51 protein-coding genes are annotated in these 50357 nt (G+C 68.2%); 33 read left to right on the forward strand and 18 right to left on the reverse strand.

Annotated elements, in window-relative coordinates:
- The first annotated feature begins 158 nt into the window (after nt 1-158).
- Nucleotides 159-1064 (forward strand): alpha/beta fold hydrolase BchO, encoded by a 906-nt coding sequence (bchO, locus tag OPU66_RS09460; protein WP_498553379.1) that lies wholly within the window; start codon nt 159-161, stop codon nt 1062-1064.
- Nucleotides 1065-1234: 170 nt separating this feature from the next.
- On the opposite strand, the gene OPU66_RS09465 is transcribed toward bchO, so the two are convergent.
- The gene (locus OPU66_RS09465) at nt 1235-2176 is read right to left on the reverse strand and encodes a carotenoid 1,2-hydratase family protein (protein WP_498553428.1); all 942 of its coding nucleotides are present in this window, start codon (nt 2174-2176) and stop codon (nt 1235-1237) included.
- Nucleotides 2065-3657 (reverse strand): 1-hydroxycarotenoid 3,4-desaturase CrtD, encoded by a 1593-nt coding sequence (gene crtD, locus OPU66_RS09470; protein ID WP_498553380.1) that lies wholly within the window; start codon nt 3655-3657, stop codon nt 2065-2067. Before crtD ends, OPU66_RS09465 begins: the two co-directional genes overlap by 112 nt.
- An 83-nt stretch (nt 3658-3740) precedes the next feature.
- Here crtD and OPU66_RS09475 point away from each other — a divergent pair, with 83 nt between their 5' ends.
- From OPU66_RS09475 to pufC, 10 genes are all read left to right on the forward strand, one after another.
- Nucleotides 3741-4838 (forward strand): methyltransferase, encoded by a 1098-nt coding sequence (locus OPU66_RS09475; RefSeq protein ID WP_498553381.1) that lies wholly within the window; start codon nt 3741-3743, stop codon nt 4836-4838.
- A gap of 108 nt (nt 4839-4946) precedes the next feature.
- Nucleotides 4947-5882 carry a chlorophyll synthesis pathway protein BchC gene (gene bchC, locus OPU66_RS09480; protein ID WP_498553382.1) on the forward strand — a complete coding sequence of 312 codons (936 nt, stop codon included), beginning with the start codon at nt 4947-4949 and terminating at the stop codon, nt 5880-5882.
- Nucleotides 5879-6862 (forward strand): chlorophyllide a reductase iron protein subunit X, encoded by a 984-nt coding sequence (locus OPU66_RS09485; protein ID WP_498553383.1) that lies wholly within the window; start codon nt 5879-5881, stop codon nt 6860-6862. Before bchC ends, OPU66_RS09485 begins: the two co-directional genes overlap by 4 nt.
- Before the next feature lie 3 nt (nt 6863-6865).
- A complete protein-coding gene (gene bchY / locus OPU66_RS09490; protein WP_498553384.1) occupies nt 6866-8452 on the forward strand; it encodes a chlorophyllide a reductase subunit Y in 1587 nt (528 codons plus the stop codon).
- Nucleotides 8449-9894 carry a chlorophyllide a reductase subunit Z gene (gene bchZ / locus OPU66_RS09495; protein ID WP_498553385.1) on the forward strand — a complete coding sequence of 482 codons (1446 nt, stop codon included), beginning with the start codon at nt 8449-8451 and terminating at the stop codon, nt 9892-9894. Before bchY ends, bchZ begins: the two co-directional genes overlap by 4 nt.
- Nucleotides 9895-10042: 148 nt before the next feature.
- On the forward strand, nt 10043-10276 hold the full coding sequence (gene pufB / locus OPU66_RS09500) for a light-harvesting antenna LH1, beta subunit (protein ID WP_498553386.1): 234 nt from the start codon (nt 10043-10045) through the stop codon (nt 10274-10276).
- Between the two features lie 14 nt (nt 10277-10290).
- A complete protein-coding gene (gene pufA / locus OPU66_RS09505; RefSeq protein ID WP_498553387.1) occupies nt 10291-10479 on the forward strand; it encodes a light-harvesting antenna LH1, alpha subunit in 189 nt (62 codons plus the stop codon).
- Nucleotides 10480-10614: 135 nt separating this feature from the next.
- Nucleotides 10615-11439: a photosynthetic reaction center subunit L gene (gene pufL / locus OPU66_RS09510; RefSeq protein ID WP_498553388.1), complete on the forward strand. Its 825-nt coding sequence runs from the start codon at nt 10615-10617 to the stop codon at nt 11437-11439.
- Nucleotides 11440-11452: 13 nt separating this feature from the next.
- Nucleotides 11453-12457, forward strand: a complete 1005-nt coding sequence (gene pufM, locus OPU66_RS09515) for a photosynthetic reaction center subunit M (protein WP_498553389.1) — start codon at nt 11453-11455, stop codon at nt 12455-12457.
- 14 nt (nt 12458-12471) lie between these two features.
- Nucleotides 12472-13545 carry a photosynthetic reaction center cytochrome PufC gene (gene pufC / locus OPU66_RS09520; RefSeq protein ID WP_498553390.1) on the forward strand — a complete coding sequence of 358 codons (1074 nt, stop codon included), beginning with the start codon at nt 12472-12474 and terminating at the stop codon, nt 13543-13545.
- A gap of 460 nt (nt 13546-14005) precedes the next feature.
- On the opposite strand, the gene OPU66_RS09525 is transcribed toward pufC, so the two are convergent.
- Nucleotides 14006-14215 (reverse strand): hypothetical protein, encoded by a 210-nt coding sequence (locus tag OPU66_RS09525; protein ID WP_498553391.1) that lies wholly within the window; start codon nt 14213-14215, stop codon nt 14006-14008.
- Between the two features lie 225 nt (nt 14216-14440).
- Here OPU66_RS09525 and OPU66_RS09530 point away from each other — a divergent pair, with 225 nt between their 5' ends.
- Entirely contained in the window at nt 14441-14710 is a 270-nt protein-coding gene (locus OPU66_RS09530) for an HNH endonuclease (RefSeq protein ID WP_498553392.1), read from the forward strand.
- A gap of 155 nt (nt 14711-14865) precedes the next feature.
- Here OPU66_RS09530 and hemA read toward each other — a convergent pair whose 3' ends face one another.
- From hemA to bchF, 14 genes are read right to left on the reverse strand one after another with little or no spacing between them, the layout of a single operon-like run.
- On the reverse strand, nt 14866-16086 hold the full coding sequence (gene hemA, locus OPU66_RS09535; protein WP_498553393.1) for a 5-aminolevulinate synthase: 1221 nt from the start codon (nt 16084-16086) through the stop codon (nt 14866-14868).
- Complete coding sequence (gene puhE / locus OPU66_RS09540; protein WP_498553394.1) at nt 16076-16879, reverse strand: putative photosynthetic complex assembly protein PuhE; 804 nt, start codon at nt 16877-16879, stop codon at nt 16076-16078. Before puhE ends, hemA begins: the two co-directional genes overlap by 11 nt.
- Nucleotides 16873-17937, reverse strand: a complete 1065-nt coding sequence (gene acsF / locus OPU66_RS09545; protein WP_498553395.1) for a magnesium-protoporphyrin IX monomethyl ester (oxidative) cyclase — start codon at nt 17935-17937, stop codon at nt 16873-16875. Before acsF ends, puhE begins: the two co-directional genes overlap by 7 nt.
- Nucleotides 17934-18227: an O2-dependent cyclase accessory protein gene (locus tag OPU66_RS09550; RefSeq protein WP_498553396.1), complete on the reverse strand. Its 294-nt coding sequence runs from the start codon at nt 18225-18227 to the stop codon at nt 17934-17936. Before OPU66_RS09550 ends, acsF begins: the two co-directional genes overlap by 4 nt.
- On the reverse strand, nt 18227-18712 hold the full coding sequence (puhC, locus tag OPU66_RS09555) for a photosynthetic complex assembly protein PuhC (RefSeq protein WP_498553397.1): 486 nt from the start codon (nt 18710-18712) through the stop codon (nt 18227-18229). Before puhC ends, OPU66_RS09550 begins: the two co-directional genes overlap by 1 nt.
- A complete protein-coding gene (gene puhB / locus OPU66_RS09560) occupies nt 18709-19338 on the reverse strand; it encodes a photosynthetic complex putative assembly protein PuhB (RefSeq protein ID WP_498553398.1) in 630 nt (209 codons plus the stop codon). The genes puhC and puhB overlap by 4 nt, the downstream gene beginning before the upstream one ends.
- Entirely contained in the window at nt 19335-20108 is a 774-nt protein-coding gene (gene puhA, locus OPU66_RS09565; protein WP_498553399.1) for a photosynthetic reaction center subunit H, read from the reverse strand. The genes puhB and puhA overlap by 4 nt, the downstream gene beginning before the upstream one ends.
- 22 nt (nt 20109-20130) lie before the next feature.
- Nucleotides 20131-21555, reverse strand: a complete 1425-nt coding sequence (locus OPU66_RS09570) for a BCD family MFS transporter (protein WP_498553400.1) — start codon at nt 21553-21555, stop codon at nt 20131-20133.
- On the reverse strand, nt 21555-22271 hold the full coding sequence (bchM, locus tag OPU66_RS09575; RefSeq protein ID WP_498553401.1) for a magnesium protoporphyrin IX methyltransferase: 717 nt from the start codon (nt 22269-22271) through the stop codon (nt 21555-21557). The genes OPU66_RS09570 and bchM overlap by 1 nt, the downstream gene beginning before the upstream one ends.
- On the reverse strand, nt 22268-23167 hold the full coding sequence (bchL, locus tag OPU66_RS09580; RefSeq protein WP_498553402.1) for a ferredoxin:protochlorophyllide reductase (ATP-dependent) iron-sulfur ATP-binding protein: 900 nt from the start codon (nt 23165-23167) through the stop codon (nt 22268-22270). Before bchL ends, bchM begins: the two co-directional genes overlap by 4 nt.
- A gap of 1 nt (nt 23168) precedes the next feature.
- Nucleotides 23169-26720: a cobaltochelatase subunit CobN gene (locus OPU66_RS09585; protein ID WP_498553403.1), complete on the reverse strand. Its 3552-nt coding sequence runs from the start codon at nt 26718-26720 to the stop codon at nt 23169-23171.
- Nucleotides 26710-28326, reverse strand: coding sequence for a ferredoxin:protochlorophyllide reductase (ATP-dependent) subunit B (gene bchB / locus OPU66_RS09590; RefSeq protein ID WP_498553404.1), 1617 nt, complete (start codon nt 28324-28326; stop codon nt 26710-26712). Before bchB ends, OPU66_RS09585 begins: the two co-directional genes overlap by 11 nt.
- A complete protein-coding gene (locus tag OPU66_RS09595) occupies nt 28326-29609 on the reverse strand; it encodes a ferredoxin:protochlorophyllide reductase (ATP-dependent) subunit N (RefSeq protein WP_498553405.1) in 1284 nt (427 codons plus the stop codon). Before OPU66_RS09595 ends, bchB begins: the two co-directional genes overlap by 1 nt.
- Nucleotides 29606-30127 carry a 2-vinyl bacteriochlorophyllide hydratase gene (bchF, locus tag OPU66_RS09600; RefSeq protein ID WP_498553406.1) on the reverse strand — a complete coding sequence of 174 codons (522 nt, stop codon included), beginning with the start codon at nt 30125-30127 and terminating at the stop codon, nt 29606-29608. Before bchF ends, OPU66_RS09595 begins: the two co-directional genes overlap by 4 nt.
- Before the next feature lie 332 nt (nt 30128-30459).
- Between bchF and OPU66_RS09605 the strand changes: the two genes are divergently transcribed.
- The 8 genes from OPU66_RS09605 (at nt 30460) to OPU66_RS09640 (ending at nt 38569) form a co-directional block, all read left to right on the forward strand.
- Nucleotides 30460-31317 (forward strand): cobalamin B12-binding domain-containing protein, encoded by an 858-nt coding sequence (locus tag OPU66_RS09605; protein ID WP_498553407.1) that lies wholly within the window; start codon nt 30460-30462, stop codon nt 31315-31317.
- A 12-nt stretch (nt 31318-31329) separates the two neighbouring features.
- Nucleotides 31330-32724: a transcriptional regulator PpsR gene (ppsR, locus tag OPU66_RS09610; RefSeq protein WP_498553408.1), complete on the forward strand. Its 1395-nt coding sequence runs from the start codon at nt 31330-31332 to the stop codon at nt 32722-32724.
- Nucleotides 32725-32951: 227 nt separating this feature from the next.
- The gene (gene chlG / locus OPU66_RS09615; RefSeq protein WP_498553409.1) at nt 32952-33869 is read left to right on the forward strand and encodes a chlorophyll synthase ChlG; all 918 of its coding nucleotides are present in this window, start codon (nt 32952-32954) and stop codon (nt 33867-33869) included.
- Nucleotides 33866-35179 carry a BCD family MFS transporter gene (locus OPU66_RS09620; protein WP_498553410.1) on the forward strand — a complete coding sequence of 438 codons (1314 nt, stop codon included), beginning with the start codon at nt 33866-33868 and terminating at the stop codon, nt 35177-35179. The genes chlG and OPU66_RS09620 overlap by 4 nt, the downstream gene beginning before the upstream one ends.
- Before the next feature lie 28 nt (nt 35180-35207).
- The gene (locus OPU66_RS09625) at nt 35208-36398 is read left to right on the forward strand and encodes a geranylgeranyl diphosphate reductase (RefSeq protein WP_498553411.1); all 1191 of its coding nucleotides are present in this window, start codon (nt 35208-35210) and stop codon (nt 36396-36398) included.
- A gap of 14 nt (nt 36399-36412) precedes the next feature.
- The gene (locus OPU66_RS09630) at nt 36413-36874 is read left to right on the forward strand and encodes a TspO/MBR family protein (protein WP_498553412.1); all 462 of its coding nucleotides are present in this window, start codon (nt 36413-36415) and stop codon (nt 36872-36874) included.
- 7 nt (nt 36875-36881) lie between these two features.
- The gene (locus OPU66_RS09635) at nt 36882-37196 is read left to right on the forward strand and encodes a hypothetical protein (RefSeq protein ID WP_498553413.1); all 315 of its coding nucleotides are present in this window, start codon (nt 36882-36884) and stop codon (nt 37194-37196) included.
- A 101-nt stretch (nt 37197-37297) separates the two neighbouring features.
- Nucleotides 37298-38569, forward strand: a complete 1272-nt coding sequence (locus OPU66_RS09640) for a DUF3422 family protein (RefSeq protein WP_498553414.1) — start codon at nt 37298-37300, stop codon at nt 38567-38569.
- 72 nt (nt 38570-38641) lie between these two features.
- On the opposite strand, the gene OPU66_RS09645 is transcribed toward OPU66_RS09640, so the two are convergent.
- Nucleotides 38642-40279, reverse strand: coding sequence for a thiamine pyrophosphate-binding protein (locus OPU66_RS09645; protein WP_498553415.1), 1638 nt, complete (start codon nt 40277-40279; stop codon nt 38642-38644).
- A gap of 143 nt (nt 40280-40422) precedes the next feature.
- Here OPU66_RS09645 and OPU66_RS09650 point away from each other — a divergent pair, with 143 nt between their 5' ends.
- From OPU66_RS09650 to OPU66_RS09710, 13 genes are all read left to right on the forward strand, one after another.
- Nucleotides 40423-41343, forward strand: a complete 921-nt coding sequence (locus OPU66_RS09650; protein ID WP_498553416.1) for an SMP-30/gluconolactonase/LRE family protein — start codon at nt 40423-40425, stop codon at nt 41341-41343.
- 121 nt (nt 41344-41464) lie between these two features.
- Entirely contained in the window at nt 41465-42172 is a 708-nt protein-coding gene (locus tag OPU66_RS09655) for a CoA transferase subunit A (protein ID WP_498553417.1), read from the forward strand.
- Nucleotides 42172-42804: a CoA transferase subunit B gene (locus OPU66_RS09660; protein ID WP_498553418.1), complete on the forward strand. Its 633-nt coding sequence runs from the start codon at nt 42172-42174 to the stop codon at nt 42802-42804. The genes OPU66_RS09655 and OPU66_RS09660 overlap by 1 nt, the downstream gene beginning before the upstream one ends.
- A gap of 223 nt (nt 42805-43027) precedes the next feature.
- Nucleotides 43028-44317 (forward strand): serine hydrolase domain-containing protein, encoded by a 1290-nt coding sequence (locus OPU66_RS09665; protein WP_498553419.1) that lies wholly within the window; start codon nt 43028-43030, stop codon nt 44315-44317.
- Nucleotides 44318-44380: 63 nt separating this feature from the next.
- A complete protein-coding gene (leuC, locus tag OPU66_RS09670) occupies nt 44381-45826 on the forward strand; it encodes a 3-isopropylmalate dehydratase large subunit (RefSeq protein ID WP_498553420.1) in 1446 nt (481 codons plus the stop codon).
- Entirely contained in the window at nt 45823-45945 is a 123-nt protein-coding gene (locus OPU66_RS09675) for a hypothetical protein (protein WP_498553421.1), read from the forward strand. The genes leuC and OPU66_RS09675 overlap by 4 nt, the downstream gene beginning before the upstream one ends.
- A complete protein-coding gene (gene leuD / locus OPU66_RS09680) occupies nt 45942-46520 on the forward strand; it encodes a 3-isopropylmalate dehydratase small subunit (RefSeq protein ID WP_498553422.1) in 579 nt (192 codons plus the stop codon). The genes OPU66_RS09675 and leuD overlap by 4 nt, the downstream gene beginning before the upstream one ends.
- Before the next feature lie 65 nt (nt 46521-46585).
- On the forward strand, nt 46586-47590 hold the full coding sequence (locus OPU66_RS09685; protein ID WP_498553423.1) for an NADPH:quinone oxidoreductase family protein: 1005 nt from the start codon (nt 46586-46588) through the stop codon (nt 47588-47590).
- 92 nt (nt 47591-47682) lie between these two features.
- A complete protein-coding gene (locus tag OPU66_RS09690; protein ID WP_498553424.1) occupies nt 47683-48006 on the forward strand; it encodes a DUF1476 domain-containing protein in 324 nt (107 codons plus the stop codon).
- Nucleotides 48007-48009: 3 nt separating this feature from the next.
- Nucleotides 48010-48249 (forward strand): BolA/IbaG family iron-sulfur metabolism protein, encoded by a 240-nt coding sequence (locus OPU66_RS09695; protein WP_160593244.1) that lies wholly within the window; start codon nt 48010-48012, stop codon nt 48247-48249.
- Nucleotides 48250-48251: 2 nt separating this feature from the next.
- Nucleotides 48252-48584, forward strand: a complete 333-nt coding sequence (gene grxD / locus OPU66_RS09700) for a Grx4 family monothiol glutaredoxin (RefSeq protein WP_498553425.1) — start codon at nt 48252-48254, stop codon at nt 48582-48584.
- A 325-nt stretch (nt 48585-48909) separates the two neighbouring features.
- Nucleotides 48910-49281: a BlaI/MecI/CopY family transcriptional regulator gene (locus tag OPU66_RS09705; RefSeq protein ID WP_498553426.1), complete on the forward strand. Its 372-nt coding sequence runs from the start codon at nt 48910-48912 to the stop codon at nt 49279-49281.
- Nucleotides 49278-50357: M56 family metallopeptidase (locus OPU66_RS09710; protein ID WP_498553427.1), on the forward strand; the 1080-nt coding region annotated here is incomplete at its 3' end. The genes OPU66_RS09705 and OPU66_RS09710, both read left to right, overlap by 4 nt.

Here is a 50357-nt window from a genome sequence, read left to right on the forward strand (position 1 = left end):
GCCGCCGCCCGGCGCATCGCCCGTGCCGGGCTGGGCGCGGTGGTGATCGACATCGGCCCGCGTCCGCAGGGCGAGGCGGCGGCGCTCGCCACCGCGATGGCCGGGCGCTATCTGCACCTGCCGCGCGCCGATGCGGCGGCGATGATGGCGGCGGTGCCATGACCGCGCCCGACTGGCGGCGCGAAGGCCGGGGCTGGCCGCTTGCCGAACATAGCCGCTTTGTCGCCAATGGCCCGCTGGTCTGGCACGTCCAGCGGTTCGGCAGCGGCCCGACGCTGCTGCTGATCCACGGCACCGGGGCGGCGACGCACAGCTGGCGCGGGCTGGCCCCGCTGCTGGCCGAGGGGTTCAGCATCGTCGCGGTCGATCTGCCCGGCCATGGCTTCACCCGCGGGCGGCTGCCCACGGGGCTGGCGCTGCCGGGCATTGCCCGTGCGCTGGGGGCGTTGTGCGCGGCGGAAGGGATCGCGCCCGTGGCGCTGATCGGCCACAGCGCGGGTGCCGCGATCGCCGTCCGCATGGTGATGGACGGGGTGGTGCCGGCCGCTGCCGGATCATCGCCGCCCGTGCATGTCATCGCCCTGTGCCCCGCGCTCAGGCCGTTTGGCGGGGATGCGGCCGGGCTGATGTCGGGCATGGCGCGGCTGATGTTCGCCAATCCGGCAATGCCCTGGCTGGCGGCGGGGCTGGCGCGGTTTGCGGTGCGCACCGACAGTTTCCTTGCCCGCAGCACCGGATCGCGCATCGATGCCGAAGGGGCGGCGCTTTACGGCAGGCTGTTCGCGTCGCCGGGGCATTGTGCGGGGGCGATCGGGCTGATGGCCGATTGGGATCTGGCGCCGGTCGCGGCCGCGCTGCCCAGGCTGGGCGTGCCGATGACGATCCTGCACGGCGCGCGCGACGCCGCGGTGCCGCTGGCCGAGGGGCGGGCGGCGGCGGCCGAGGCCGGGGCGGCGTTTCACCCTCTGGCCGGGCTTGGCCATCTGGCGCATGAAGAGGATCCGGCCGGGGTCGCGGCGCATATCCGCGCGGTGCTCGCCGGAACGGCAACGGGGGCAGCATGAACGAAAGCTATGGCTGGATCGAGTTCGTCATCTTCGGCCCGCTGATCCTCGGTGTGCTGTTCTGGCAGCTCTGGTCCGTCAATCGCGAGATCAACGCCGATCGCGCGCGCCGCGCCGCGGAGGAAGCCGCCGCCGCGCCGCCGCCAAGTTCACCGCCACTGTCTGCCGGCTCAGCCGGGCCGGCGGGGCATGCGGAAGGGCAGCATCCACTGGACGGCGGGCGACACGAACCGGGTCAGTGACAGGCTTTCATGCACGGCGGCGACGCGTTCACCGAACAGCGTCGTCTCCAGCGCCGAGCGTGCGTAGAAGGGCGTGTCCTCCCAGGTGCGGCGCACCCGTGCCACGCCCTGATCGGCCCGGGTTTCGCGATTCATCAGCCACCATGTCCGCGGCAGCGGGGCCGCCGGGGGCAATTCCGCCTCGCTGACGCCGCCCTGATGATCGAAGCGCAGCGCGGCGGCAAAGCGCGACCGGTCGGCCCGCACCCCTTCATACAGCACCGCCACGTCAGACCCCAGATGCGCGCGCGACCATTGCCAGTCGACAAAGCCGGCCTCGAGCGATTCCGACCCGTCATTGCAGTCGAAATAGGCATGGCCGTTCCAGCTGATGCCGGGGCTGTCCATCACCACCTCCACCCGCGCGCGCGGCGCGATCGGCCGCCAGTGATGCCGGCCATCGGGATCGAGGGTGAAGCTGTTGGGGTTGATGAACTCGGGCAGCAGCCGCACCCGCCCGCGCACGCGGCGGGGCAGGGGGGTGGCGATCTCGTCAATGTCGATGACCAACCCCTCGCCGGTCCAGCGCATTGCGCTCGGCCCGACGGCGAGCAGATCGGGCGCGCGGGCGACGGCGGCGGCACCCCGTTCGGTCATCGCCCAGCGCGCGCCGCGCGGGCCATAAAGCGCGACGTTGATCGCGCTGTGACGGATCGGCTCGCCGCGCCCGCTCGCCTTGTAATAAGGTGAGAACACCGAGCCGACAAAGCCGATGATCGTCAGCCCGAAATCGCCTCCGTCGGAGAGGGCGTCGACATACCACCAGGCATAGCCGCCGGGCGCGACCGCCCGGTCGAAGCGAGGTCCGCCAGAACGGTCTTCGCCGCCAATCGACCGGACAAGGCCGCCATCGGCACCCCCGCGCCCGGATGGACACTCCCGCCCGCGCAATAAAGCCCAGGGATCCGTGTCCGGCTGCCGGGGCGGAGGAAGGACGCCGCCCATCCGTGCGAGGCCCGTCCATAAAGGGCTCCACCCGTCGAGGGATAGAGGTGCTCGAAATCCGTCGGCGTCACCACGACCGGGGGCCGGGTTGGGCTGAGGTCCAGCCCGCATGCCCGCAGCCGCGCCTGCATCTGCCTGGTGCATGTCTCGATCTCCTCTTGGCCATAATCATGGCGGTCGCCATTGGCGGGGGCATTGACGATGATCTGGAAGCGTTCCGGCCCGGCGGACGGCGCCGCCCCGGCCGTCGCCGGACGGTCGAGCGCGCAGACATAGACGGTCGGGTCTCGCGGCGGGCGGCCGCCGGCAATATCGTCGAACTCCGCCCGGTAATCATCTGAAAAAAGAACATTATGCCTGACAAGCGGCAGGCCTTCGGCCTGTGCCTGCATCAAAAAGGTGAAGGCAGAGAGCGACCGGTTGGCAGGGGCAGGGGCGCTCACCGCCCGCGCCACGCCGCCGCCGAAGCGGCCGGCGGCGAGTGCGGCCACATCCGCGCCTGCAATCACTGCCCGCGCCGCGATCCGCTCGCCCGAATCGAGCCTGATCCCGGTGACGCGGCCGCCGCCGGTTTCGATCTCCGTCACGTTTGCGCCGGTGCGGAGCACCGCACCGTGCCGCACCGCCAGCCGGGCAAGCGCGGCGGCCAGCGCGTGGATGCCCCCTTCGATCAGCCACACCCCGGCCTGTTCGACATGGGCGATGAGCGCAAGCGTCGCCGGCGCACGATAGGGCGAGGAGCCGCAATAGGTCGCATAGCGGGCGAACAACTGCACCAGCCGGGGATCGCGGAACGTGCGGCCGAGCATCCGGGCCAGCGGCGTATAGGGGTGGATCGCGGCCAGCGCGCCGACCCGCATCATCCCGATCCGCCAGGTCAGGCCGATGGGGTTGGTGCGCGTGGCACGCATGAAGCTGTGCTCGAGCGTCTCGAAACTGTGCCGCGCCTGCGCCATGAAGGCGCGGAAGCCATCGGCCTCGCGCGCACCGGCAAAGGCGGCGATGGCCGCGGCGCTCGCCTCCGGATCGGCATGCAGATCGAGCCGGCTGCCATCGCTCCAGCCATGGCGGGCGAGGATATCGGCCTGGGTGATCGTCACTTCATCGTCGAGCGCGGCCCCCGCTTCGGCGAACACCTCGTCGAACACGTCGCGCAGCGTGAACACGGTCGGCCCGCCATCGACCGAGACCGGGCCATCGGCGCCGGGCACCTCGACCATGCGCGCCTTGCCGCCCGGGGCCGCCTGACGCTCGATCAGCGTGACCGGCACACCGCGCGCGGCAAGCAGCGTCGCTGCGACCAGGCCGCCAATGCCGGCCCCGACCACCACGACGCCCTGATCGTCCGCCTCTCGCCCCGCCGCCACGCCGATACCGCCCCTCCCGCTTGTCGGTTGACCTGGACATAACATGCGTCCAACCATCTGGACAGATGGGGTGATCGACCGCAATGGCTAACCGTCTTCACAGGCTGCGGCTCGGCTGGACGGGCTGGCGCAACCGGCTGCTCGCCGCCCCCGGCTTCCGGCGTTTCGCCGCGCGCTGTGCGCCGCTGCGGCCGGTCGCGCACCGTTATGCCCGCGACCTGTTCGATCTGTCGGCAGGCTTTGTCTATTCGCAGATCGCCCAGGCGCTGATCGAATCGGGGCTGCTCGCGGCGCTCGCCGAACGGCCGCGGGACGAGGCGGAGGCCGCCGACATTGCCCGCCTGACGCCGGAGGCGGTGCGCGTGCTGCTGCGCGCCGGGGAGCCGCTGGCGCTGACCGAGCAGGTGGGGGACGTGTGGACGCTCGGCACGCGCGGGGCGGCCATGTCGACCAGCCCCGGCGTGGCCGAGATGATCGCCCATCACCGGCTGCTCTATGCCGATCTGGCCGATCCGCTGGCGATGCTGCGCGGCGGCGGGCCGGGGCGGCTGGCGGCGCTGTGGCGCTATGACGGCACCGCGGATCCGGCCGATATGGCCAGCTATTCGGCGCTGATGGCGGCAAGCCAGCCGATGGTCGCCGAACAGGCGCTCGCCGCCTATGGATTCGGCCGGCACCGGGCGATGCTCGACATTGGCGGCGGGCTGGGGGCCTTTGCCGAGACGGTGTGCCGCGCCACGCCCGGCCTGTCGGCAGCGGTGTTCGATCTGCCGCCGGTCGCCGCCCGCGCCAGCGCGCGCTTTGCCGGGCTCGATCTGCCGCTTCGGGCGATTCCCGGTAGCTTCATCTGCGATCCGCTGCCCGGCGGGCATGATCTGATCACGCTGGTCCGGGTCGCGCATGACCATGATGACGGCCCGGTTGCCGCGCTGCTCGCGCGAATCCATGCCGCGCTGCCGCCCGGCGGCACGCTGCTGATCGTCGAGCCGCTGGCAGAGGCCCGGTCGGCCCCCCGCGTCGGAGCCTCTTATTTCGGGTTTTACCTTGCCGCGATGCGCTCCGGCCGGCCGCGCAGCTTTGCCGAATATCGCGGCATGGCGCGGGCGGCGGGCTTTGCCTCGGCGCGGTTGCTGCCGACCCCGCTCCCGCTTGCCGCCAGCGTGATCGTCATCCGCCGCTGACGTCAATTCAGGTTGACACACGATAGTGTCAAGACCATCATACATCTGACCCGGCATCCATTCCTGACCTTACGGAATGGAACGGGCCTCCGGGGGGAGGGCCAGATTATGGAATCACTTGCGGTCATCATCGAAGCGCCTGAGCAGCTTTCGTTGCGGCCGCTTGCGCTCACCGATGTCGGTGACGACGATCTTCTGGTCGACATCGCGTGGAGCGGCATCAGCACCGGGACTGAAAAGCTGCTGTGGACGGGGCGGATGCCGCCTTTTCCGGGCATGGGCTATCCGCTTGTGCCGGGCTACGAATCGGTGGGGCGCGTTGCCGATGCCGGGGCCAATGCCCAGGCGCGCATCGGCGAATGGGTGTTCGTGCCCGGCGCGCGCTGTTTCAAGGGCGCAAACGGCCTGTTCGGCGGTGCGGCGGCGCGGGTGATCGTGCCGGCGGCGCGGGCGATCCCGATCCCCGAGTCGCTGGGCGAGGCCGGTGTGCTGATGGCGCTGGCCGCCACCGCGCATCACATGCTGCCGGGCTTTGATCCGCCCGATCTGATCGTCGGGCACGGTGTGCTCGGCCGGTTGCTGGCGCGGATCGCGATTGCACGCGGCGCGCCTGCGCCGACCGTCTGGGAAATCGATCCGCTGCGGCGCGGCGGGGCCGAGGGATATCAGGTCATCAACCCGGCCGATGATGGCCGGCGCGATTATCGCGCCATCTATGACGTCAGCGGTGCGCATGGCCTGATCGACGAACTGATCGGCCGGATGGCGCGCGGCGGCGAACTGGTGCTGGGCGGCTTTTACCAGCAGCCGGTCGCCTTTGCTTTTCCGCCCGCTTTCCAGCGTGAGGCGCGCATCCGCATCGCTGCCGAGTTTCAGCCCGCCGATCTCGCCGCCACGCGCGCGCTGATCGAGAGCGGGCAACTGTCGCTCGACGGGCTCGTCACCGACGTGCGCCCGGCGGACAAGGCAGCGGAGGCCTATGCAACCGCGTTCGGCGATCCGCGCTGCCTGAAAATGGTCATCGACTGGAGGACAAGGGCATGACGATGCTGGATGTGGACGCGCTGCGTGCGGAAGCCGCGGTCGATCCAGACCCGGTGCCGACCGGCGCCGCCACCAAGACGACGCAGATCATCGCGATTTACGGCAAGGGTGGATCGGGCAAGAGCTTTGCGCTCGCCAACCTGTCCTACATGCTCGCCCAGCAGGGCAAGCGGGTGCTGCTGATCGGCTGCGACCCGAAGAGCGACACCACTTCGCTGCTGTTCGGCGGCAAGTCCACGCCGACGATCATCGAAACCTCGTCGCGCAAGAAGCTCGCCGGTGACGAACTGGCCATCGAGGATGTCTGTTTTCAGCGCGACGGCGTGTTCGCGATGGAACTTGGCGGGCCGGAAGTCGGTCGCGGCTGTGGCGGACGCGGGATCATCCACGGCTTCGAGACGCTGGAAAAGCTCGGCTTCCACGACTGGGGCTTTGACTATGTGCTGCTCGATTTCCTGGGCGACGTGGTCTGTGGCGGCTTCGGCCTGCCGATCGCCCGCGACATGTGCCAGAAGGTGATCGTTGTCGGCTCGAACGATCTCCAGTCGCTCTACGTCGCCAACAATGTCTGCAAGGCGGTCGAATATTTCCGCAAGCTGGGCGGCAATGTCGGCGTCGCCGGCATGATCGTGAACAAGGATGACGGCACGGGCGAGGCGCATGCCTTTGCCGATGCGGTCGGCATTCCGGTGCTCTGCGCCATCCCCGCGCATGAGGATATCCGCCGCAAATCGGCCAATTACCAGATCATCGGCCGGCCCGACGGGCAATGGGGGTCGCTGTTCGAGGAGCTGGCGAGCAATGTGCAGACGGCCCCGCCGCTCCAGCCGCGCCCGCTCGACCAGGACGGTCTGCTCGGCCTGTTCAAGCCCGAGGAGACCGGCGGCAATGTGACGCTGGTGCCCGCCACCCAGGCGGACATGCGCGGCGGCACCTATGCTGAGCGGCCGTCCCTCGAAGTGATTTACGACGAGGTCTGAGCGATGACTGACCGGTCTCCCTCCACCCGCACGCTCGACCGAATCGACGCCGCGCCCGACGCGACGGTTTCCGTCGATGCCGGGGCACTGGGTTCCGCGCCGGTCGAGGCTGGCCCGGTTGAGGCTGGCGGCTGCCATGCGGGCGCGGAAAAGCTGCGCGCCCAGGCGGCGGCGGCTGGCAAGGCGGAACTGCTCGACGGCTATGCCCGCGACTATCCCAAGGGGCCGCATGATCAGCCGCAAAGCATGTGCCCGGCCTTTGGTTCGCTGCGCGTCGGGCTGCGGATGCGGCGCACCGCGACCGTGCTGTCGGGCTCGGCCTGCTGCGTCTATGGCCTGACCTTCACTTCGCATTTCTACGGCGCGCGCCGGACGGTCGGCTATGTGCCGTTCAACTCCGAAACGCTCGTCACCGGCAAGCTGTTCGAGGACATTCGCGACGCGGTGTTCCAGCTCGCCGATCCGGCGCTCTACGACACGATCATCGTCACCAATCTGTGCGTGCCCACCGCATCGGGCGTGCCGCTGCAGCTGCTGCCGCGCGAGATCAACGGGGTGCGCGTGATCGGCATCGATGTGCCGGGCTTTGGTGTGCCCACCCATGCCGAGGCCAAGGATGTGCTGGCGGGCGCGATGCTCGCCTATGCCCGCAAGGAAGCCCAGGCAGGGCCGGTGCAGGCCCCGCGCGAGCGCGCCGATCTGCCGACGGTGACGCTGCTCGGCGAAATGTTCCCGGCCGATCCGGTGGGCATCGGCATGATGCTCGCCCCGCTCGGCCTGCAGGCCGGGCCGGTGGTGCCGACGCGCGAATGGCGCGAACTGTATGGCGCGCTTGATTGCGCCGCGGTCGCCGCCATCCATCCCTTCTACACCGCCAGCATCCGCGAGTTTCAGGCCGCCGGACGTCCGGTCATCGGCTCGGCACCGGTCGGCGTCGATGGCACGGCGGACTGGCTGGCTGCGATCGGTGAGGCCTGCGGTATCGCCGCTGACAAGGTCGCCGCCGCCCAGAACCAGTTTCTGCCCGCCATTCGCGGCGCGCTGGCCGCCCGGCCGGTGCGCGGGCGGATCACCGTCTCGGGCTATGAAGGTTCCGAACTGCTCGTCGCCCGGCTGCTGATCGAAAGCGGGGCCGAGGTGCCCTATGTCGGCACCGCCTGCCCGCGCACCGCCTGGTCGGAAGCGGACCGGGCCTGGCTGGAGGCGCGCGGCACCTTCGTCCAGTACCGGGCAAGCCTTGAACAGGACATTGCGGCGGTCGAGGAATATCGCCCCGATCTGGCCATCGGCACCACGCCGGTCGTCCAGCATGCCAAGGCCAAGGCGCTGCCCGCGCTTTATTTCACCAACCTGATTTCGGCGCGGCCGCTGATGGGGCCGGCGGGGGCCGGCAGCCTGGCAATGGTGGTCGGGGCCGCGCTCGCCAATCAGGCGCGGTTCGACCGGATGCGCGATTTTTTCGACGGTGTCGGCGACGGCGCGACCGCCGGGGTGTGGGAAGACACGCCGGTCGACCGGCCGGATTTCAAGGCAAAGTTCGCGGCGCGCCGCATCGCTGCGGCCAAGGCGCAGGAGGCAATCGGCCAATGACGCTGATCCTCGATCATGACCGGGCGGGCGGCTATTGGGGTGCCGTCTATGCCTTTACCGCAGTCAAGGGCCTGCAGGTGATCATCGACGGGCCGGTCGGGTGCGAAAACCTGCCGGTCACTTCGGTGCTTCATTACACCGATGCGCTGCCGCCGCACGAACTGCCGATCACCGTCACCGGCCTGTCGGAACAGGAGCTGGGCCGCGACGGCACCGAAGGCGCGATGCGCCGGGCGTGGGAAACGCTCGACCCCGATCTGCCGTCGGTCGTCGTCACCGGCTCGATCGCCGAGATGATCGGTGGCGGCGTGACGCCCGAGGGCACGACGATCCAGCGCTTCCTGCCGCGCACCATCGACGAGGATCAGTGGCAGGCCGCCGACCGCGCGCTTGCCTGGCTGTGGACCCAGTTCGGGCCGAAGAAAATGCCCGGGCCGAAGCGGTTGAAGGAGGGTGAGCGCCCGCTCGTTAATATCATCGGGCCGATGTACGGCATGTTCAACATGCCCTCCGACCTCGCGGAAATCCGCCGTCTGGTCGAAGGCATCGGGGCCGAGGTGAACATGGTGTTCCCGCTCGGCAGCCATCTGGCCGATATTCGCCGGCTGGCCGATGCCAGCGTCAACATCTGCATGTACCGCGAGTTCGGGCGGCTGCTGTGCGAGGCGCTGGACCGGCCCTATCTGCAGGCGCCGATCGGGCTGCAATCGACCACGGCGTTCCTGCGCAAGCTGGGCGAGCTGACCGGGCTGGACCCCGAACCGTTCATCGCGCGCGAAAAGCACACCACGATCAAGCCGCTCTGGGATCTCTGGCGGTCGGTGACGCAGGATTTCTTCGGCACTGCCAGTTTCGGCATTGTCGCCAACGAAACCTATGCCCGCGGCGTCCGGCATTTCCTCGAAGAGGATATGGGGCTGCCCTGCGCATTCAGCTTCTGCCGCAGCGCGGGGGTGAAGCCCGACAATGAGGCGGTGCGCCAGGCGATCAAGGCCAATCCGCCGCTGATCCTGTTCGGCAGCTATAACGAGCGGATGTACATGGCCGAATGCGGCGCGCGCGGCATGTATGTCCCGGCCAGTTTTCCCGGCGCGGTCATCCGGCGGCACACCGGCACCCCGTTCATGGGCTATTCCGGCTGCACCTATATCCTGCAGGAGGTGTGCAACGCGCTGTTCGATGCGCTGTTCCACATCCTGCCGCTGTCGACGCAGATGGACGCCGTCGATCCGACGCCGGCACGGGCGCGGGCCGAAATGGCCTGGGAGGCCGACGCCAAGGCCAAGCTTGACGCGATCCTTGAGGCCCAGCCGGTGCTGGTGCGCATTTCGGCCGCCAAGCGGCTGCGTGATGCCGCCGAACGCGCCGCGCGCCGGCATGGCGAGCATCTGGTGACGGCCGAGCGCCTCGCCGATGCGCTGCTCGAAGGGCAGCCGGCATGAACATTTCACCCTTTTCCCTTCGTCCCGCCGGCCATGCGCCGGCATCGGGCGGGGAGCATGAATCCGCACGGCGACTGGCGTCGTGCGGAGGTCGCCCGGAGGCGTTCGCGCCGCATTGTTACCGGCCGGGCAGATTGGAGACGGAAGCATGAGCGATACCAGAGACGATCGCTTCGGTCCGGGGACCTATCTCACCCCCGACGAAGCGAAGGAATTCCACAAACTGTTTGTCAGCAGCTTCATCCTGTTCACGCTGGTGGCCATCGTCGCCCACTTCCTTGCCTGGATGTGGCGGCCGTGGATTCCGGGGCCTGACGGTTATGCGGCGCTGCAGACTGGCGTGGATTTCGCCAGCACCGCCATCACCAGCCTGATGGTCTGAGGGGAGGACGAGACATGTGGAGAATTTGGCTGATTTTCGACCCGCGTCGTACGCTGGTCGCACTTGCCGTGTTCCTGTTCGTGCTCGCGCTGATGATCCATTTCATCCTGCTCAGCACCGACCGGTTCAACTGGCTCGATGGACCGAAGAAGGCGGCTGCCGTGGCAACGGCGCCGGCCGCGACGGATCAGGCAACACCCTGATCCGCTCGTCGGGACGGGACGGCTTCGGCCTGTCCCGTCCCAGCCGGCCGGTCTGACCGGCCGGCTGACCGGCCCGGGAAACCGGAGCTATTAATCGCATGCATGCCCGCCAGCAGGCAGGGGAGGGGTTAAGTCATGGCGCTCTTGAGCTATGAACGAAAGTACCGCGTCCGTGGCGGGACGCTCATCGGGGGCGACCTGTTCGACTTCTGGGTGGGCCCGTTTTATGTCGGGTTCTTCGGGGTCACTGCGGCGTTCTTCTCGCTGCTCGGCACCGGGCTGATCCTGTATGCGGCCTCATTGGGGCCGACCTGGAACCCGTGGCTGATCTCGATCGAGCCGCCCGATCTGTCCTACGGCCTGGCACTCGCGCCGCTGCGCGAAGGCGGGTTCTGGCAGATCATCACCGTCTGCGCGATCGGCGCATTCGGCAGCTGGGCGCTCCGCGAGGTCGAAATCTGCCGCAAGCTCGGCATGGGCTATCATGTGCCCATCGCCTTCGGCGTGGCGATCTTCGCCTATGTGACGCTGGTCGTCGTCCGGCCGATGCTGCTGGGCGCCTGGGGGCATGGCTTCCCCTATGGCATCTTCAGCCATCTCGACTGGGTGTCGAACACCGGCTACCAGTATCTGCATTTCCACTACAATCCGGCGCACATGCTGGCGGTGTCGTTCTTCTTCACCACCACGCTTGCCCTTGCCATGCATGGCGGGCTGGTGCTGTCGGCGACGAACCCGCCCAAGGGCGGCACCGTCAAGACGCCGGAATATGAAGATACATTCTTCCGCGACCTGATCGGCTATTCGGTCGGCACGATGGGCATCCACCGCGTCGGGCTGCTGCTCGCGCTCAATGCGGGCTTCTGGAGCGCGGTGTGCATCGTGATCTCCGGACCGTTCTGGACCCGCGGCTGGCCCGAATGGTGGACCTGGTGGCTCAATCTGCCGATCTGGTCCTGAGGAGGCACGCGCCATGTCCCGCTATTATTCGCTGTTCAACGAGATCCAGCTGCGCACGGCCCCCGAATATGGGGTGCCGCTGCCGGCGGGGAACGACCCGCGCCTCGGCAAGGGCGGCTATAACTACTGGATGGGCAAGCTGGGCGCGGCCCAGATCGGCCCCTTCTATCTGGGCAAGCTCGGTCTTGCCTCGCTTCTGCTCGGCTTTCTCGCGTTCGAGATCATCGGCCTGAACATGGCCGCTTCGGTCAACTGGAGCCCGGTCGAGTTCGTACGCCAGCTGCCTTGGCTCGCGCTTGAGCCGCCGGGGCCGGAATGGGGATTTTCGCCCTTTGTGCCGCTGGCTCAGGGGGGCTGGTGGATCCTTGCCGGCTTTTTCCTGACCGCGTCGATCCTGCTCTGGTGGCTCCGCACCTTCATGCGCGCCAAGGCGCTCGGCATGGGCACGCATATTCCATGGGCGTTTGCGAGCGCGATCTGGCTCTATCTGGTTCTCGGCTTCATCCGCCCTGCGCTGATGGGCAGCTGGTCAGAAGCGGTGCCGTTCGGCATCTTCCCGCACCTTGACTGGACGGCGGCTTTTTCGATCCGGTACGGTAACCTGTTCTACAATCCGTTCCACTGTCTCTCGATCGTGTTCCTTTACGGCTCGACGCTGCTGTTTGCGATGCATGGCGCAACGATCCTTGCCACTGCCCGCTACGGGGCCGAGCGCGAGATCGAGCAGATCACCGACCGCGGTACCGCCACCGAGCGCGGTGCCCTGTTCTGGCGCTGGACCATGGGCTTCAATGCCAACATGGAATCGATCCATCGCTGGGCATGGTGGTTTGCGGTGCTGACGACGCTGACCGGCGGTATCGGGATCCTGCTTACGGGCACTGTCGTCGACAACTGGTACCTTTGGGCGGTCGAGCATCATTATGCCCCGTCTTATCCCGACAGCGGCACCATCGATCCGGCGACGCTGCCGCCGGTGCCGATGGAAAATCCGCCGGCCGCTCCGGCCGCACTCTAAGCGAGGACCGCGCTATGAACCGTCACCTCGTCCTTGTCGCCGGCATCCCAGCGCTGATGGCCCTTGCCGGATGCGAACTGGGCCCGAAGAAGATCGAACAGACCGGCTATCGTGGCGCGGGCCTCGCCCAGGTCATCGACACCGACAACATCAAACCGGCGGGGGTCATTCCCCCGCCACCCTATCCGCTGCCGGCGGACGAAGGGCCCAAGGCGTCCGAAGTCTATGAGAATGTCCAGGTTCTGGGCGGCCTGTCGGCTGAGCGTTTCAACCATCTGATGGCATCGATCACCCAATGGGTGTCGCCGGAACAGGGCTGTAACTACTGCCACAATCCGGAAAACATGGCGTCGGACGAGATCTATACCAAGGTCGTCGCGCGGCGGATGTTGCAGATGAACCTGAAGATCAACGCTGCCTGGTCGCCGCATGTCAAGCAGACGGGCGTGACCTGCTATACCTGCCATCGTGGTCAGCCGGTTCCGGCCAATGTCTGGGCGCGCAAGCCGGTTGATGATCCCTCTACCATCCGCGGCAACAAGCGCGGCCAGAACAGCCCGGACGTCGACGTCGCCTATGCGTCGCTGCCCAACCGGTCGTTCGAGGACTATCTGTCGTCCAATCCCAAGGATGCGCGCGTCGCATCGTCCAGCGCCTATCCGGGCTGGAATCCGGGCGTCGGGACCCGCAGTGCCGAAGACACTTATGGCATCATGATGCATCTGTCCTCGGCACTTGGCGTCAACTGCACCTATTGCCACAATAGCCAGTCCTTCCGGTCATGGCCGCTCAGCCGGGCGCAGCGCGCGACCGCCTGGTACGGCATCCGCATGGTCCGCGACATCAATCATGGCTATATCTCGCCGCTCCAGGCGGTCTTCCCGGCCAACCGCAAGGGACCGCTGGGCGATCCGTACAAGGTCAACTGCCTGACCTGCCATCAGGGCCTGCCCAAGCCGCTTGGCGGGCAGAGCATGATTGCCGATTATCCCTATCTGCGGATCGCAGCCGCCGGCCCGCCGCCCGCTCCTGAAGCGGCGGCTCCGGCTCCGGCTGAGACCGCACCCGAAGCGCCTGCCGCTCAGTAACGCCCGCAGCCAGGCGTAGGCCTTGGTCACTCCGGACCCTGTCCGGGGTGACCTTTTTTATCTGCGGGCCATGTGTTTGGTGTGGCGCAAGCGGCCATGGCACGATCACCGCGCTGGATGGCGGATCGGCGCTGACGACAGGCCATTTTCGGGGTCTGTCTTTGCTCTGACGTGGGCGCATGTTGGCGGGCATTCCGCCTCGCGTGTCTTGCGGCTGGCGGCAACCGCGTCCGGTATTGGAGCATTTTCAAGCCGGATGGACACACCCGGCGACCCGGAAAATGCCGTAGATTAAAGGCCTTCGGATTGGAAATCGCTCTGGCGGCGGGGCCGGCCAGGCGTTGGTCTGACCGACAAGGCCAGCGCCGCGTGCCAGGAGTATGCGGCGGGCGCGGACACCCGGCAATCCGAAGCGCTTCGGGGCGTCGCTCTGACGCCGGCTATCGGTTCTGGCGGCGCTTCACCGCGGCGGATCGAGATCCTTGCGGGCCTGATCCTCTGCGCGCCGACGCTCCGGCCATCGCGCCTCGTTCGCTTTGCCCTGTGGCGTGTCGAGGGGATGCTGGTTGCCCGGCCGCCTGAGGAACCGGGCAAGGGCGATCGCCGCGATCGCGACGCCAGCGATCAGGGTGAATAGCGCGAGGGCGGGCACAAGCTGGTCGCTGGTCATGCGCGATCAACGGCCCCGGCAGGACCGGGTTCCGGCCGATGGCCGCGACATCCCGCGACAAAATCGTGGCTCCTTCGACAAAGGGGCACGACAATCCTCTATGATAAAAGGGTGTCGGACGGGTTTTCCCCTCCCGTTCGCCGGCATACCCGGATCGGGCCTCGCTCTTCCCCCCCTTGGAGCGAGGCCCTTTTCACATCCGCAGCGCTGCGGCAGGCAAGTTGGATGATCCTATGCTGGCTATGTGCGCGGCCAGTCGGCGTGCGCCATGAATGGCACCATCCGGTGCCACGCAGCCGGGGCGGGCGTGACGTGGTCGCGCTGCACCCGATCTGTCACCGCATGGTCCACGCCCATTTTTCGAACGTCCAGCTCGCCCGCATAGGGGCCGACCGCGCGGCGATCGCCAGCGACCCGGAAATCGCACGCTTCTTGCGCTGGATCGCCGACAAGCCGCCCGATTTTCACGCCCCGACCATGGGCCGGCGGCGCTAGAGCGGTCTGGTCGGCAGCGCAGACCGGGCGCATGCTGCCCCTGCGGGACTGCGCTGGTCCACCGGTGTGAGCTTCTGCCTCGGTCTGGTTATCATTGTCGGGCGGGGCCAGGCCGTTTCGGCCGGGCCCCGTTCCAGAACATCGCGGCAGGCGGATCAGGCCGCGGCTGGCACCCGGCTGAGTGCGCAGCGCGACCAGCATTCGCTCAGCGCCTCGACCAGCCGGTCGATATCGCCGTCGTCATGGACGGGCGACGGGGTGATCCGCAGCCGCTCGGTGCCGCGCGGCACCGTCGGATAGTTGATCGGCTGGACATAGATGGCGTGGTTTTCGAGCAGCCAGTCGCTGATCTGTTTGCAGTGGCGCGGATCGCCGACCATCACCGGGATGATATGGCTGGGATTGTCGAGCATCGGGATGCCCGCTGCCTTCAGCCGGGCGCGCACGGTCGCCACCCGCTCACGGTGCGCCTCGCGCTCGGCATTGCTGTCCTTCAGATGGCGGATGCTGGCGGTAGCACCGGCGGCCAGCGCCGGGGGCAGGGCGGTGGTGAAGATGAAGCCCGAGGCAAAGCTGCGGACGAAATCGCACACCGCGTGCGAACCGGCGATATAGCCGCCCATCACGCCATAGGCCTTGCCGAGCGTCCCTTCGATCACCGTGATCCGGTCCATCAGCCCTTCGCGCTCGGCCACGCCGCCGCCGCGCGGGCCATACAGCCCGACCGCATGGACTTCGTCGATGTACGACATCGCGCCATGCGCCTCGCATACGTCGAGGATTTCGGCGATGGGCGCGATATCGCCGTCCATCGAATAGACGCTTTCGAACGCCACCAGCTTGGCCCGGTCCGGGCCGATCGCGGCCAGTCGCCGGTCGAGATCGCGCCAGTCATTGTGCGCGAACACCTGACATTCGGCGCGGCTGTGGCGGATGCCTTCAATCATCGAGGCGTGATTGCCGGCATCCGACAGCACGACGCAGTCGGGAAGGCGCGATGCCAGCGTGCTGAGCGCCGCCCAGTTCGACACATAGCCGGAGGTGAACAGCAATGCCGCATCCTTGCCATGCAGATCGGCCAGCTCCGCCTCCAGCTGCGCATGCTGGTGCGTGGTGCCGGAGATGTTGCGCGTGCCCCCCGCGCCCGCGCCGCAGCGGTCGAGCGTCTCGTGCATCGCCGCCAGCACCTTGGGATGCTGGCCCATGCCCAGATAGTCGTTGGAGCACCAGACGGTCACATCGCGCAGATCGCCATCGACATGGCGCGTGGCGCGCGGGAAGGCACCGCGCCGCCGCTCCAGCTCGGCGAAGATGCGGTAGCGCCCTTCCTGCCGAAGCGAGTCGAGTTCGCCTGTGAAGAACGCTTCATAATCCATAACGGCCTCCCCTTATCCGGTCGGGCGACTGGGCAGGTATCGCCCAGCGCCACAGGGCCCCGTCGCGCAGCGGCAGGCCCAGAAAAACATGTTCAAGCGCACCCAGCGCCGCGAGCGCGAACACCAGGCTTGCGCCGGTCGCGGCGCCGCTGCCCGGGTCGAACCCGGCGGCGCGCCAGCCAAGCCATCCGGCCAGCGCCACCGTTCCCAGGATCGAGACGGCGAGCACGGCCCCGAACGGCCGGCGACGGAAATAGGTCTTCAGATAGGTCATTTGCGGCGGCAGCAGATCGTCGGAGAAGTTCGGCACCCCGACATGCAGGTTGATCTTGGTGCTGAGCCGCAGCAGGAACAGCAGTCCAAAGGCTTCCGCCCCGGTGCGGTTGGGCAGCTGCCAGCAAATGCCCGCCAGCAGCAGCGCCGTCAGCGCCAGCGCGATTTCATGGTGCAGGATCGCGGCCGATCCTTCCACGAAGCGTGCCCAGCGTCCGTCCGCGCCCGATGCTGGCGCGCGCCGCGGCCCGGCACAGGCGCCGGTCAGAAATGCCAGTTCGTGCCAGCCCCAGATCGCGAGCGCGCCGGCAAAGGACAGATAGGCGGCTGCCGGGCTGGTGCCCGCGCCCGCATAGACGACCGCGCCAAGGCCGATCAGCCCGGCCAGTCCGCCGACAATCAGGCTTGGCCCAAAGGTGCGCGGCGCCCGGTTCGCGGCCCAGGCGATCAGCCCGGTGCTCAGGAACCAGGCGACGATCATGCCCAGGGCCGGCCCGATATGGTCGGCGAAGGTCACCATGCCGGGGCCATGCGGACAGTGGACGGCAGTTCATTCTTTTCGGGGCGCATCAGATACATGCCCACCAGCGCGCGCGCCGCACGCGCGACCCCGGCCACGCGTCCGATGGCTCCCGAGATCCCGCCGCGCGCCCGAGCGGCCTCGATGGCATTGGCGGCACTGCGCAGATCCTCCATCCGCGCGCGGAAGCGCGGATCGTCGATCGGCAGCGTGACCGGAAACACCTGGCGGCTGATCTCGGTGGTGATGCGGAACACCTCGAAATCATAATCGCCGGGATCGACGCCCAGCGCCTTGTGGAAGGCCGGGCGGTTATGGTCGCGCACATACATGGTCGCGAACACCGACAGGGTGAAGAAGCGGATCCACAGCCGGTTCAGGCCGGTGAGCAGTTTCGGATCGGCGCGCATCAGCAGGGCAAAGGCCTCGCCATGGCGGAACTCGTCATTGCACCACTGCTCGAACCAGTTGAAAATCGGGTGGAACCGGTTTTCCGGCTTGCGCGCCAGCTGGCGGAAAATGGTGATGTAGCGCGCATAACCGATCTTTTCCGAAAGATAGACGGCGTAGAAAATGAACTTCGGCCGGAAATAGGTGTATTTCTTGGTCTTCGTCAGAAAGCTGAGGTCCACCCCCAGCCCGGCATCCTTGAGCGTGTCGTTGATGAAACCGGCATGGCGGCTTTCGTCGCGCGACAGCATCTTGAACAGCTTCTTCACATCGGGGTTCTGCACCCTTTTGGCGATTTCCGCGTAAAGAATGCATCCGGAGAATTCCGAGGTCAGCGAACTGACGAGGAAGTCGATGAACTCCTTGCGCAGCGCCGGCTCGAGCGTGTCGAGAATGCCGTCAAACTCCTCCGCACGGCGGAAATGATGGCGATTGGGGTCCGACTCCATTTCCGCCATCAGCGCATCCCACTCACCACGCACGCGCGACACGTCGATACGGTCGAGCGCGGCATAATCGGTCGTGTAGAAGCGCGGCGACAGCATCGTGTCGGTGCGGGCAAGCTCAAGGCTTTCCGTGCTGGTGCCGAGGCGGGCAGGCGCGTTCATCGCATTCTCCCTGGAGTGAAGCTGACCTCGTAAAGCTCGGTCAGCTCGAAATTGGCCTTGAGCTTGGTCCATGCCCGGCGGATCGGGCCGGCGATCTCGACAGTCGCCATCCGGCGGATCTCGATCCGTGCGCCGAACGGCACCCGGATCGGTGCGCCATGGACACGAACACGGTCGCCGGGGCCGATCGGCACATCGCCGTCCAGCTCGACATGGGCATGAAAATGCTCCTCGCTCTGCTCGATCGCGATCGTGCAGGGGGTGTCGAAGCGGTTGCGACGCCACAGCATCAGCGCGTTGCCTCCGGCACGATCAGTCGCAGGAACGCCGCGCGGTTGGTGTGGCCAAAGCCGTTGAGCTCGATCGTCCGCCCGGTCGCCATGTCGACCAGCGTCAGCTGGGTATCGTCCCACAGCGACAAACGGAACGGCTTGCTGGCATCAAGGCCATGCATCCGCCGTTCGCGGGCCAGGCCGCGCATCACCCCGCGGATGAAGCCGCTGCCGTCCTGGCCGATGCGCGCCACTTCGCGGCCACTCCGGGCATCGGTGACCAGCACCTCGCCGGCGGCGGTGTCGGAAAACTTGAGCAGCCGTTCGCGCACCAGCCCGACATGCTTGGCCGCGCGCAGCTCGGCCGCCGTCGGCGCGGCAGGCAGCAGGTTCGACCGGACCGAGACGACGAGGGCGAAGGATGCCGCGATCAGCATCCCCGCCAGGGCAATCGCCGCCGGCGGCACCATGTTTTCGTGATGATGATGACCGTGTCCGCTCATGCGACCGCTCCCATTGCCGGGGCGCCGGGGCGGCGCTGATCCGGGCTGATGTCGCCGACCGCTTCACCGCGCGCGATCGGGCCGATGGCCGCACGCGCCTTGACCAGCCGTTCGGCGACCAGCTTGCCATCGGGAAGCGCGCGCAGCATCGGCTGGGGCTGGCGCAGCCGCCATGGCCGCGCATGGGGCCAGAGCAGCAGATAGCCGATCCGCCCATTTTCGATATGAAGGGCAAGATCACCATGATCGGGGCCGAGCGGACGATATTCCGCCCCGCTGATCAGTTTCAGCGGCAGGTTGAAACAGGCGTTGAGCGCGACGCCGATGCGCAGCACGACCCGCCGGTTGGTAAGCGTGTAGACGGTGGTCGCCGCAATCGCCCAGGCAAGCAGATAGAGAAGCCCGAGGCAGCCGGCCCCTGCCGCCACGGTCAGCGCCGCGCCGATCAGGCTGCCGCTTGCCAGCCCATAGGCGATGAGCGCGACGAAATAGGCCGCGATCCAGCGCGTGTGGAAGCCGTGGCGGGCAAAGACCCGCCAGTCCGGCCCGCCCTGCCACAGGATTTCCTCGCCAGCGGGCAGATGGCCGGGCAGCCCGCGGATCGGCTCGTCATCATACTCGGTCACAGCAGCGGCTCCGTGCGCCCGGGCAGGCCATAGAGATAGCCGCCACCGAAATAGCCCATGATCTTGTCTTCCTCGAGCCGGGTCACCTGGCCCGGGGTCTCGACGACGGGCACCTGCTCGAACTGGGCGGCCGAGATCGATTCCACCTCGATCACCCGCTTGCGGCGATGGATGTTGGCAAAGCCGATCGGGGCCAGGATCTCGCGGCCGCCGGTGGTGCGGACCGCATAGTAGCGCACGACATGTTCGGCGCGGTCGACCCACAGATCGGTGACGGTGCCGGCCGGCTTGCCGTCGGCGCCCACCACGGTCCAGCCGCGCGGATCGGGATCGCCGCTCGCGATGCTGACATGATCGTCGCTGGCCATCGGCACGATGCGCGGATTGCCGTGTCGATCCTGATCGGGCCATGCGGCGCGCTGAGCATAGGCGGCCGGGCCGATGCCGTCGACCAGCGGGTTGCCGGTCGGTTCATATGGCGCGCCGGGGAAACGGTCGATACGCCGGGCGGCGATGTCCACCGGCTCGCGGCCCTTGGTCGGCATGGTGGCGACACCGCGGCCGAAGGGCAGGTTGAACTCCTTGTACATGGACGCGCTGAGCGGGCCCCAGGAGCTGTCGACACGGCCGGTGACCGTGTCCTCAAGCGGATAGCCCTCGCGACGGTCTTCGCGGCGCAGGTAGAAAATAAGGCCAATGAAGAACAGGACGAAAGCGTAGAAGCAAAGCTCCGCCACGTCCAACTGGCCGGCCAGGATCACGCGTGACATCCCATTCTCCTCTCAATAAAACTCAGGTCGGGAACTGTTGAAGTCCGAAGCCGCCCTTGGCCGGTTCGGCGCGACCGCCCCGGCCCACAAGCGGGCCGAGAACGGCAAGGGTCAGCATCAGCAGAACGATTTCGATCAGATAGACGGCGCCATAGCCGGTCGCCCGGTCGGTCAGCGCAGCGCCGAACCAGCCCTGGAGCGCGAGGGCCGACAGCCCGTCACGGGCAAGGCCGGAGGCAGCGATGGCCAGACCCGCAGCACTCGCCTGAACCGCGCCCCAGGCCCCGAGCGCAATGCCCGAGCTGCCGTTGCGCGACAGCGCCATCGCCGCCGTCAGCGTGCCGACCAGAAACAGCCCGGCACCAAGCCCGATGGCGCAGGCCCCGATATAGAGCAGGCCGGGGGCGTGGGCAGGTGCCGCGAACATCACGAGGGCAAAGGCGAACATGCCCGCCACGCCGCCAAGCCCGGCGACGCGGTGCGGATCGCCGCCATCGTCGAGCACCCGGGCCGCATAGGTAAAGCCGATCAGATTGCCGAGCGCCCACAGGCCGGTCAGCTCGGTCGTGCCGCCGACGGTCATGCCGAGGATTTCGCCGCCATAAGGCTCGAGCAATATGTCCTGCATCGCAAAGCCTGCCGCACCCAGGCCGACCGCGAGCAGCAGCCGCACGACGCCCGGATCGGCGGCAAAGGCGCGCCACACTTCGGCAAAGGGCGGGCGCGGGGCCTGCACCTCGGCAGGGGCGAGGCGGCGGCGCGGCTCCTGCTTCCACAGCGCGATGATGTTGAAGATCGCGGTCAGCAGGCCGACGCCCTGAATGACCTGGATCATCCGCGTCGGGCTGAAGCTGCGTAGCAGGTCCCCAATCACAAAGGCCGACACGACCATGCCGACAAGCAGCATGACATAAAGCAGGGCGACGGCGCGCGGCCGATCCTGCTCCGGCGCCAGATCGGTCGCCAGCGCAAGGCCCGCCGTCTGCGCGGTGTGCAGCCCGGCGCCCGTCATCAGGAACGCGACCATCGCCGCCACCGTGCCGATTGCCGCGACATCGGGGCGCGACATCAGCAGCAGCGCAAAGGGCATCAGCGCCAGCCCGCCAAACTGCATCAGCGTGCCGAACCAGATATAGGGCACGCGCCGCCAGCCGAGCACCGAACGGTGATGATCCGAACGATGGCCGATCAGCGCGCGCAGCGGCGCGAACAGCAAGGGCAGGGCGATCATCAGCGAGATCAGCCAGGCCGGCACACCGAGTTCGACAATGATGACGCGATTGAGCGTGCCGTTCAGCAGCACCGTCGTCATCCCCATGCTGACCTGGAACAGCGAAAGGCGCAGCAGGCGCGACAGGGGCAGGTCGTCGCTCGCGGCATCGGCAAAGGGCAGCCAGGCGGTTGCCACTTTCTGCCAGCGCGAGGCGAGGGGAGCGCGCGTCGCCATCAGATCCGCACCAGCTCCATGGCCTGCGACGTGTAGAAGCCGCTGGCGATGCGGACCGACCGGCCGACCCGCCAGCCGGGGATGGCGGCCAGTCGCGCGCGCAGCCGGCGTTCGGCGACCGGCTGGATGAACGGCGCACGGTCGCCGCGCGGGAAGACGCGCCCCACCGCATGCATCGTGGCGAGCAGCGGGGTGCGCGGGGCAAAGGTGAAGACGATCGACCCCGATGTGCGCGCAGCCAGCGATGCGATCACCGCCGCCATGTCCTCCATGTCGTAATGGATCAGCGAATCCATCGCGACGACATGGTCGAACCGGCCGAGCTGCGGATCGGTCATGTCACCGACATGCCAGTCGATGCCGCCATGGCCGGGAAAGGCCGGTGCCCGGTCGCGCGCGACATCGACCAGGCCGCCGGCCACGTCGATCGCGCACACCTGCGCCCCGCGCCATGCCGCGGCCACGGCGAGCGCGCCCGTGCCGCAACCGGCATCGAGCAGCCGCAGTCGGCGCAGATCGGCGGGCAGCCAGTCGAGCAGCGTCTCGCGCATCCGGTCGCGCCCGGCGCGGACGGTCGCACGGATGCCCGACACCCGCGCGTCCGAGGTCAGCTGTTCCCAGGCCTGGCGCGCCGTGCGGTCGAAATAGGTCTCCAGCCGCTGGCGCTGCGCCTCATAGCGCGGATTGGCGGGCGGGGCGGGAAGCGTCGCCATCATTCAAACCCCAGAAAGTCGAAAATGTCGCGATCCTTCATGGCCTTGGCGGGCAGCGGGTCGACGCCGCGCCACAGCATGTCGGCCAGGCGCAGATATTCCTCGCGCGCGGCGATCACGTCGGGCGCATCGTCCATCTCGAACAAGGTGCATTTTTTGAGCCGCGACCGGCGGATTGCGTCGACGTCGCGGAAATGGGCGAGCCGCTTCATGCCCGTCGCGTCGCAGAAGCGGTCGATCTCGTCGGTGCCCGCCGACCGGTTGGCGACGACGCCAGCGACGCGGACCTCGTAATTCTTCGCCTTGGCGTTGATGGCCGCGATGATGCGGTTCATCGCGAAGATGGAATCAAAGTCGTTCGCGGTGACCACCAGCGCGCGTTCGGCATGCTGGAGCGGCGCGGCAAAGCCGCCGCACACCACGTCGCCGAGCACGTCGAAGATCACGACATCGGTTTCGTCGAGCAGATGATGCTGCTTGAGCAGCTTCACCGTCTGCCCGACGACATAGCCGCCACAGCCGGTGCCGGCCGGCGGCCCGCCTGCCTCGACGCACATGACGCCGTTATAGCCTTCGAACATATAGTCTTCGGGGCGCAGCTCCTCGGCGTGGAACTCGACGCTTTCGAGCACGTCGATCACCGTCGGCATCAGCTTTTTGGTGAGCGTGAAGGTGCTGTCATGCTTGGGATCGCAGCCGATCTGGAGCACGCGGTGGCCAAGCTTGGAAAAGGCTGCCGACAGGTTGGACGAGGTCGTGGATTTGCCGATCCCGCCCTTGCCATAAACGGCGAACACCTTGGCCTTGCCGATCCGGTCCTGCGGGTCGAGCTGAACCTGGACGCTGCCGTCCCCGTCGGGTGCGGATCCCGGATGCTGTCGGTCGAGAAGCATGTCCATTCTACTCCGCTGCGATCAGGCCTTCGAGCCTGTCTTCAATGTCGTCGCTGGCCGCGCGCAGGGCGGCGAGGGTTTCGGCGTCGGGCGTCCAATATTGGCGGTCCGACGCCTCGAGCAGCCGTTCGGCAACGCGCGCCGACGCCTTGGGGTTGAGCGCCACCAGCCGGGCGCGCATTTCGGGATCGAGCATGAAGGTCTCGCTGATCCGCTGGTAGATCCAGGGCGCGACCTTGCCGGTGGTCGCCGACCAGCCGAGCGTCGTGGTGACATGCGCCTCGATGTTCTTCACGCCTTCAAAGCCGTGGCGCAGCTGGCCTTCATACCAGCGCGGGTTGAGCGTGCGGGTGCGGGTTTCCAGCTCGACCTGCTCGTCAAGCGTGCGAACCTTGGCCGAGCCGGTGGTCGCATCGACGATATAGACCGGGGCTGCCTCGCCACCGCGCGCGCGGCTGACCGAACGCGCCATGCCGCCCAGCATGTCGACATATTGGTCGAGATCGGTGACGCCCAGCTCGACCGAGTCGAGATTCTGATAGGTCAGGTCGACCCGCGACAGTGCCGCCTTGAACAACGCCGCCTTGCGCACCGGCGCGCCGCTGCGGCCATAGGCGAAGCCCTTGCGCTTCTCGAAGGTGTCGGCCAGCTCGTCCGGGTCGCTCCACACGCCGCCATCGATCAGCTGGTTGACGTTCGCGCCATAGGCACCTTCCTGGTTGGAAAACACGCGCAGCGCGGCTTCCTCCATGTCGATGCCGAGTTCGGCGGCCTGGGCCAGGCTGTGCTTGCGCACGAAGTTCAGATGCTCGGGCTCGTCGGCGGTCGCCGCCAGCCAGGCCGCCTCGGCCAGCATCCGCGTCTGGAGCGGCAGCAGGTCGCGGAAAATGCCCGACAAAGTGATGACGACATCGATCCGCGGCCGGCCCAGCTCGTCGAGCGGGATCAGCTCCGCGCCGACCAGCCGGCCATAGCCGTCAAAGCGCGGGCGGGCACCGTAGAGCGCGAGCGCCTGGGCGATCTGCGCGCCCTCGCTCTTCATATTGTCGCTGCCCCACAGCACCATGGCGATGCTTTCGGGATAGGCGCCGCCGCGATCGACATGGCCCTCGATCAGCCGGTCGACGGCCTTGCGCCCCTGTTCGACGGCAAAGCCATTGGGGATGCGGAACGGATCGAAGCCGTGCAGGTTGCGCCCGGTCGGCAGCACATCGGGGTTGCGGATCAGGTCGCCGCCCGGTGCCGGCGGCATGAACCGCGCATCGAGCGCGCGGATCAGCCCGCCCATCTCGTCATTGTCGGCGAGCAGCTGGTCGACACGCGCGCGGTCCTCAGCCGGGAAGGCGTCGAGGAAGCGCGTGCGCGCCTCACCCTCAGCCGTGGTGCCGAGCACGTGCAGCCCTTCGGGGATCAGCGATTCCTCGATCTCGTAGAGCTTGGCCGACAGCCGGTCGATATCGGTCGCGTTCAGATCCATCGTCTCGGCCTGATCGCGGATCATCTGCGCCAGATCGGCCTGTTCCTCGGCCCCCAGCTCGCCCGCGCGCCAGCGATCGACCAGCGACCGCAGCTCGCCCAGGCCCTTGTAAAGCCCGGCCTGGCTGAGCGGCGGCGTCAGATAGGAAATCAGCGTCGCGCCGGAACGGCGCTTGGCGATCAGCCCCTCGGACGGGTTGTTCGCGGCATAGAGGTAGAAGTTTGGCAGGTTGCCGATCAGCCGTTCGGGCCAGCAGTCCGGGCCCATCCCGCTCTGCTTGCCGGGCATGAACTCAAGCGCGCCATGGGTGCCGAAATGCAGCACCGCATGCGCGCCAAAACCAGTGCGCAGCCAGCGGTAAAAGGCTGAAAACGCATGGGTGGGGGCCAGGCCGCCTTCGAACATCAGGCGCATCGGATCGCCTTCCCAGCCCATGGCCGGCTGCAACCCGACAAACACCTTGCCGAACCGCTCGCCCATGATGTGGATGCCGCCCGGATCGGCCTGGATCCGGCCGGGGGAGGGGCCCCATTGCGCCTCGATCTGCGCCAGATGCGGCTCGGTGCGGACATGATCGTCGGGGCTGATCCGCGCATGGATATTGGCATCCGCGCCGAACATTGCGGCATTGCCCTCCATCACCGCGGCGCGCAGCGCATCGACGCTTTCGGGCGGGGTGACGTCATAGCCCTCGTCACGCAGGCGGACGAGCGTCCGGTGCACCGATTCCCACACCGCCAGATAGGCGGCGGTGCCCGCCGCGCCGGCATTGGGCGGAAAGTTGAACAGCACGATCGCAACCCGCCGGTCGGCACGCGGCGCGCGGCGCAGCGCGACCAGCCGGGCGACCTTGTCGGCAAGCGCCGAGGCGCGTTCGGGGTCGCTCTGCATCGTGCGCCCGCTGCCCTCGCCACCCGCCGCACGGCCGCCAAAGGTGGCCGGCAGGATGCCGCCATCAAGCTCGGGGATCGCGACCATCAGCGTCGCTTCGAGCGGCAGCAGCCCCATCGGGTTCGCTTTCCACTGCTCAAGCGTCTGGAACTCGGCCGGATGCGCGCTGACATAGGGCACGTCGAGCCGGGCAAGCGCGGTCGCCGCCGCGCCGGCATCGTTATAGGCCGGGCCGCCGACCAGCGAGAAACCGGTCAGGTTGATGACCGCATCGACCCGCGGGGACTGCCCGTCCATGAAGAAATGGTTGATCGCCGGGCGGCCGTCCAGCCCGCTGGCAAAGGCCGGGATCACCGTCAGCCCGCGCGCCTCGAGCGCGGAGATCACCCCGTCATAATGGCGCGCGTCGCGGGCGAGGATATAGCTGCGCAGCATCAGCAGGCCGACCGTGCCGACAGGCGACGCGACCCGCGCCGGCAGGTCCTCCAGCCGCTCGGCAATGCGGCTAGGCAGGGCGGGGTGATACAGGCCGACGTCCGGATATTCGACCGGGGCAGCCGCCGGCGTTCGCCCGCGCAGCGCCCGGCGCGGGCCATCGGCATAGCGGTCGACGAGCGCGCGGATCATCGCGACGACATTGTCGTCGGATCCGGCCAGCCAATATTGCAGCGTCAGAAAATAGGCGCGCACATCCTGGGCGGTGCCGGGGATGAACTTCAGGATCTGCGGCAGGCGGCGCAGCGTCTTCATCTGCTTGTCGCCGCTGTCGCTGCCGGGCTTGCCGGCAGGCTTGAGCTTTTTGAGCAGCGCCATGACGCCCGATGCGGGCTTGCGCATCTCATAGCTGCCCATCCGCGTCAGCTTGACGATCTCGCTGCCCGACATCAGCCCGACGATCGCATCGCAGCTGTCGCGCCGCGCCTCGAGCGCGGGCAGCACCGCCTGGATATGGTCTTCCAGGAACAGCATGGTCGCGAGGATGATGTCGCCGCCGGCAATGTCCGCGCGGCAGCGGTCGAGCGCGCCCGGATCGCGGTCCCATTCCGACGCGGCGTGGAAGGCGACGCGGATGCCCGCGGCCGCAAGCGCCGGGGTGGCGCGTTCGACCGCGCCCGCGAGATGGGTGTCGAGCGTCACGATCACCATGTTGACCGCCGGCATGGCGGACCGGGGTGCAGCCTCACCGTCCATAATGCGCCTTTGCGTCGTAAAGGGTCGACAGGCCGATCTCCGCCAGCCCGGCAGCGGCGGCGAACGCCTCGGTGTTGCGCCGCGCCTTGCCGCGGACGAAAAACGGGATCTTGCGCAGCTCGGCCTCGGCCTCGGCGGTCCAGCCGGCGGCGGAGGTCGAGGCGGCCGCTGCCGGGGCGGCGGTCATCACGCCGACAGTGCCGTCGGGCGCATCGCCGTCGGGCATATCGCCGTGGGGCGCGGTTTCGTCGCTCTGGTCTGCGCGGCCCGCGCTTGCCGCCGGACCGCCATGGGAGAGGTGGCTTGCCCCCGCGCCGTCATGGAACTCGGGATCGTCGCGGAACATCGCCAGCAGATGTTCCTCCAGCCCCATGACCAGCGGATGGACCCAGGTGTCGAAGATCACATTGGCACCTTCAAAGCCCATTTGCGGGCTGTGCCGGGCCGGGAAATCCTGAACATGGACGGGGGCCGAGATGACCGCGCAGGGGATGCGCAGCCTTTTGGCGATATGCCGTTCCATCTGCGTGCCGAGCACCAGCTCGGGCTGGAGCCGGACGATCTCGTCCTCGACCGCCAGATGATCGTCGGTGATCAGCGGCTCGATGCCCAGCTTCGCCGCGGCCTCGCGCACATCGCGGGCGAACTCGCGATTGTAGCAGCCAAGCCCGACGACCTCGAAGCCCAGCTCCTCGGTCGCGATCCGGGCGGCGGCAACCGCATGGGTGGCGTCGCCGAAGATGAACACCCGCTTGGCGGTCAGATAGGTCGAGTCGACCGAGCGGCTCCACCACGCCATCCGCCCGCCCTCGGCCAGTGCGGGGGCCGGATCGACCCCGGCGAGCAGCGCCACTTCCTCGATAAAGGCGCGCGTCGCCTGCACGCCGATCGGCACCGTGCGCACGACCGGCATCCGATAGGCGCGCTCGAGCCAGCGTGCCGCCTCGTCGCCGATTTCGGGATAGAGCAGGATGTTGAAATCCGCCTCGCCCAGCCGGGCGATGTCGGCCGCCGAAGCGCCGAGCGGTGCGGTGACGTTGACGCCAATGCCCATCAGCGCGAGCAGCCGGCTGATTTCCGCCACATCGTCGCGGTGGCGGAAGCCGAGCGCGCAGGGGCCGAGCAGATTGACGCGCGGCCCGCCTTCGGGGCGCAGCGGGCGCTGCGCCGGGCTGAGCGCGCGGACCAGCCGGTAGAATGTCTCTGCCGCCCCCCAATGTTCCTTGCGCTGATAGCTGGGCAGTTCGAGCGCGACGACCGGCACCGGCAGGGCCAGCGCTTCGGCCAGACCGCCCGGATCGTCCTGAATCAGTTCGGCGGTGCAGCTGGAGCCGACCAGCATCGCGCCGGGGCGGAACCGGTCATGCGCGTCGCGCGCGGCGTTCTTGAACAGCTCGGCCGTGTCCTTGCCGAGATCGCGGGCCTGGAAGGTCGTGTAGGTGACTGGCGGGCGCTGGCCGCGCCGCTCGATCATCGTGAACAGCAGATCGGCATAGGTGTCGCCCTGCGGCGCGTGCAGCACATAATGCACATCGGTCATCGCGGTCGCGACGCGCATTGCCCCGACATGGGGCGGGCCTTCATATGTCCAGACCGCCAGCTGCATCAGACCCTCAGCACGTCACGCCGCCGGAGCGGCCGGGTGAACAGCTCGGCCAGGTCGCCTGCCTGGTCGAAGCCATGGACGGGCGTGAACACCAGTTCGATCGCCCATTTCGTCGTCAGCCCCTCCGCCTCCAGCGGATTGGCAAGGCCGAGGCCGCACACGGTGATGTCGGGGCGCAGCGCGCGCACCCGGTCGAGCTGCGCATCGACATCCTGCCCTTCGGTCAGCGGGGTGCCGGGGGGCAGCAGCGCCAGTTCTTCGGCCAGATGGCGGGCATGGAGATAGGGGGTGCAGACCTCGACCGGCCGCATCCCGCATTCGGCCGCCAGAAAGCGCGCCAGCGGCACCTCCAGCTGCGAATCGGGCATGAAGAAGATCGTCTGGCCGGCCAGACGCTCGGCATGGCGGGCAATGGCGCGCTTGGCGCGTTCGCGGCCGGGCGCGACCGCCTGACGGAAACGCATCGGATCGACGCCAAAGGCATTGGCCGCCGCCTCGGCCCAGGCGGTCGTGCCTTCCGCGCCGAACGGGAAGGGCGCGGCCAGCCGCTCGGCTCCGCGCGCGGTAAGCGCACGGGCGGTGTCGCCAAGGAAAGGCTGGGCGAGCAGAAAGCGGGTGGCCGGGCCGATTGCGGGCAGATCATGGGCGACGCGGCCGGGAAAGAAACGGACCCGATCGATGCCCATATCGGCAAACAGCCGGGCGAACTGGTCTTCGACGATATCGGGCAGCGCGCCGACGATCAGCAGTTCGGGCACCGCATCGGCCGCGCCCTGCGGGGCTTCCGGCACCAGCGCGGCGAGGCAGGCATCCTCGCCCTCGGTAAAGGTCGTTTCGATCCCGCTGCCCGAATAGCTGAGGATGTTGACCCCCGGCCGGCCCGCGCCCAGCCGGCGCGCGGCGCGCGGCAGATCGAGCTTGATGACTTCCGACGGGCAGGAGCCGACAAGGAACAGCACGCGCACATCGGGCCGCCGGTCGAGCAGCCGGGTGACCACCCGGTCCAGCTCGGCATCGAGATCGGCCATGCCGGCCAGATCGCGTTCCTCGATGATCGCGGTCGCAAAGCGCGGCTCGGCAAAGATCATCACCCCTGCCGCCGATTGCAGCAGATGGGCGCAGGTGCGCGATCCGACGACGAGGAAGAAAGCGTCGGGCATTTTGCGGTGCAGCCAGACGATCCCGGTCAGCCCGCAAAACACTTCACGCTGGCCGCGTTCGCGCCGGATCTCCGGCATCGGCATCGGCAGCGGCGACGCGGCGAGGGCGACAGGGCCGGTCATGCCGTTGCCAGCCCGGCGGGCTGCGCACGGTCGCCCTGCAACCGCGCCATGCGCAGTTTCCAGACGAACTGGCCAGCATTGACGACATAGGTCGCATAGGCGGCAAGCGCCACGAACATGCGTTCGCCAACCGTGCCCAGATCAGCGACCAGCATCGCCATATAGGCGGTGTGGAGCGCGATCACGATCATGCTGACCGCGTCTTCCCAGAAAAACGCGTCTGCAAACAGATATTTGCCGAACACGACCTTTTCCCAGACCGCGCCGGTGACCATGATCGTGTAGAGAGTCAGCGTCTTGGCGACGACCGAGGCGTCGGCCGCGAACTGCCCGTCGCCGGTCAGCAGGAAACGGCCGACAAGCGCGAGGCTGACCAGAAAGACGAGAAACTGGACGGGGGCGAGAATGCCCTGGACGAGCGTCCACACCGTCGCATCGCGGCGGGCGCGCTGTTCCGGCGTGTAAAGCGGGCGGGGCACACGGCCCGCGACTGCGTTGCGATTTGCCGGATGGCTCATGGAGCGGTCCGTGGCGGTGCGGTGACCGTCCGGTGCGCTGTGCGCCCGCATCTTCGGCCCGGTGTCCGGCATCCTATCCGGAATGCGATTGTCGTTCGGCACGCTTCGCATCTCCCCTCCGACCCGGAGGCTACGCCCGCCACCGCATCAATGTCAATCTATGTTGACGTCCAGAAAGATAGACAGCCGGTAAGAATCGCCATTGTCATTGCATCGGAAACGGAATAGCGTGCGCGGCATAAGATATAAGCGCCGACGGCCCGGGTCGCGGGGCCGTTCACCAGGGGCCGACGCCATGATGCGCCGACCGCTCGACGAAGGAGTGGGGGGGAATGGCTACCGTGATCGGATTGGGCGGCAGTCAATCGGGACTCACCCCGGCCATCCAATCCTCGCACAACGAAAACAGTATTGAACAGAAACTGGGTCGTGTCGGTTCCGATGCATCCATTGTTCTTGGTGCGCACAGGCCAGGTCGGTCGTCAGCGTCTCTCGCTGCATCGCTTGCCGGTCCGCCCGCGATCTCCGCGTGGCGGATCGACCGGCTCGCCCGCATCGCCATAGATGGTCAGGCGCACGATCTGCTGCGCGAGATCGACGATCTGATCCGTGCGGGCATTTCGGCCCCGGCACTGTTCGTCGATCTTCTGGCGCCGGTGGCGCGCCGGCTCGGCGATTTGTGGGAGGATGACCGCCTCGACTTCATCGAAGTGACGATGGGCCTGTGGCGGCTGCAGGAGGTGCTGCGCGAAATCGGCGGTCACGCGCCGCGCGCGCCATTGGCATCGCTGCCGCGCACGGCGCTGTTCACTCTCTTGCCCGAGGATGTGCACAGTTTCGGCGCGGCGATGGTGCATGAATGCTTCGCACTGGCCGGGTGGCAGGCCGAATTGCTGGTCGCTGCAAGCCGTGGCGAGATTTTGTCGGCGATTGCCGGCGCATATCTTGATCTGGTTGGATTGACGGTCGCTAATGATAGCCATATCGAGCCTGCCCAGTCTCTGATCCGTGCAGTGCGCAGCGTCTCGATGAATCCGAATGTCCGTATCATGGTTGGTGGGCCAGTCCTCACCCGAAACCCCGGCCTGTTCGCGCAGCTGGGGGCCGACGCCATGGCGGATGATGCGATCGCGGCCGTGAAGGTTGGCGAACATCTGGTGGATGCGGTGCGGCTGGCGGCTCCGGCGTGAGCCGCGCCCGTCATGAATGACAAACCCGACCTGACCGAGCCGCGGCTGCCATTCGCCGCCGCCTCCAGCTGGCTTGCCGGTGCTCCGGTGGAACAGATGGCGGCGTTGCTGGCGTCCGTGGGCGATGTCGCGTTGATGATCGATGACGGCGGGCAGATCGTCGACGTTGCGGGCACGCCCAGCAGTCTGCGGGGCCTGCAAAACCAGCTTGGCCGCCGCTGGATCGACACCGTCACGCCCGACAGTCGCCCCAAGATCGAGGACATGTTGTCCGGCGAGCCGGGCGGGCGCTGGCGGCAGGTGACCCAGCTCGGCGACAGCGGCGATTTTCCCGTCCGCTATCTTGTGATGCCGCTGGGGGTGGACGGGCTGCGTGTCGCCATCGGCCGTGACGAGCGTGCCGGGGCGGTGCTGCAGCAGCGCCTGTTGCAGGTGCAGCAGTCGCTTGAGCGCGACTATCTGGCGATGCGTCAGGCCGAGGCCCGCTACCGGCTGCTGTTCGACATGACCGCCGAGCCGATGCTGATCCTGGAGGCCGACAGCCGCCGGATCCGCGAGGCCAATGCCGCGGCCGTCGCTTTGCTCGGTGAAGGGCAGCTGCCCGGCCAGTCCCTGATCGACCGGCTGGAAGCAGGCGACCGGGAGCCGGCGATCGCGTTTTTCGGCGCAGTTGCCGCCGGTGTCGACATGGCGCCGATTCGGGTCCGGCTGGGCGGCGACGCCGCGGTCAGCCTGTCGGCACGCGTTTATCGGCAGGCCGGGACCGGGTATCTGCTCGTCAGGCTGGGCGCGCCGGACATGTCCGCACCGGTCGCAGGCGATGGCTTTGCCCAGGCCGTGGCTGCGATGCCCGATGCGTTCGTGATTGTCGACCGGTCGCTGGCGATTGTCGCCGCCAATCCGGCGATGGTCGAGATCGTGCAGGCGGCAAGCGAAGAACAGCTGCGCGGTCGCGCGCTCGGCGATGTGCTCGGCCGGCCGGGGATCGACCTTGACCTCATCATGGCACAGCTGGCCGAACATGGGGTGGCGCGCAATGTCGCCACGATTGTGCGCGGTCTGCTCGGCGGGCGCGACGAGGTCGAGGTGTCGGCGGCCCGCATCTCGCCCGATCGCTATGGCTTCACGCTCCGCGTGGTCGCGCGGCGGCTGCGCGATCTGCCGCCGGCCGAACGTGGGATGCCGCGGTCGGTGGAACAGCTGACCGAGCTGATCGGGCGGATGCCGCTCAAGGATATCGTCCGCGAATCGACCGATCTGATCGAGCGCCAGTGCATCGAGGCGGCGCTCGTCTACACGTCCAACAACCGCGCTTCGGCGGCCGAGATTCTGGGCCTGAGCCGGCAGAGCCTCTATTCAAAGCTGCACCGCCACGGGCTGGTCGGGCTGGAACAGCTCGACGACTGACATGATGTCGCGGCGGTTATCGCGCGGGTGACCAGCGGCTGGCAGGGGCGAGCCGGGGGCAGGTCGATGCCCGGTATCCGATTTGGTGCCTCGATTTCATGAAACGGCCGGTCGCCGGCAGCTTCCAGCGCATCGATCACGTCGAAAATCGTCCGCCGCGCTGATTTCCCCGGCCGAAAGCGTCAAGTTAGGTTGACGCTTTGATGTGTCAATCATAGCATACGGGCATGACTCGTTCCGTGACTGCTCCGCGCGCGACCGGGCTGCCGGCACCCGCCGATGTGCTTCGGCTGCTGAAGCCGATCACCTGGTTTCCGCCGATGTGGGCGTTCATGTGCGGGGTCGTCTCATCGGGCGTGCCGCTGGGCGAGCGCTGGTTCGTGCTGGTGCTGGGCGTGATCCTGACCGGGCCGATGGTGTGCGGCACGTCGCAGGCGGTCAATGACTGGTTCGACCGCCATGTCGATGCGATCAACGAGCCCGATCGGCCGATCCCGTCGGGGCGCATTCCCGGGCGCTGGGGGCTGTATATCGCGATCATCGGCACGATGCTGTCGATGCTGCTCGCCGCCGGCATGGGCCGGTGGGTGTTTGCCGCCACCATTGTCGGCCTGATCTGCGCATGGATCTACAGCGCGCCGCCACTGCGGCTGAAGATGAGCGGCTGGTGGGGGCCGGGCATTGTCGCGCTCACCTATGAGGGGTTGAGCTGGTTCACCGGGGCGGCGATCATGGCCGCCGCGCTGCCGCCCGCGCCCGCACTTGCGGTCATCCTGCTCTACAGCGCCGGGGCGCACGGCATCATGACGCTCAATGATTTCAAGGCGGAGAAGGGCGATGTGCTGATGGGCGTGCGCTCGCTGCCCGTCATTCTCGGCACCGCGCGGGCGGCGCGGGTTGCCTGTGTGGTGATGGCGGTGCCCCAGTTCATCGTGGCGGGGCTGCTCCATCGCTGGGGGCTGGAACTGTCGGCGCTCGCCGTGGCGGCGTCGCTTGCCGTGCAGATCGCGCTGATGGCGCGGCTGCTGCGCGATCCGGCGCGGTTTGCGCCCTGGTACAATGCGACCGGCACGACGCTTTACGTGCTCGGCATGCTGGCGGCGGCGATCGGTCTTGGATCCGCGGCCGGAGGGGGAGGGATATGACGGCGACAATCGGCTGGGGTGTGATCGCGCGGCTGGGCCTGGTGCAGGCCGCGATCGGCGCGATGGTGATGCTGTGCACGTCGCTGCTCAACCGGGTGATGGTGGTGGAAATCGGGCTCGCCGCCGCGGTGCCGGCGGGGCTGGTCGCGATGCATTATGCGGTGCAGCTGTCGCGCCCGCTCTGGGGCCATGGCTCCGACAAGGGAGGCCGGCGGTCGACCTGGATCGTCGCCGGCATGGCGGTGCTCGCCTTTGGCGTGCTGGCGGCGGTCGATGCCGTCTATCTGCTCGCCGCCGGGGCGCGCGGGCAGGGCTTTGCGCTCGCGATTTTCGCCTATCTGATGATCGGGGCGGGGGTCGGCGCGTCCGGCACGTCGCTGCTGGCGATGCTCGCCAACCTCGTCCCGGCCGAGCGGCGCGCGGGTGCGGCCGCGCTCACCTGGATCATGATGGTCGCGGGCATTGCGCTGTCGGCGGGCATTGCCGGTACGCTGCTCAAGCCGTTTTCGATGCCGCGCCTCGCGCTTGTCGCCTCGGGCGTGGTGCTGATCGCGTTCGTGCTGACGCTGGTCGCGCTCGCCGGGCTGGAGGCGCGGCACGCCAATCCCGCCGCCCGGCTGCAGCGCCGCGACGGGCCGCTGCCCGGCTTTGGCGCAGCGATCGGGATGATCCTGGGCGAGCGGGAGGCGCGGCGCTTCACCCTGTTCGTGTTCCTGTCGATGCTCGCCTACAACATGCAGGATCTGATCCTCGAACCCTATGCCGGGCTGGTGTTCGGCATGGCACCGGGGGATACGACGCGCCTGTCGGGGGCGCAGCATGGCGGCGTGCTGGCCGGGATGATCCTTGCCGGGTTGATGGGCAGTGCCTTTGGCGGGCGACGCCCGGCAGAGCTGGAACGCTGGATCGTCGGCGGCTGCGCCGGCTCCGCGCTGGCGCTGGCCGGGCTGGCGGTCGCGCCGCTTGATGCCGCGGGCTGGCCGGTGGTCGCCAATGTGGTTGCGCTCGGCTTTTGCAACGGCGTGTTCGCGGTGGCGGCGATCGGCGCGATGATGGGGCTGGCAGGGGCCGATGGCGGCCGCCAGTCCGGACTGAAAATGGGCGTGTGGGGCGCGGCGCAGGCGATTGCGTTCGGGCTGGGCGGGCTGATCGGCGCGGTCGGCGTCGATCTGCTGCGGATGCGCCCCGGCGGTGCGGCGCCGGCGTTCCAGATGGTGTTTGCGGTCGAGGCATTGCTGTTCGTCGCAGCGGCAGTGCTTGCCATGCGGGTCGCGCGCGCGCGGCCGGCCGGGCGGATGGCGACGGCCTGATGATGGGGCTGACAGGGAGGGACCGGCGATGACGACGACCTATGACGTGGTGGTGGTGGGCGGTGGTCCGTCGGGGGCGACCGTGGCGACCGATCTGGCGGCGTCGGGGCGGCGTGTCGCGCTGCTCGACCGGGCGGGACGGATCAAGCCGTGCGGCGGGGCGATCCCGCCCCGGCTGATCGCCGATTTCGATATTCCCGATGCGCTGATCGTCGCGCGCGTGAAGGCGGCGCGGATGATCTCGCCCACCCATAAATCGGTCGACATGCCGGTCGGCGACGGCTTTGTCGGCATGGTCGACCGCGAGCATTTCGACGAATGGCTGCGCGAGCGCGCCGCCGCCGCCGGGGCCGAACGTGTCACCGGCCAGTTCGTCGCGGTCGAGCGCGATGCCGATGGCACCGCGCTCGTCTGCTGGCGCGCCGGGCGCGACGGCCCGGTCGAGCGGTTGCGCGCCCGGCTGGTGATCGGGGCCGATGGCGCGCGCTCCGCCGTTGCCCGGACCTGCATTCCCGGCGGCGACCAGGTGAAATGCGTGTTCGCCTATCATGAGGTGATCGAGGCCCCGGCCGAGGACAGCGAGGATTATGCCGCCCGCCGGGCCGATGTGATCTATGAAGGATCGCTGTCGCCCGATTTCTATTCCTGGGTGTTTCCGCACGGCAAGCAGGCGAGCATCGGCGTCGGCAGTGCCGACAAGGGCTTTGGCCTGCGCGAATCCGTCGCCCGGCTGCGCGCCCGCACCGGGCTGGACCAGTGCCGCACCATTCGCCACGAAGGCGCGCCCATTCCGCTCAAGCCGCTCAAGCGCTGGGACAATGGCCGCGATGTGCTGGTCGTCGGCGATGCGGCGGGGGTCGTCGCGCCCGCCTCGGGCGAGGGGATTTATTACGCCATGGCCTGCGGGCGGATGGGGGCGGAGGCGGCCGAACGCTTCCTTGCCACCGGGCGCGCCTCGGCACTCGCCGGCGCGCGCCGCCGCTTCATGCGCGAACATGGCCGGGTGTTCTGGATCCTCGGGATCATGCAATATTTCTGGTATTCCAGCGACAAACGGCGCGAGCGGTTCGTCAAGATCTGCGCCGATCCGGATGTGCAGCACCTGACCTGGCAGGCCTATATGCACAAGAAGCTGGTACGCGCGAAGCCGCTTGCGCATCTGCGCATCTTCCTCAAGGATATGGCCCATCTGCTGGGATTGCGACCCGTGCCGCGATGAACCGACCCTGGATCATGCCTTTCATCCTCGCCGGGCTGGCCGCGCTGGCGGTGGCCGTGATGGGGATGACGATCACCGATCTGGGGCCATGGTATCGCAGCCTTGCCCAGCCCGGCTGGGCACCGCCCGACCCGGTTTACGGCATTGCCTGGACGGCAATCTTCGCGCTCGCCGCCATCGCCTCGGTGCTGGCGTGGAACGTCATTCACACGCGCCGCGACGCCGAAACCCTGATCGGCCTGTTCGCGCTCAACGGGTTTCTGAACATCCTGTGGAGCCTGATCTTTTTCCGCATCCAGCGGCCCGACTGGGCGCTGATCGAACTGATCTTCTTCTGGGGATCGATCGCCGCGCTGATCCTGTTCTGCGGCCGCCGCTCGCGCGCCGCCGGGCTGCTGCTCGTCCCCTATCTGCTGTGGGTGACGGTCGCCGGGCTGCTCAACTGGGAGATTGTGCGGCTGAACGGGCCGTTCTGATGGCGGGATGGCCGGCATGGGCGGGGTGATGCCCGCGCTCGATGGGCTGGCCGCCGCCTATTTCGGCAGCGGTCGCGCGGCGGATGCGATCCTTGTCGTCCTCGCGCTTGAATGTGTCTGGCTGTGGCGGTGGCGGCGTTGGCCGGTGGCCGGGGCGGTGGCGGCGGTGCTGCCGGGGGTGATGTTCGTGCTCGGGCTGCGTGCGGCGCTGGTCGGCGCGCAGTGGCAGATGATCGCCCTGCCGCTTGCGGGTGCGTTGCCGGCGCATCTCTGGGACCTTGCCCGGCGCGAACGGCGCCGGCGCGGCGTGCGCTCCGGTTGACTTTGCACGGCTGAGGGTCGACGATCCGGCGCAGCGACCGGGTGCCGTTGCACCCCTGTTCCGCCGTTCTGTTTGTTGTTCCGATTGGGGGAGGCAAGGCGGTGGATGGTCAGATGGATTTCCACAAGGATCGTGACCGCCTGCTGGCCGAGGCGCATGCCCGGCCGTCCAGCCCGGTCGCGCTGCCCGCGCTGGTGACGCGCATCGCCGCTTTGTCCGGGCAGGACGGCGGCGAGGCGGACTGGCGGCACATGGCGGCGCTCTGCCGCCAGCTGGGGCGCGAGGCCCCGCATCCGGGGATGCGCTGGTGGTCGCTCGACGCCGGGACATGGCAGCTGCGCTGGGAACGCCATTCGGAGTTTTCGAGCTGGACCTTCGTCGCCCCGCCCGCCGCGGGCATGGATAGCGCCCTCGACAGCGTGCCGGAAGACTGGATCGCCGCCATTCCCGGCCAGGTGCTGGTGTTCACCACCCTGCGGCTCCGGCGCGGCCACCATGCCCATGGCGAGCCGCTCGACCGGCATGAATCGATCGGCGCGCGCCTGCTCGACGGGGCGGCGACGCTACTCACCGATCTCAGGCCCGATCAGCGCGGGATGACGCGGTTCGATGTCATCATGCATGACGATGATCCGGTGCTGGTCGGGCGGCTGGCGCTGATCCTGCTTGAGATCGAGACCTATCGGCTGATGGCGCTGCTTGCCTTTCCGCTCGCCGGGCAGGCGGCGGCGCAGGTCAAGCAGATCGAGGTCGAGGCCGGCGAGCTGGCGGCGCGGATCGCCGACAATCTGGGGGTGGAGGATGACCGGGCGCTGCTCACCCGGCTCGTCACCTTGTCGGGGCGGATGGAGGCGCTCAGCGCCTCGACCAATTTCCGCTTTGCCGCGGGTGACGCCTATTACGAGATCGTGCTCGGCCGCATCGCCTCGCTGCGCGAAAGCCCGATCCCGGGGATGCAGACCATCGGCCAGTTCATGGACCGGCGGCTCGGCCCGGCGATGCGCACCTGTGCGAGCGTTGCCCAGCGCGAACGCGCGGTCATCGCCCGCATCGCCCGCGCCGGGCAGATGCTCAACACCCGGATCGAGCTGGTGACGCAGGCGATCAACGCTGATCTGCTGCAATCGATGAACCGGCGCACGCTCGCCCAGCTGCGTCTGCAGCAGACGGTCGAGGGGCTGTCGGTCGCCGCCATCTCCTATTACGCCTTTTCGCTGCTCGTCTATCCGCTCAAGGGGCTGTCGCACCTCTGGCCGGGCTTTGATGTGGCGCTGGCCTCGGCCGTGCTCGCGCCGTTCGTCGTCGCGCTGGTGTGGCTGGCGCTCGCCCGCATCCGCCGGCGGCTGCACGATGAACCGGGCGAGCGGGCGTGACGGCCTGTCCGGACATTCGCTGAAGCGCGGATGCTCTGACAGGCCCGGCCCGCTCTCCCTTTCAGGCCGCGCTCAGCCGCGCAGCGCGCTGATCGTTGTTGCCGCGCTGATCACCTCGATATCGGTGACGAGGTGGAGCAGGCGGACGCCCCGCTCGGCGGTGGCGCGGACAAGGGCGGGGGCGAAATCGGCGGTGCGCTCCACCCGTTCGGCCCAGCCGCCAAATGCGCGGGCAAAGGCGGCGAAATCGGGATTGGCCAGTTCGGTGCCCGACACGCGGCGCGGATATTCGCGCTCCTGATGCATGCGGATCGTGCCATAGCCGCCATTGTCGACGACGATCACCATCAGGTCGAGCCGGTGGCGCAGCGCGGTCGCCAGTTCCTGCCCGTTCATCAGGAAATCGCCGTCCCCCGCCAGCGCGACGACCTGCCGCCCCGGGCAGCGCAGCGCCGCCGCCACGGCGGCGGGCACGCCATAGCCCATCGCCCCCGCGGTCGGTGCGAGCTGGGTGCCATGGCCCTGATAGGGCCAGTAACGGTGCCACCAGCCGGAGAAATTGCCCGCGCCGTTGCAGATGATCGTATCGGCCGGCAGCAGATCGCGCATCGCCGCCACGCACTGGCCAAGGTCGAGCGTCACGCCGTCGCGCGGGGCGGGGGTCGACCAGTCCCGCCACTGGCGGTGCGCCTCTGCCCCGTCGGGCCGGTGGCGCGCAGCGGGCGCGGCACGTGCAAAGCCCACCATGTCGGCGCAGATCGCCAGATCGGTGCGATAGACGCTGTGCAGCTCCTCCGGATCGGGATGGACATGCACCAGCGTCTGGCCGGGGTGATCGGGGGTGATCAGCGTATAGCCATCGGTCGTCGCCTCGCCCAGCCGCGCGCCGACGACGATCAGAAGGTCGGCGGCGCGGATCCGCGCGACCAGCGCCGGATTGGGACCATAGCCCAGATTGCCCGCCCAGACCGGGCAGTCATTGGCCACCGCATCCTGACGGCGGAATGCCGCCGCCACCGGCAGGCCGATCCGCGTCGCCCAGTCGGCAAAGGCGGTGCCGGCCTCGGGGCTCCAGTCCGCGCCGCCGATGATCGCGACCGGGCGTTCGGCCGCATCGATCAGGTCGGCGAGCCGCGCGATGGCCTGTGCATCGGGGGCCTGGCCCGGCCGGTCGACGCGCGGCCGGTCCACCGCCTCGACCGTGTCGCACAGCATGTCTTCGGGCAGCACGACAACGACCGGGCCGGGCCGGCCGGCCATCGCGGTCGCATAGGCGCGGGCGAGATATTCGGGGATGCGGCGCGCATCCTCGATCCGCAGCACCTTTTTGGCGAGCGGCCCGAACATCTGGCCGAAATCGACTTCCTGAAACGCCTCGCGGTCGCGGTCGCCGCGCGCGACATCGCCGACGAACAGGATCATCGGCAGCGAATCCTGCATCGCCACATGCACGCCGATGGTGGCGTTGGTCGCCCCCGGCCCGCGGGTGACAAAGCCGATGCCCGGCCGCCCGGTCAGCTTGCCGTCCGCCGCCGCCATGAAGGCGACGCCGCCTTCCTGCCGCGCCACCACCAGATCGATGCCCGGCGTGTCGTGAAGCGCGTCGAGCACGGCAAGAAAGCTCTCGCCCGGCACGGTGAAGATCCGGTCGCAGCCCTGGGCGCTCAGATTGTCGACGAGAATGCGGCCGCCGGTGCGCGGTCCGGTCATGATATCCTCCCGGTCTGGTCTTGTCGGCCGATCAGGCCCTGGGCTCCGGGTGAGCCAGGGGCGCGGGTCGGGTCAAGCCCCCTTTGCGCCGGCCGCATCGCGGCCTAGCGTCTGCCCCGACAAAAAGAACCGGAGGAGAGGCAATGGACGATCTGCGCGAAGTGGCCACGGGGCTGCGCTTTCCCGAAGGGCCGGTGGCGATGGCCGATGGCAGCATCATCCTCGCCGAAATCGCCGCCGGCCGCATCACCCGCGTGCGCCCGGATGGCGGGGTGGAGCCGGTGGCGGAGACGGGCGGCGGCCCCAATGGTCTCGCGCTCGGCCCCGACGGGATGCTTTACTGCTGCAACAATGGCGGCTTTGCCTGGGCCGAACAATCGGGCCTGCTGATCCCGCACGGGGCGGCGCCCGACTGGGCGGGCGGATCGATCCAGCGCATCGACCCGGCGACCGGCGCGGTCGAGACGCTCTACACCCATGCCGGCGATGTGCAGCTGCGCGGGCCGAACGATCTGGTGTTCGACGCCCATGGCGGCTTCTGGTTCACCGATCATGGCAAGACCTTCGCCCGGTCGCGCGACGTGGTCGGCGTGTTCTATGCCCGCGCCGATGGCAGCCATATCGAGGAGGTGATCTTCCCGATGGAAAATCCCAACGGCATCGGCCTGTCGCCCGACGGGCGGCGGCTCTATGTCGCGGAAACCTATACGGCCAAGCTCTGGGCGTTCGACATCGAAGCGCCGGGGCGGATCGCGCGCGGCGGCGGGCTGGCCGGGCATGGCGGGCAGCTGCTTTACGGCGCAGGCGGCTATCGCTGGTTCGACAGCCTGGGCGTCGATGCCGACGGCAATGTCTGCGTGGCGACGATCGGCGAGGCGGGGATTTCCGTCGTCGCGCCCGAAGGCGGGCTGGCGCGGTTCGTCGCCATGCCCGATCCGTTCACCACCAATATCTGCTGGGGCGGCGCGGACGGCCGCACCGCCTATGTCACCCTGTCGGGCACCGGGCGGCTGGTCGCCCTGCCATGGCCATGTGCCGGGCTGGTGCTGAACGGGCGGGGTTGAACGGGCGGGGTTGAACGGGCGCGAAGAGCGCACTGGCTGCAACCGGACTTGCGTTTCGTGCAATTGACGCTCGTTCGGGGGCAGCCCTAAGCGGCGCCATTCTAGGGGAGGATCTGCGAGGATGAACAAGCTTTATCCCGATGCCGCGGCGGCGCTTGACGGGCTGTTGGCCGACGGCATGACCATCTGTTCCGGCGGCTTTGGCCTGTGCGGCATCCCTGAGCGGCTGATCGACGCCATTCAGGCGGCGGGCGTGAAAAACCTGACGCTCGTGTCCAACAATGCCGGGATCGACAATGAGGGGCTGGGCAAACTGCTGCGCAGCCGCCAGGTCGCCAAGATGATCAGCTCTTATGTCGGCGAGAACAAGGAGTTTGAGCGGCAATATCTGTCGGGCGAGCTTGAGGTCGAGTTCTGCCCGCAGGGCACGCTGGCCGAACGTTGCCGGGCCGGCGGCGCGGGCATTCCGGGCTTCTACACCAAGACCGGGGTCGGCACGCTGGTCGCCGAGGGCAAGGAGCACAAGGAGTTCGACGGCGAAACCTATATCCTTGAACGCGGCATCCGCGCCGATCTGTCGATCATCAAGGGCTGGCGCGCCGACGAGGCGGGCAATCTCCAGTTCCGCAAGACCGCGCGCAACTTCAACGCGCCGATGGCGACCGCCGGGCGCATCTGCGTCGCCGAGGTCGAGGAAGTGGTGCCGGTCGGCACCATCGATCCCGACCATGTCCATCTGCCGGGCATTTATGTGAAGCGGATGATTGTCGGCAGCCCTTATGACAAGAAGATCGAGTTCCGCACGGTGCGCAGCAGGGAGGCCGCATAATGGCGTGGGATCGCAACCAGATGGCGGCGCGCGCCGCGCGTGAGCTGAAGGACGGCTATTACGTCAATCTCGGCATCGGCATCCCGACGCTTGTTGCCAACAACATCCCCGAAGGGATGACGGTCACGCTCCAGGCCGAAAACGGCATGCTGGGCATCGGTCCGTTTCCGTTCGACGATGAAGTCGATGCCGATCTGATCAATGCCGGCAAGCAGACGATCTCGCAGCTGCCCTCGTCCAGCTATTTCGGGTCGGACCAGAGCTTTGCGATGATCCGGGGCGGGCATATCGACCTGACCGTGCTGGGCGCGATGGAAGTGTCCGAAGGCGGCGACATCGCCAACTGGATGATCCCCGGCAAGATGGTGAAGGGCATGGGCGGCGCCATGGATCTGGTCGCCGGGGTCAAGAAGATCATCGTGGTGATGGAACACAATGCCAAGGACGGCAGCCCCAAGTTTATTCCGGCCTGCACGCTGCCGCTGACCGGTCGCAACGTCGTCGACATGATCATCACCGATCTGGCGGTGTTCGAGCGTCCCGATCATGCCAGTCCGTTCCGGCTGATCGAGACCGCCCCCGGCGTCACCGCCGACGAGGTGCGCGCGCGGACCACGGCCAACTATCTGTAACGCCGTCGAACATGGCGTCCGGGCGGCGGGGTTCCCGTCGCCCGGGCGCTTTTGTCGCCTGAGAGCAACAACTGGTCGCGCCACGGGGCATTACTGGGTTGTGCGAAAGGCAAATGCTTGATTCACTGCTCTATAAGCAAAAGGGGCAGAGGGTCGCGCATTGGTTAACGGCACAGCGAAGCGTGGCAGGCAGCAGAACGTCGCTCCGGCGGGCGCGCGGCGCGTGCCGGTTGCCGTCGGCAGTGCCGCGCTGAAGCGGGCGCGGTCCCGCCCGGCGGCCATGATCGGCGGCGCGGTCGGGCTTGCCAGCCTGGTCGCGGTGATCGCCCCCGGCCTGATCGCCGCCAGCGCCCCGGCCGAGGTGGCCGCAGTTCCGAAATATCTGGACGCCCGTGCCGGGGTGACGATGGCGGCCGCGAACGGGCGGACGCGCATCGACTATCGCCGGCTTGACGAGCGGCTGACCATCGCCGCGTCCAAGCCCGATATTGTCGGCATGGCGGTTGCCGTGATCGAAAATGGCGAGATCACCTTCCTCAAGGGCTATGGCGTCACCCAGGCGGTGGGCGGTGAACCGGTCGGCCCGCAGACGGTGTTCCGCTGGGCCTCGCTGTCCAAGGGGGTGGCCTCCACGTTGGTCGGGCTGCTCGCGGCCGAGGGGCGGCTGTCGCTCGACGAGCCGGTGGCGCGGTTTTCGACCAGCCTGAAACTGCCCAATAATGGCGAGCAGACGGCGACCATCGCCGATATCCTGTCGCACCGGGTCGGCATTCCGCATAATGCCAGCGACAACCGGCTGGAGGCCGGGGGCGATCCGCGTGCGCTGCGCCAGTCGCTGGCGGCGATCGCCGCGTCCTGCACGCCGGGCACCTGCCACAGCTATCAGAACATCGCGTTCGACACGACGACCGAGGTGGTCGAGCGCGTGACCGGGCAAAGCTATGCCGAACAGGTCAGGCGGCGGCTGTTCGCCCCGCTTGGCATGCGCACGGCGAGCCTCACCCGCGCCGGGTTGATGGCGGCGCCAAGCTGGGCGCGGCCGCATGTCGGCCGCCGCACGGTCGAGGTGAACGACAATTACTACCGTGTCCCGGCGGCGGGCGGGGTCAATTCGTCGATCATGGATCTGGCGCTGTGGATGCGCGCGCAAATGGGGCTGGCGCCGCAGGTGGTGCCGCCGGCGGTGCTCGCCAATATCCATCAGGCGCGGGTCGATACCGGCCGGCGCGGCACGCTGTTTTCGCAGGTCATGGGCCGGTCGCAATATGCGCTGGGCTGGCGCGATTATGATTATTCGGGCCGCGCGCTGGTCGGCCATCAGGGCGCGGTGATGGGCTATCGCTCGACCATCCTGTTCGATCCGGCGGCGCGCTCGGGCGTGGCGGTGCTGTGGAACTCGCAGAGCGGCCGCCCGGTCGGGGTGCAGCTTGAGGTGCTGGAGATGCTCTATGGCCAGCCGACGCGCGACTGGCTGAAGATCGACCCGCCGGGCGGCGCGACGACAGCGCAATAATATTTCTCCATCGCCGCTTTTTCAGCACTTTTCAGCAGCCTTCGCGCACGATAGGGGCGGTGCATGTCCAGCCAGCCGCGCACACTTTACCAGAAGATCTGGGACGCCCATGTCGTCGACCGCCGCGATGACGGCACCTGCCTGATCTATATCGACCGCCATCTCGTCCATGAGGTGACCAGCCCACAGGCGTTCGAGGCGCTGGCGCTGGCCGGGCGGCCGGTGCGGCGGCCGGACCTGACGCTGGCGGTGCCCGACCATAATCTGCCGACTACGCCGCGCCGCGATGCCGCCGGCCGCCCGGTGCCGATCGCCGACCCCGAAAGCGCCGCCCAGCTCGCCGCGCTCGCCCGCAACGCGCCCGCCAACGGCATCCGCTATATCGAGGCGACCGATGCCGAGCAGGGGATCGTGCATGTCGTCGGCCCCGAACAGGGCTTCACCCTGCCGGGCTGCACGCTGGTGTGTGGCGACAGCCACACCGCCGCGCATGGTGCGCTCGGCGCGCTCGCCTTCGGCATTGGGACGAGCGAGGTCGAACATGTGCTCGCCACCCAGACTTTGCTCCTCAAACAGGCGCGGGCGATGAACATCCGCATCGAAGGGCGGCTGGGCTTCGGCGTCGCGCCCAAGGATCTGATCCTCGCGATCATCGGCCGGATCGGCGCGGCGGGCGGCACCGGCCATGTCATCGAATATTCCGGCTCCACCATCCGCGCCATGTCGGTCGAGGGGCGGCTGACCATCGCCAACATGTCGATCGAGGCGGGCGCGCGCGCCGGGCTGATCGCGCCCGATGACACGAGCTTTGCCTATCTGAAGGGGCGGCCAATGGCCCCGGCGGGCGAGATGTGGGACCGGGCGGTCGCGCATTGGCGGACGCTGGTGACCGATCCGGGCGCGGTGTTCGACCGGGTGGTCGACATCGATGCCGGCGAGGTCGCGCCCAGCGTCACCTGGGGCACCAGCCCGGAAGATGTCGTGCCGGTGACGGGCAGCGTGCCCGATCCCGACAGCTTTGCCGAACCCGCGCGTCGGGCGGCGGCGCTCAAGTCGCTCGACTATATGGGGCTGAAACCCGGTCAGCCGATGGCCGATGTGACGGTCGAGAACATCTTTATCGGCAGCTGCACCAACAGCCGGATCGAGGATCTGCGCGCGGCCGCCGCCGTGGTTGCGGGCCGCAGGCTCGCCCCCGGCATCCGCCAGGCGCTGGTCGTGCCGGGATCGGGGCTGGTCAAGCGCGCTGCCGAGGCCGAGGGGCTGGACCGCATTTTCATCGAGGCGGGCTTTGAATGGCGTGAGCCCGGCTGCTCGGCCTGTCTGGGCATGAACCCGGACAAGGTGCCGGCGGGCGAGCGCTGCGCCTCGACGTCGAACCGCAACTTTGTCGGCCGGCAGGGTCCGGGTGCGCGCACCCACCTTGTCTCGCCGGCGATGGCGGCGGCGGCGGCGGTGACCGGGCGGCTGGCCGATGTCAGGGATTTGATGGGGGGAAAAACACAATGAAGCGCGCGATCGTCCTGCTGATTGCCGGCACTCTGGTCAGCGGCGTCGCCGCCTTTGCGATGAGCGGCCGGCCTGTCCCGGTCGCGGCATCCGCGCCGATCAACGGAGCCGCGCGGTGACGCCCTTTCGCGATGTGACCGGGCGGGCGATCCCGTTCGGGCGCGCCAATGTCGATACCGACATCATCATCCCCGCGCCCTGGCTGAAGACGATCAGCCGCCAGGGGCTGGGCCGCGGTGCGTTCGAAAGCGTCCGCGCCGAGCCGGGCAATGTGTTCGACGATCCCGCCTTTGCCGGCGCGCCGATCCTGATCGCGGGGGAGAATTTCGGCTGCGGATCGAGCCGCGAACATGCCGCATGGGCGCTTGCCGATCTTGGCATCCGGGCGGTGATCGCACCCAGCTTTTCCGACATTTTTTCGGGCAATGCGTTCAAGAACGGCATCGTCACCGTCGAACTGCCGCGCGCGGCGATCGACCGGCTGATGGAGGTGGCGCGCGACCATCCGCTGACCGTTGATCTCGACAGCCAGAGCGTGACCAGCCCGCTGCAGGACCGGTTTGCCTTCACCCTCGATCCGTTCCGCCGCGACTGTCTGCTCAACGGGCTGGACGAGGTTGGGCTGACGCTCGCCATGGCCGACCGGATCGGCACGTTCGAGGCGCGCCGCGCGGCCGAGACGCCCTGGCTGTAACCGGTAGGCCGACGCCGGGCGCAGGCCCCCCAAAAAATCAGAACACGGGAAAAAAGGAGAGGAAGATGAAAGCCCTGTTGTCGCGTACCCCCGGCGGGCCGGACACGCTTGAACTGGCCGAGATCGCCGATCCGGTCGCCGGGCCGGGCGAGCTGCTGGTGCGCGTGCATTATTGCGCGATCAATTATCCCGATGTGCTGGTGATCGAGGACAAATATCAGTTCAAGCCGCCGCGGCCGTTCGCGCCGGGCAGCGAGGTGTCGGGCATTGTCGAGGCGGTGGGCGAGGGCGTGACCGGCTGGTCGGTCGGCGACCGGATGCTGGCGCTGACCGCGTCTTCGGGCGGGCTGGCCGAAAAGGTCGCGGTGCCGGCGGCGCGCGCTTTCAAGGTGCCGGACGGGCTGCCGCTGCGCGAAGCCTCGGCGCTGCTGATGACCTATGCCACCACCATCCACGGCCTGATCGATCGCGGCCATCTGGCCGAGGGGCAGACGCTGCTGGTGCTGGGCGCGGCCGGCGGGGTCGGCCTGTCGGCGGTCGAGCTGGGCAAGGCGTTCGGCGCGCGGGTGATCGCCGCGGTGTCGAGCGCGGAAAAGGCCGAGGTTGCGCGCGCGGCGGGTGCCGACGACGTCCTCGTCTATGACCGCGCGCCGTTCGACAAGGACCAGTCGCGCGCGCTGGCCGAGGCGATCAAGGCCAAGGTCGGGCCTGAGGGCGCGCATGTCATCTATGATCCGGTCGGCGGCGATTATGCCGAACCGGCACTGCGCGCGATTGCGTGGGAAGGCCGCTATCTGGTCGTCGGCTTCCCCGCCGGCATCCCGAAGCTGCCGCTCAACCTGACTTTGCTCAAGAGCTGCGACGTCTGCGGCGTGTTCTGGGGCGCGTTCACGATGCGCGAGCCGGCGCGCCATCAGGAGCATGTCGCCACGCTGTTCCGCCTGTGGGCCGAAGGGCGGATCAACCCGCGCGTCACCGAAGTCTATCCGCTTGAGCGCGGCGGCGACGCGATTGCCAAGCTTGCCGGGCGTGGTGCGATCGGCAAGCTGGTGGTCGAGGTCGCGGCCTGACGCTTTGCCCGGCGGGTGGCGGACCGTGCGGTCGTGCATTGCGCCGCGCGGTCCCACCCCCTATTTCGGCCGGGCAAGCAAGAGGGGTCTCCATGACGACGTTTGACGATCGCGAGCGCGCGTTCGAAGCCAAATTCGCCCGCGACGAGGAACTTCAGTTCCGCATCACCGCGCGCCGCAACAAGCTGCTGGCGCACTGGGCGGCGGAAAAAATGGGCCTGACGCCCGAGGAAACCGATGCCTATGCCAAGGCGGTCGTGCAGGCCGATTTCGAAGAGGCGGGTGACGAGGATGTCGTCCGCAAGCTGCTGGGCGACCTGACCGCCGCCGGGGTCGAGATCGACGAGCCGGCGGTGCGTGCGGCGCTGGCCGACCGCATGGCCGAGGCGCGCCGCCAGTTCATCGAGGCGCAGTAAGCGATGCCGATGGCCGCAGCCGAGATCGAGCGGATGATCCGGGACGCGATCCCGGATGCGACCGTGACGATCACCGATCTGGCCGGAGACGGCGACCATTATGCCGCGCATGTGGTTGCCGCCAGTTTCCGCGGCGTGTCGCGCGTCGAGCGCACGCGCCGCGTCTATCAGGCCCTTGGCGGCCGCATGGGCGGGGAGCTGCACGCGCTCCAGCTCACCACCGATATTCCTGCGGGAGAATGACGATGACGGATCAGGTGCAAGACCGGATCGGCGAACTGGTCGCCGGCAATGACGTGCTGCTGTTCATGAAGGGAACGCCGCTGTTCCCGCAATGCGGCTTCTCCAGCCGCGCCATCGCGATCCTTGACCGGCTGGGCGTTGCCTATGAAAGCGTCGATGTGCTGCAGGACATGGACATCCGCCAGGGCATCAAGGCGTTTTCGGACTGGCCGACCATCCCCCAGCTTTATGTGAAGGGCGAGTTTGTCGGCGGGTCCGACATCATGATGGAAATGTATGAAACCGGCGAACTCGCCGCGCTGATGACCGAAAAGGGCGTGGCCCGCGCCGAATAAGGCACTGATCGGCAACTCCGGGTGAGGGCGGGTCCTGTTTGGGGACCGGGAATGGACCCGCCCTCGGGGAGTGACGTCGGAATATCGTTAGTGCTGCATGCGCCGTGCCAGCGCGGCAGAAGCGCGCAAATCCGCGCAATGCGCTGGTTAATGCGCATCCCCGGCCACTTGCTGGTGTAAGAAACACCGACATTTGCCCGTTCGGGCCGGGCCCGTGCGCGTCGCGCCTCGCGCCCGGCGGCGCCGGTTCACCGGCCATTCAGTTTCCCGATGACATTTGTAGTCGTAGTCGGTCGCGGACCGGCTGCGATGGGGAGTGTCGGGGATGGTCGAGCGCATCAGCGAGGCGGAACATCAGGTGATGGAGGTCCTGTGGGACCATCCCGGCCCGATGACCGCGCAGGACGTGACCGAGGTTGCCGGCCCCGCCCGGGGCTGGAGCGCGGCGACGGTCAAGACGCTGCTGTCGCGCCTCGTCGGCAAAGGCGCGGTCACCCATGAGGCGCAGGGCCGGCGCTTCCTGTATCGTCCGGCGATTGCGCGCGCCGATTACGTCGCTGGCGAATCGCAGCGTCTGGTCGACCGGCTGTTCGGCGGGCGGATTACGCCGCTTGTCGCCCATCTGGCGGAGCGTCAGGCGCTCAGCCCCGCCGATCTGGCCGAGATCGAAGCGCTGATCCGGGAGCTCAAGGCATGACCGGCTGGCTGGTCGAGGCGCTCGCCGCGAGCGCGGTGCTGATGCTGGGCGTGCTTGCGCTGCGCGGGCCGGTCGCCGCGCGCTTCGGCCCGCAAATCGCCTATGCGCTGTGGCTGCTGCCCGCGCTCCGGCTGGTGCTGCCGCCATTGCCCGAGGGGATGACGCTGTTGCCGGCGCTTGCCCCCGCGCCGCTGTCGGCAGCGCTGCCGGGGGCGTTGCCGGTGGAACTGGTGTTTGTCGGCCTGCCAGAGGCGGCTCCGGCGGCGGGCGCTGGTCCTGATATGGCCCTGATCGCGCTCGCCATCTGGGTGCTGGGCGCGCTGCTGTTTCTCGGCCTGCATTTGTGGCGTTACCGGTCGTTCCTGGCGGCGATGCGCCGGATGGGCGTCGAGCTGCCCCGGTTCGACCGCGACGGGGTGGAGGTCTGGGCAAGCGCTGCCGCGCCCGGCCCGTTTGCCGCCGGGGTCTTTGCCAAATCCATCGTGCTGCCGATCGACTGGCGGCAGCGCTTCACGCCTGCCGAATTGCATCTGGCGCTGGCGCATGAGGCCGCCCATCACCGCCGCCACGACATGTCGGCCAATCTGGCCGCGCTCGCCGTGCTGGCGCTGCACTGGTGGAACCCGATTGCCCATTATGCCTATCGGGCCTTCCGGCTCGATCAGGAACTGGCCTGCGACGCCGCCGTGCTGGCCGGTGCCGGGCCGGACATGCGCGTCGCTTATGGCCGCGCGATGCTGAAATCCGCCTGTGGCCGGTTGCCGGCCGCGGCCTGCGGTCTTGGGGCCGGGGATGACCTCAAGAGGAGACTGAAGATGATGGCGACCTATCGCTCCGATGCGCGCCGGGCGCGGATCGGCACCCTTGTCGCGGCGCTCGCCGTGGGGACCGGGCTGGCGCTCACTGCCTCGGGCGGGCTGGCGGCAGAGACGGGCCGCAGTGTCGAACGCCGCGTGCAGACCGCGCTGCTGATCCAGCCGGCCCCGCCTGCGCCGCCTGCGGTCGCGGCCACCCCGGCGGCACCGCGCTGGAGCGCGGATAAGGCTCAGCCGGCACCGGCGGCGCCGTCGCCGCCC

Source organism: Sphingomonas sp. URJC2 (assembly GCF_059803575.1).

What these genes read in the sequence shown, in the direction of transcription:
- puhA (WP_498553399.1), bottom strand. Translation starts at nt 20,108, where the DNA reads ATGTCACGCGTGATCCTGGCCGGCCAGTTGGACGTGGCGGAGCTTTGC.
- ppsR (WP_498553408.1), top strand. Translation starts at nt 31,330, where the DNA reads ATGAATGACAAACCCGACCTGACCGAGCCGCGGCTGCCATTCGCCGCC.
- OPU66_RS09685 (WP_498553423.1), top strand. Translation starts at nt 46,586, where the DNA reads ATGAAAGCCCTGTTGTCGCGTACCCCCGGCGGGCCGGACACGCTTGAA.
- OPU66_RS09645 (WP_498553415.1), bottom strand. Translation starts at nt 40,279, where the DNA reads ATGACCGGACCGCGCACCGGCGGCCGCATTCTCGTCGACAATCTGAGC.
- bchL (WP_498553402.1), bottom strand. Translation starts at nt 23,167, where the DNA reads ATGGACATGCTTCTCGACCGACAGCATCCGGGATCCGCACCCGACGGG.
- bchO (WP_498553379.1), top strand. Translation starts at nt 159, where the DNA reads ATGACCGCGCCCGACTGGCGGCGCGAAGGCCGGGGCTGGCCGCTTGCC.
- pufC (WP_498553390.1), top strand. Translation starts at nt 12,472, where the DNA reads ATGAACCGTCACCTCGTCCTTGTCGCCGGCATCCCAGCGCTGATGGCC.
- bchZ (WP_498553385.1), top strand. Translation starts at nt 8,449, where the DNA reads ATGACGCTGATCCTCGATCATGACCGGGCGGGCGGCTATTGGGGTGCC.
- leuC (WP_498553420.1), top strand. Translation starts at nt 44,381, where the DNA reads ATGTCCAGCCAGCCGCGCACACTTTACCAGAAGATCTGGGACGCCCAT.
- grxD (WP_498553425.1), top strand. Translation starts at nt 48,252, where the DNA reads ATGACGGATCAGGTGCAAGACCGGATCGGCGAACTGGTCGCCGGCAAT.
- pufL (WP_498553388.1), top strand. Translation starts at nt 10,615, where the DNA reads ATGGCGCTCTTGAGCTATGAACGAAAGTACCGCGTCCGTGGCGGGACG.
- OPU66_RS09620 (WP_498553410.1), top strand. Translation starts at nt 33,866, where the DNA reads ATGACGGCGACAATCGGCTGGGGTGTGATCGCGCGGCTGGGCCTGGTG.
- bchY (WP_498553384.1), top strand. Translation starts at nt 6,866, where the DNA reads ATGACTGACCGGTCTCCCTCCACCCGCACGCTCGACCGAATCGACGCC.
- pufM (WP_498553389.1), top strand. Translation starts at nt 11,453, where the DNA reads ATGTCCCGCTATTATTCGCTGTTCAACGAGATCCAGCTGCGCACGGCC.
- OPU66_RS09595 (WP_498553405.1), bottom strand. Translation starts at nt 29,609, where the DNA reads ATGACCGGCCCTGTCGCCCTCGCCGCGTCGCCGCTGCCGATGCCGATG.
- OPU66_RS09630 (WP_498553412.1), top strand. Translation starts at nt 36,413, where the DNA reads ATGCCTTTCATCCTCGCCGGGCTGGCCGCGCTGGCGGTGGCCGTGATG.
- bchC (WP_498553382.1), top strand. Translation starts at nt 4,947, where the DNA reads ATGGAATCACTTGCGGTCATCATCGAAGCGCCTGAGCAGCTTTCGTTG.
- pufB (WP_498553386.1), top strand. Translation starts at nt 10,043, where the DNA reads ATGAGCGATACCAGAGACGATCGCTTCGGTCCGGGGACCTATCTCACC.
- OPU66_RS09650 (WP_498553416.1), top strand. Translation starts at nt 40,423, where the DNA reads ATGGACGATCTGCGCGAAGTGGCCACGGGGCTGCGCTTTCCCGAAGGG.
- chlG (WP_498553409.1), top strand. Translation starts at nt 32,952, where the DNA reads ATGACTCGTTCCGTGACTGCTCCGCGCGCGACCGGGCTGCCGGCACCC.
- OPU66_RS09570 (WP_498553400.1), bottom strand. Translation starts at nt 21,555, where the DNA reads ATGGCGACGCGCGCTCCCCTCGCCTCGCGCTGGCAGAAAGTGGCAACC.
- bchB (WP_498553404.1), bottom strand. Translation starts at nt 28,326, where the DNA reads ATGCAGCTGGCGGTCTGGACATATGAAGGCCCGCCCCATGTCGGGGCA.
- OPU66_RS09690 (WP_498553424.1), top strand. Translation starts at nt 47,683, where the DNA reads ATGACGACGTTTGACGATCGCGAGCGCGCGTTCGAAGCCAAATTCGCC.
- OPU66_RS09530 (WP_498553392.1), top strand. Translation starts at nt 14,441, where the DNA reads ATGATCCTATGCTGGCTATGTGCGCGGCCAGTCGGCGTGCGCCATGAA.
- hemA (WP_498553393.1), bottom strand. Translation starts at nt 16,086, where the DNA reads ATGGATTATGAAGCGTTCTTCACAGGCGAACTCGACTCGCTTCGGCAG.
- OPU66_RS09550 (WP_498553396.1), bottom strand. Translation starts at nt 18,227, where the DNA reads ATGCTGTGGCGTCGCAACCGCTTCGACACCCCCTGCACGATCGCGATC.
- OPU66_RS09660 (WP_498553418.1), top strand. Translation starts at nt 42,172, where the DNA reads ATGGCGTGGGATCGCAACCAGATGGCGGCGCGCGCCGCGCGTGAGCTG.
- pufA (WP_498553387.1), top strand. Translation starts at nt 10,291, where the DNA reads ATGTGGAGAATTTGGCTGATTTTCGACCCGCGTCGTACGCTGGTCGCA.
- OPU66_RS09525 (WP_498553391.1), bottom strand. Translation starts at nt 14,215, where the DNA reads ATGACCAGCGACCAGCTTGTGCCCGCCCTCGCGCTATTCACCCTGATC.
- OPU66_RS09625 (WP_498553411.1), top strand. Translation starts at nt 35,208, where the DNA reads ATGACGACGACCTATGACGTGGTGGTGGTGGGCGGTGGTCCGTCGGGG.
- OPU66_RS09475 (WP_498553381.1), top strand. Translation starts at nt 3,741, where the DNA reads ATGGCTAACCGTCTTCACAGGCTGCGGCTCGGCTGGACGGGCTGGCGC.
- OPU66_RS09635 (WP_498553413.1), top strand. Translation starts at nt 36,882, where the DNA reads ATGGCCGGCATGGGCGGGGTGATGCCCGCGCTCGATGGGCTGGCCGCC.
- OPU66_RS09705 (WP_498553426.1), top strand. Translation starts at nt 48,910, where the DNA reads ATGGTCGAGCGCATCAGCGAGGCGGAACATCAGGTGATGGAGGTCCTG.
- OPU66_RS09675 (WP_498553421.1), top strand. Translation starts at nt 45,823, where the DNA reads ATGAAGCGCGCGATCGTCCTGCTGATTGCCGGCACTCTGGTCAGCGGC.
- OPU66_RS09485 (WP_498553383.1), top strand. Translation starts at nt 5,879, where the DNA reads ATGACGATGCTGGATGTGGACGCGCTGCGTGCGGAAGCCGCGGTCGAT.
- OPU66_RS09695 (WP_160593244.1), top strand. Translation starts at nt 48,010, where the DNA reads ATGCCGATGGCCGCAGCCGAGATCGAGCGGATGATCCGGGACGCGATC.
- puhE (WP_498553394.1), bottom strand. Translation starts at nt 16,879, where the DNA reads ATGGTGACCTTCGCCGACCATATCGGGCCGGCCCTGGGCATGATCGTC.
- OPU66_RS09605 (WP_498553407.1), top strand. Translation starts at nt 30,460, where the DNA reads ATGGCTACCGTGATCGGATTGGGCGGCAGTCAATCGGGACTCACCCCG.
- bchM (WP_498553401.1), bottom strand. Translation starts at nt 22,271, where the DNA reads ATGATGGCGACGCTTCCCGCCCCGCCCGCCAATCCGCGCTATGAGGCG.
- bchF (WP_498553406.1), bottom strand. Translation starts at nt 30,127, where the DNA reads ATGAGCCATCCGGCAAATCGCAACGCAGTCGCGGGCCGTGTGCCCCGC.
- OPU66_RS09585 (WP_498553403.1), bottom strand. Translation starts at nt 26,720, where the DNA reads ATGGACGGTGAGGCTGCACCCCGGTCCGCCATGCCGGCGGTCAACATG.
- acsF (WP_498553395.1), bottom strand. Translation starts at nt 17,937, where the DNA reads ATGAACGCGCCTGCCCGCCTCGGCACCAGCACGGAAAGCCTTGAGCTT.
- OPU66_RS09655 (WP_498553417.1), top strand. Translation starts at nt 41,465, where the DNA reads ATGAACAAGCTTTATCCCGATGCCGCGGCGGCGCTTGACGGGCTGTTG.
- puhC (WP_498553397.1), bottom strand. Translation starts at nt 18,712, where the DNA reads ATGAGCGGACACGGTCATCATCATCACGAAAACATGGTGCCGCCGGCG.